Origin of the sequence: Parapedobacter luteus (assembly GCF_900168055.1) — a bacterium.
Taxonomy (GTDB): Bacteria; Bacteroidota; Bacteroidia; order Sphingobacteriales; family Sphingobacteriaceae; genus Parapedobacter; species Parapedobacter luteus.
Window position 1 is genome coordinate 173,015 of sequence record NZ_FUYS01000007.1, and the last position, 53,655, is coordinate 226,669.

A 53,655-nucleotide genomic window follows, 5' to 3' on the forward strand; every position below is an offset into this window, starting at 1 on the left:
ACTGATGAAGGGGGGACACGTCGCCGCTTCATCCAATTAGGTTAACCTTCTTTCTCCACCAAAATCAATCCGTGGTTTGTCCCGCGCCGTTGGGTGTAAATCAGGATGCGCCTCAGGGAGCGAGGTCGGATGCCATTAAGCAAAAGCTGTTGGGGAATATCCTGCTGGCCCAGTAGGCGCAGTGCCAGGTGAAGTGCTGCACCCGCCACCGTGTCGTACTCTCCAAAGATGTGTTTGAATCCGATGTGGGGCAGTGCGGCAAACAGCGTGCTGCCTACCGTGCTGTAGACGGCGTCGTAACGGATGTCGCCGTTGTAACCCAGCACTACAGCATCGATGTCACCCGCGGCCAATCCGTATCGTCGCAGGAAGCGGTTGACGAAAGCTACTGCATCGGCTGTTTCATAGCACGTATCCCCAGCAATCACTTTTCCCAGGGTTTGGCTGGTCGGTTGTTGAGAGGCGACAAAAAAAGAAGCGCCTTCGGCAGCGATTTCTCCTGGAGACGAAGATGCGGCCAGTGGCGTCGGAATGACCGGGTTATCGTGTTTCAGGTATCCGGCCAGCTCCCAGAAGCGTGGGGTCCGCGCGCCGAGTTCGTCTACGCCTCCTAACAGGACCGTATGGTCGGGGTGTTCGGCTAAATAAATGCCGGCGTCCAGCAAAGCAGATGCAAACGCGCTTGCATTATTGACATACGTCATGTTATAGCCCTTGCATCCAAGCGACAAGGCGATCGCCGCGGCGGCCATGTTGTGCGTCGACTGGATAAACGGTGTCGGATTGAGCAGTTCGTGCTCATTAGCCAACACCGTTTCCACGAACCGCTCGGAGTCCGATAAGCAGCCCAATCCTGTACCGGTAATGACCGCATCTACGGTTTCTTTCCCCGCTTCCTGCAAGGCCAAGCGGGAGGCAAAAATCGCCATCCGCATACTTTTATTCATACGCCGCAGCTGTAATGCCGGGATGAGCGATTTATAGTCGGGATCACAGGCCGGTACAGGATTTTGCGCATAGGCTTTTACCGCCTCAAAGCGGTATCCGGGCTCGTGCGTCGGCTGGATGGATATGCTTCCGCTACCATGGATATATATCGGCTTAGTCATGTGCTTTCGAAAATAATAAGGCGGTGCAGTTGCCGCCAAAACCGAAGGAGTTTGACAGCACATGGTCAATCTGCTGATGTTTCAGCTGCGTTTGTGGCAGGATGTCCAGTGAGGCAATGGGCTGCGAAAAGTTCAGGTTGGGGAATACCACTTGGTGTTGCAGTGCCAAGATGGAAAAGACAGCCTCGATGGCGCCGGCCGCTGCCAATGTGTGTCCCGTAAAGGCTTTCGTCGAGCTGAAGGCGGGTAGGGCATCCTTCGAGCCGTAGATGCGGAGCAGCGCATGGCCTTCCGTCAAATCGTTGTTGGGCGTGGCGGTGCCATGGGCATTGATGTAATCGATGTCTGCAGGGTGCAATGCCGCTACTTGAAGGGCCGATTTCATGGCCAGGTAGGCTCCTTCGCCGTTGTCCGAAGAGGCGGTCTGGTGGAATGCATCGTTGGCATTGCCGTAGCCGCTGAGGTAAGCCAGCGGCTTTTGGGGTCGCCGGGCGGCCAAACCGGCCGTTTCCAGGACCAGGTAGGCAGCCGCCTCGCCGAGGTTCAGCCCGTCGCGGCTGCCGTCAAACGGCCTGCAATGCGTGGCAGAATAGATCATCAGCGAATTGAAGCCGTTAATGGTAAATTTAGACAAGCAATCCGCGCCACCCACGATAGCACGGTCGAGCAGTCCGGCCCTGATCATTCTTCCTCCCAGCATGATGGCATTTGCCGCCGATGAGCATGCCGTGCTGATGGTCGTGACAAAATCATTCACCCCAAAGTATCGGGCCATTTGTTCGGCACCGTATCCGCAGGGATGCGTAGGGATAAAATGCCGGTGTTCGGCAGAAGACAGGTAATCGTCATAGTATCGCTCCGTCGCGTCCATGCCACCCACCGTGGTGGCTGAGATGAGCCCTGTCCGATAACCATCATGGCGATCAAAACCAGCCATATCCAGCGCTTCTTTTGCTGCTACCAGGGCCAACAATGTGCTGCGGGTGTACGCTTCGTGATCAGCGATGGCTAAGCGCTCATACAGCGCCTTGTCGCTCAAGCCAATTTCACCAGCCATTAATCGATCGTGATGAAAGGTGTCCAGTCGGGTGATGCGGCCGATGCCATGGCGCGATTGCTCAAGCGAACGGAAATTGGATACCACATCTTCGCCGATGGCAGAGATGGCACCCATTCCGGTAATGGCTATCGGTTCGGGTGGGGTCATTTGCGGTTTGCCTCAATGAAGTCCGCCATGGTCTGGATGGTTTCGAATACCTTCCGGCCCTCCTTAGGGTCGGCCAGTTTAATGCCGTAGCCCTTGTCAAGCATGACGATGAGCTCCAGCGCATCGATGGAGTCCAACCCCAGCCCATCCCCAAACAACGGCGTGTTGTCGTCCAGGTCATCCACAGTGAGGTCTTCCAAATTTAGTTGGGTAATGATCTTTGCTTTCAGCTCTTGTGTCAATTCACTCATTTTCTTTCTTGTCCTTGATATAATCGTTTCATGTGCTCAACGGTACACGGTATATGGCCTGCCTGGCCAACATGGTATAAAAATACGTCACATCGTTTAGCCGTTACCTCTGTCCAGCCACTGATGATGCTGCTGGCTTTTCCGTCATCCAGCATAGCGTGGCTATAGGGCACGAGGAATTCGGGCAAATAGCTGTCAAAAATAAAGAAAACATTTTCGCTATGCAATTGATGGCGGATACTGATTTCGCCCATTGCGATATTGGGCAACGTATAGACAAAAGTGGCGGGGCTTGCTACGGGATTGGCTTCATCGGAGATATCCTGGGCATGCTTGCTGTCGGATAGGTGGCTCGACGAGTAGTTGGAAAAAACAAGGGCAGTGTCGTTTTCGAACGGGCCGGACGCCCGCGCCATCAGTTCCACGGCGATGAATATGGCTTTGCAGAGGCCATCCATTTTGTAAAACTTCGGGTAGTCAATGCCCAGCTGGCGGTAGGCCGCCCGGAGAAAGTCATGGAGGGGAGCAGTGTGCTCCACGGCCAGATAGGGGTGCCCGTTTATTGCGATGGTATGATTGCGGATGATGCAATAAGACTGGATAAAATAAGGATGTCTGTCCATGGCTATGCTTTTTGGAATACCGTAGCAATATTGCAGCCCCCGAATCCAGACGCTGTTTTCAAAAAGGTCCGCAAAGGCTGTGCGGGTGCATCAGGCTGTTTACCGGTCTTTACCGTATCGCCGTGGTCGGCTGTAATGATATTCAGCGCTTGGCTGGTCCCCTGATGCATGAAGCCTTTAGAGGGGATTAAGCGATTGTTTTTGAGCGAATGGATGCCCAGCACCGTTTCCAGCAGCCCGCTCGCTCCCAAGGTATGGCCGTAATAGCCTTTCAGGCTGTGTACAGGGACGGCCGATAGGCCGCACCGCTGCAAAGCAATGGATTCCATCTCGTCGTTATAGCGTGTCGCCGTGCCGTGCGCCGAAATAAAATCCAGCGGGGGAGCGCCCGCTTCACGCATGGCTTCGGCGATACTGCGGTATAGCCCTTCGCCTGTGCGGGATGGGCCCGAAATATGGTTGGCATCGTTGTATGAGCCTACGCCCATGATGCGGACCGCATCGCGCGCCGGGGTTTTCGATAGGTAAACCCCCGCAATCGCTTCACCCAGGTTTAGGCCTTTCCGGTCGCGGTCAAACGGCCGGCAGGGTTCATCAGCCAACGCTTGGAACGCGTCAAAACCCGAGACAATAAACCGGGAGATTTCATCGCCGCCGATGACAACAGCTTGCTGGTAGCCGTCGTGGTGCCGCAGCAACTGCCGTGCTACGGAAATGGCTAACGCACCTGATATACAGGCGTTGGAAATGGTGACGAACCGGTTTTCAAATCCGAAATAACCTTGCAGTTCATCCGCCATTACCGGGAGATGTACCCGCGCCGGCGGGAAAGCAGTGGAGGCACGGTGCAGCAGCGCAACATTGCCCTTCGTCGTTGATAGCAAAACCAGTGTGCTCCTGTCCAACGGAATCCGGTATTCGTCAATCATGGCTTGCAACGAAAGGATAAAAAGCTGTTCCAAACGTGTGAAGCGTTGCGGGCGGCTGATTTTATTAAGCCAGGCCTGTTCGTCAATCCGCGCGGCATGGATGCGATGGCCCGATAGCTGCGTGTCCGCAACCGGCTTGATGGCTGTACGTCCATCCAGCAGCTGCACGAAATTCGTGGCGCTCCCGATGCCGAGCGGCGTAACCAGCTGGTCGCCGACAACAAATACATCCGCTTTCATCACAATCCGTGTTTTGCTTTCCAATCCGCAAAAAACGGCGGGTTGGTCAGTATCAGCTCGCCGTCCATGTCGGTAAATACTTGAATCGTTTCCCCGGTGGCCACTACCTGCCGCGCAGCATTGAAAATGGTATAACGGAAGGTCATCTTCGCCGCCGGGCTGGCGACAAATACGGTTTCCACGTCGGCCCAGTCGCCGTGGCGCAAAGGCGACTTATACTCACAGACGCACTTGACCACGGGAGCGAGAAAGCCTTCATCCCGGATGTAGCGATAGGAAATGCCGAATGCTTCCCCGAAGGCCTCCCTTCCATCTTCAAAGTACGTCACGTAGTGACCGTGCCATACGATGCCCAGCGGGTCGGTTTCATTGAAGCGTACGCGAAAACGAGTCGTATGTTGGAGTTGTTGAGTCATTAATTCGCTTGGTGTCTTTTGTGATAGAGAATGGCAGCCAGCAGCGTGGCCGCGAAAAACAGCAGCAGGAACAACAGCGGCCATGCAATGTCGGCAGCCGTACCATTGCGCAGAATGACGTCGTAGAATGCCGATATGCCCCAGTTCATGGGGGAAAACGCAGATACCTTTTGCATGACTTCCGGCATGATGAACGTCGGCACCCATACGCCGCCGAGTGCTGCCAGGATGATGACAAAGATGGCTCCGAAGGGAGCCGATTGTTCTTGCGTTTCGGCCACGGTACCAATGAGGATGCCCAACCCGATGGCCGCCAGGCCCGCTACAAAGGCTATCAATATCATCAGGGGAAGTTGATCGCCCGGTTCAAACGCAATCAGCCCGATAAGCGGGAATACATATTTCGCAATCAGCAACATCAGCGCAAACTGAATAAAGCAGATAACGGTGTAGGTGACGATCTTGCCACCCAGCACAACCGAGTACGAAACCGGACTGGTTTGCAGGCGGATGTATGTTCCCAGGTTTTTTTCCTTGACGAGGTTGATGCCCAACGGAACGACGATGAAGAAGATGCCGAATAAGATCCAAGCCGGTACATTATGCTGCACAGCGTTAGGGATGATGCCGTCGCCCCCCTTTTGGGCAATGGTTTCCTTAAATGTGATGATTTCTCCATCCAGCAGCCCCGGGTCATTTTCCAGTTCCATCTGATCGATGAATACGTGATATATTTTTTCCACTTCGACTTTGGAAAGCATCTTCTCAATGTTGTTTTTCGTTGCGTTGCGGAACGCTTGACCCGCGGCCGGGTCGAAATAAATGATGATCTCCTTCGCTTCCCATTGCTCACTGCGTTGCCTTTGCGCAGCGCTATCAGGCGCTGTTAGCTCAAATTCACCCAAGATGCGCTCTACATTGTGCGCTACCTTTCCGTTCAATTCTTCGCTGATCCCTTCGGGAATCACGATGGCTATTTGGTATTTGCCATCGCTCACCAATTTGCTGGCATCCGCTTGTGAAAGCCGTTGCCCGTTCGCTTCGGTGATTAGTTGCACGTTGGGGGCTTCGGCCAGGTTGTCGGCTACTAACCGGCCGATTTCACCCTGGTCTTCATCCACCAGGAGGATGGGTAGGGTCGATTCACCTACCGCCTTGAATGTGCTTTCCTGGATGAGCGTAATGGTGATGATCAGTACAGACGGCATGAAAAACAGGATGGCAAGCCCACCCCAATCCCGAAGTAGGAGCAGCACTTCCTTGTACGCCGATACGGATAGTTTACGCATAATCCCTGAGTTGGCTTCCCGTGAGGTGGATGAATACATTTTCTAATGAGGTAGCGCCGGCCACAGAGGCAATGAGCTGCTGCGGCTTACCTTCTACCACGATGCGCCCATCGTCAATGATGGCAATCCTGGTGCAGAAGTGTTGGGCTTCATTCAAGTGGTGCGAGCTGTAGATGATGGTCGTGCCCTGCGCATTAAGTTCGTGCAGTAAGGCCATGATAACCTCCTTTGATTGGACGTCCACGCCGACGGTGGGCTCGTCCAGAAACAATACGTTGGGCCGGTGCAGGATGCCAGCCAATAGGTTGACCCTCCGTTGCATACCGCCGGAAAACGTTTTTATCGGTTTATGAGCAAAGTCCGCCAGGCCAACACGATGCAGTCCTTCCCTGATACGCTGCCGCAGATCGAGGGAAGACAGCCCATATAGGCTCCCGAAATAATAGAGGTTTTCCTCGGCACTCAAGGTGGGGTAGAGCGCGTATTCCTGCGGTACAATCCCTATCTGTTGTTGGATTTTCCTGCGGTTTTTCCGGTGGCTGAGGCCATTGAGCCACCATTCTCCCGATGTCGGTGCAATCATCCCGCATAGGATGGAAATTAGGGTGGTTTTCCCGGCACCGTTGGGGCCAAGCAAACCGAAAACTTCGTTGCGATTGATTGAAAGCGATAAGTCTTTCAATGCATACCGATCGCTACCCCGATAATGTTTGGATAGTTGATGTATGCGGATGGTTTCCTCCATGGGACGAAAATAAGGTAAAAAATCCAAAAGTAACAGGCCTCTTTGCACCGTGTCGGCCGCGGCAAATTTTCGTTTGTTTCCTGCTGTTGCCTTTTTGGCCTAGGAGCGTGAACGGAGTGAGCGTTCCAGCCAAAAAGGCAACAGCTGGAAACATCGTGATAGGCCTAGGATCGTGAACGGAGTGAGCGTTCCAGCCAAAAAGGCAACAGCTGGAAACACTTGATGTAGGTCGTCAGAAATTGCGAAATGTTGTATATTGCGAAAAAAATGGCTTAAGTAACGGATATGAAATTTTTCATCGTACATTGTAATCGCTTTTTTCAATTGCTGAGCTTGGCCTGCATGGCCGCTTGTGCTTCATCGCCGGCGGTAGTTGCCGACAAGGCCCCGCTGTCACTCCAATGGGAAATCGTGGCTTCACCTCATTCAGGTACCAATCAGACGCTCTCGACGCTGACGATCACCAACCATACTGCCGATACGCTGCCCGCTACGGGCTGGACCATTTATTTCAACAACATCGGTGCCGCGGAGATTGCTGGAGCAGATACCGCCGTGGCGGGCATCAACTTCATCAATGGCGATTTTTTCTCGCTGTCTCCACAGCAGGGATGGCAACCACTCGCGCCCGGCACCACCGTACAGCTTGGTGTACTGACACGCCGGCTTAAAAACATCACGGATTTGCCCAAAGGATTTTACCTTGTGGATGGCCGCTATCCGGAGGGTGTCGCACTGCCGGTGGACGTGAAACCATTTGAGCAGGCCGACAGCCTCGAAATTGAACTTGCAGCGCATATATTTGCCCAAAACGAATCCATCAAAGACTTGCCGCTGGTGCAACTGCCGCCCGTAATACCGACACCCGTTGCCGCTACCCTTACCACGGGTTCCTTCGCATTGGGCGCGGCTACGCCGATCGTTGCCGATCCGGCGTTCGAGCAGGAAGCCACGTACTTGCGGGATGAGCTGGGCCAGGTACTTGATCGTTTGCCCGAGCTGGCCAATGAAGGAGCGGGGGACCATGCCTTGGTACTCCGGCAGCGGGAGGGTATGCCCGCGGAGGGATATGCACTCACTGTAGATACCCGTGGCATATTGATCGAAGCGACCACGCGTGCAGGGGTTTTTTATGGTATTCAAACGCTGAAAAATCTTTTGCCGCCCACCGCATGGGGCGATAAGCAGTCAATCATCGAGATCCCCGGTGTTTCCATAACGGATGCGCCGCGATTCGCTCACCGCGCGGTGATGTTAGACGTCGCCCGTAACTTTCAGACCAAAGAACAGGTGATGAAGATTTTGGATTTGCTGGCGTTGTATAAAGTCAATGTCTTGCATTTTCACCTCAACGAAGATGAAGCGTGGCGCTTGGAGATACCCGGATTGCCCGAGCTGACCGAGGTTGGCGCAAGGCGCGGCCATACGCTTGACGATGCGCAACACCTCATGCCGTCGTACGGGTCGGGCCCCCAGGTAGACAACGCTACCGGCAGTGGTTTTTATAGCAGGGCAGATTACATCGAATTACTGCAATATGCCACGGCACGGCATATCCGCGTCATTCCCGAGATCGAAACGCCGGGCCATGCACGTGCCGCCATCAAATCCATGGACGCCCGCTATGCGCGCTACCTCGCACAAGGGGACAGTGCTGCGGCACGGCAGTACTTGCTGCGCGATTTGGATGATCAATCCGAATACCGCTCGGTGCAAGACTGGAACGATAATGTTATCAACGTCGCATTACCGTCTACCTATGCGTTTTTGGAAAAAGTAGTCGATGAAGTCATTGCCATGTATCAGGAAGCCGGAGCGCCGTTGGAGACCATCCATTTCGGGGGCGACGAGGTGCCCAACGGTGTGTGGGAGCGATCACCCGCGGCGCGGCGCTTATTGGCGTCCGAGACCAGCATTCCGCACATAAACGACCTGTGGTATTATTTTTTCAACCGCGTCAATAAGCTGGTCAAAGCGCGCGGGCTGTACCTCTCGGGCTGGGAGGAAATCGGCATGAAGAAGGCCATGGTCAACGGCCGCAGCCAAATGGTCGTCGAACCGCGGTTTGCCAATGAAAATTTCCACACCGACGTATGGGCTAATCAGGGAATAAACGTCGATTTGGCCTACCGGCTCGCCAATGCGGGTTATAAGGTGGTGCTCACCAACGTGACGAATTTTTATTTCGACTTAGCCTATAATGAAAGCTTTTACGAGCCAGGGCAATACTGGGGCGGCTATGTGGGTGTCGAGAAGCCATTCCGTTTCGTGCCATACGACTATTATCGCAGCCTGGAGGAAGATGCACGTGGTGAACAGCTGACAGCTGCCGGCAGGGCTAATATCGTCGGGTTGCAGGCCCCATTGTGGAGCGAAATCATCACATCGCCCGAACGGATGGAATACCTGTTGCTGCCCAAACTGTTTGGCCTTGCCGAGCGGGCATGGGCGGCCGATCCGTCGTGGGCCGCTGAACCTGACGGAGATAAAGCCAAGGCGCAGTATACCGCCGATTGGTCGGTATTTTTAAATGTTTTGGGCAAGCGCGAGTTACCCCGCCTGGATCACTACGGCGGCGGCTTTCAATACCGCATCCCCACAGCAGGTGTAACCCGGCGGGATGGTAAGTTGGCCGCCAATGTCCAGTTTCCGGGGTTCACTATTCGCTACACGACCGACGGTACGGAGCCCACGGCGCAGAGCCAGGTATATACTGAGCCCCTACCTGCGGCCGGAACCGTGGCGTTCCGCGTATTCAACGCAGCGGGAAGAGGCGGACGTACGGTTTATTGGAAATAATCCAAGCAGGCGTTAAATATCCCGCCGGAGCTGCGTGAAAAACTGTTTTTCCCGTTCCGCGATAGTGGCCAGCTGTCCGGCAAGCTTGTCATACCGGTCCGCGTCGGGATTGCGGTTTTTATAAATGCGGGAGATGTCCAATGCAAAATCCCGCCAGGCGTCGCCAATGGCCGTCATTTCAGCCGATCGCTGCCGGAGTATGGGCATATCGAGCAACGTCGCGGCTTCCTGTAGGAAGGCGGCATAGATGAAGCGGAAGCCGCCGCCGCCGGTGCCGATTTCTTCCTGCATGCGCACGAGCTGGCCCAGGTAATGGTTGGTTTTTTTGACGCCGATGGTCGTTGGCCATTTGCGGATATTGCGTGCCACCCATCGCATGGCTCTTACGCCTACGATCGGCACGGGCGCAAGCATGTCGTTGCAGGTCTGCCGGATACCTTTTCTGATAGCGCGTTGGAGGTCGTAATGTTCGGGAAGCCGTTCCAGGTAATAGAGGTGTCCCTTTGGGGCTAACGCCCCCTTGGCAAAGCGAACCTGTTCGAGCTCCTGTTCGCTCAACCGCGTGGTATAGTCCATCACCGGGTCGCTGATGAGGTAGTCGCCTGCTTCCTTTCCGTATACGACGAGATTATGGGCATTGAAGTGGAAGCGGTATTCATCGGGAAAGTAAGTGAGGTGGTATACACCTACCTGCAAGCCCACGGGAATGCCTTGGCTGAGCTTTTCTTCCAGCGCAGTCCTGGCTTTTTCCGGCGATGAAAACCGCTGGTGTTTTACCCGGATACCCAGCCGCTTGGCCAATTTCCTGAATATCTGGCCCGGCATGGGGCGATAGCTGAATCCCGGAGCAAAATTGACCTTAATAAACGGCAGGTAGGTAAAAAACAGACCGCTGCCGATGCCGAACGCCAACGGCTCGGAGATGCGGACGCCACGGTGGTTCAACAAGTTCGAAATCACCCCATTCTCGCAATGGGCAGACTGGCGGTGCTCAAAAGGTATATTCATGTATCGGATTGGGGGAAGGGCGATTTCAGCTGTTCAACAGAGATGCCAAACACGCTGGCATATTTTCGGAGAATGTTTTCTTTTAGTTTCGCAAAACGTTTGGGGTGGAAATGCCGCTTGACAAGCCAGCGGTGCATGCCCACGTAGCTGGACAACAGCGACACATCCATGCGGTGCAGCTCCATGTAATACGCGATGGGACTGACTGCTCCCGCTAAAACAGCTTGCTTGGTAGCGGCTATCCGTTCGTCGATGAGTTGGAGCGATTCGTTCAATGCCAGTGTCTTTGCTTCCCACCCGCTACTGCGTACGGTGGTATATTGGCCGTTTTCGTCCACCGCATAACAAAGTTCATGTACATTCTTTTTGGCTAGACTGCCGTTGTCCTGTGGTACTTCGTCCTTCTTCATACGTCACTGTTCGTTGGTCTGCAGTAGCATTTTCATGGTTGCTGCAAGCGCTGTCACACCAGCTACAGTCACTTGACCCTGAATATTGCAAATTTTCAAAAAATCCGACGTAAAAACAAGCTCGGTGTGGGTATGGGTAGCCAACTGGTCACCCACTTTGGGCAGCATAGTTACCTGCAGGTCCAGGATAGTGCTGATCACGCCGAGGTTATCTTTATCCTTATCCCAAAGGACTTCATTAGGTTTGATGAAAAAATAGTTGAGGAAGATGAAGCTCGTCTGGGCAAGATTTTCCAGCATGCCCATCTCCGAAAGTATGCCTTGGTGCACAAATAGACATTCGGGCTTTACCAGAAAAGATGTCTCCGTTTTGAGGCCATTCACCGCTACAACGCGGTCCACCATCACCATGGGGGGCCTGTGGGGAATGAGCTCTTCAATATCAGGAAACGGGGTACGGTTATTCAAGTTCTTTAGCTATGACAGTTCGCATTTCGCCGATGGCGATGATTTGTTCGCCGCATGTCACCTCGCCGCGCACCATGGTCACCCCAAACAGTTGCTGGAGAATGGTTATGCTGGTACGGAGTTCGGCCCCCGCTTGAGGCAAACGGTATATTTCAAAATTTTTGATGGACCCGATATAGCCCATCGGCGGGTCAAGGTCGCGCAGAAAGTAGTCGTAGCCCTGGTATAGGGCAATGGTCTGGGCGAAGTGTTCAATGACACCCGCTTCCGTGAGGTGGCCATGCCTATCGACCAGCACGTGCTTCACAGGGATTTCAAAGCTGGCAACAATGCGGTCGGTTTCATGTTCAATGAGCTTATCAACCAACACGAAAGGCGGCTGCTGGGGAATGAGCTTCCCGATAGCTTCTTTTGATGAAACAAGGCTCATATCATCAGGTTACTTCCAACAGTGCGTAAACATAAGAAAATCTTCCGCTTTCGGGGACAGAAAGCAGAATTTTTTCACCCCGTTGGAGTTTCCCCGCGTTGAATAGTTCCTCCAGTTGGATATAGCTTGAGGCCGACCCCATGTTTCCGACCTTATCAAGGTTGATAAACCATTTTTCTTCGGGAATGTCAATGCCTGCGTTTTCAAATGCTTCAGCCAGTCGGTCCCGAAAAAAATAAGACGAAATGTGGGGAAGGAAGTGATCGATGTCGGTTGCCTCCACCTGATGCCTGTGCAGCACCTCTTGGATGCTTTGCACCCCTTTGGGGATGATGTGAGCTTCCAACAGTTTGATATCCTGTTTGATAGCAAATATCGATTGGCCGAGCCAGGCTTCCGGTGGTGTGTCGCTCCAGGGAATCAATTGCCCGTCAGCTTTGATTGCTCCGGCATACATACAAGGTTCCACCTCATGGGCATATGAGATGCCGTCTACCCAATGGATGGCGAGTGAGGGCGCGCCATGGTTGGGCTGGGTGCTGAGCAGCATAGCTCCGGCACCGTCGGACAGCATCCAACGGAGGAAATCCTTTTCGAAAGCGATAAGGGGGTTCTGCTCAAGCGCGGCAAGCCGCTCCGATTCATTCGTGAATTTATCAGCCCGCAGCCAAGATGAGACCCGCTCCGATCCGGTACAGACGGCCTGCTTCGCATTTCCCGTGGCCACGGCCATATACGCATATTTCAGTGCGTTCATCCCTGACGTGCAAATGCCCGAAGCGGAATTAATTTCCATGGGCCTGTTTTGCCATAGCCCATGTACCATGCTGGCATGAGAAGGCAGCAGTTGGTCAGGTGTAGACGTGCCGCATGAGAGCACGTCAATCCGCTGCTTGTCTGCTCCGGATTGTGCGAGCAGCCTGTTGATGGCCTCGATGGTGAGCTCCGCATTGTTGTGCGTAGGCTGCCCATCGGCATCAATGGCATAATAGCGCGATGTAATCCGGTTATTGCGCAGCACGATGGAGCGTGCCCGGGAGGGCGTACCGTTGATGACGCCCAATACCTGCTCCATGCGGTCGTTGAAAACCGGCTCATTTGGAAGGAACTTCGCGATTGAATTGATGTATACCGTTGGCATTACCGGGGTTCTTTGATATTAACAGATTGAAAGTACCGTGCCTCCTTTTTGAGGATCGAACGGAAGGGCAAATGTAGTATTAAAAATAATAAACTCACGATAGGTGCTAGTACCCATATTGCAAAAATCAGGTAATAGTTGAAAGCCTTCAGCCAGGGCTTGCGGGCTGTCCGGCCCGGCAGCCCTTTGCTTCGAATAAGTTTTGCCCACTTGGCAAACATCGAATTAGCCCTTTTATCGGTAAAAACAAGGATAGGCTTTACGCGCACCGCCCCGTTTTCAACCAATGTCTGTTGCAATGTTGTATAGGAATTGCTTTTCAGGTGCGCCAGTACCGGTTCGCCAAACCGGCGTGATGCTTTAATGTCCTGGTCTGATACGCCGGGTTTGGGGAACAGTCCCAAGTATGAGTCTTTCTTGCCTTTCATCATCCAATGGACGATGGTGATGACGCTGATGTGGTTGAGATGGCGGTCTACCAGCACGATGTTGCCCACGTGGTGGGCGCCGATGGCATGAAGTGCCTTCTTCACCTTTTCCTGAGCCATTACCCACATATTGCGGCAATTGATGACCGTTATCACGGGTCTGCCCCGCAGGAGCATCTTGGCTTCCTCACTTTTCAGAAATGAATTGAACGGTATCGACGGCGAGAGGTACCATACCTGGTAGCCAAGGATGACCAGATCGTAATCCTGCTCATGGATTTGCCTTCCAACGGGGTGCAATGCGCAGGGAATCTGTAGGAACGATTCGGGGAAGGCATCAAAGAAGCGGTGGCTATCCCAAGGGAAGGGATAGTCCTGTACGGGCTGTATCCGATGGAAGGTGAGCGCTACATCGGTGTCAGCGGCCAACGGCTTAAGGATATTGTCCAGAATCTCCTTCTGCTGGCCCGTCTGCGTGTAATACACGACAAGAACTTTTTTTTTCATATCGTCATGCTTTTGACCGTTGTTTACAACCCTGTTACACTCCCGTCACTGATCACCTGCTAAGCTTTCCAAAAATCATAATAATTAAACCATTGCAACGGATATTTTGTCAAGATTTGTTCGATACTTTGCGTATAGGCTTGGAGTAACGATTTTGCATCGCGGTGGTCAAACACGGCTTTTCGCGCATAAAGGTGGTAATGCTTGCGACGTTCGCGCATCACATAAACGAAAAGCACCGGTGTGCTTAGCCGTGAGCTGATGAGAAAAGGACCTGCCGGAAAACGGGCCGGCTGGCCGAGCAAGTCAGCCGTCAACGTCTTCGTGCCACCTACGAAGCGGTCGCCGGTGAAGCATATGATACCCTTCTCGCCGATGACCCGGTTGATTTCAAAGACGTGCGACAGATCGTCCTTGACCACGATAAATCCCGTTTTCGGTTTGGCCATGATGCTGGCGAGGTAAGATTTGATGGCCCGTTGTTCCTCATCGGTGGTGACCAGGTGTATTTGCTTGTCAAATTCGCCCATGAAATGCTGCGACACTTCAAAATTACCCACATGGGCGCTGATGAGTATACCAGCGCTGTTGTTTTTTGCCAACTGGCGGATGTGGTCAATTCCGTCAAACTCGTAGGTATATTTGTGGGCCAGACCGGCAGTGATGGCTACCTTGTCGATGATGGTTTGGCCGAAGACAAAATAATTGCGGTAGGTGTTGATGAGGCTTTGCAGCCGGCTTTGCTGGCGACGGGTGCGGAAGTAGCGGTAAATGGCGCTGGTCTGCTGACGGGAAAATAAGAAGTAATACAAGGAAACAAATACCAGCAGAAGATAGGCTACGTTTATCCCTGCATGGTTAATGAGGAAAATAAATACTTTGTATCCGGAAACCGTTCCCCTTGACTTTCCTTCCCATTCAGCCATTGGATATGATTAGGCGATGGCGTGCAGCTTACTGCCAATTAAATCATATAGGTCGTTAAACGTGTTGACGTCAGTAAAGTCCTTGCTCTCCAGCTTGATGCCGAAATTCGATTCGATGATGACTACGAGGTCTACATAATCCAAACTGTCTAAATCGAGCGAATCCTTCAGATTTGCCTCGGCTTGGACCACTTCAGTGTCCACTTCAAATTCTTCAACTAAAAACTTATTCGTAATGTCGATTATCTCGTCCCTACTCATGACTATGCTGCGCTATTACAGTTTTTTTACAATCAATGCGGAGTTTGTCCCGCCAAATCCAAAAGAATTTGACAAAAATACATTAAATTTTTGGTTTATGGTATTTTTTACCAAACTCAGGTCTTTGGCTGTTTCGTCTACTTCCTCCAGGTTGATGTTGGGTGCAATAAAGCCATGCTGTGCCATGAGCAGTGAATAGACGACTTCACTTGTCCCCGCCATCCAGCATTCGTGGCCGGTCATGGATTTCGTGGAGCTGACATACGGGCCGGCGCCAAATAGCTGCGCCAGCGCCCGCGCTTCATTGGCATCGCCCATGGGCGTGGATGTGGCATGGGCGTTGATGTATTCGATGTCGGCAGGAGCGAGGCCCGCCTGGCGGAGTGCCATTTCCATGGCGCGTGTGGGGCCTTCCACATTCGGGGTGGAAATGTGTTCGCCGTTGGAAGAAAAACCATAACTCAGCACTTCCGCCAAGATGGGAGCGCCACGCCGCACGGCCGACTCATATTCTTCCAGGATGATGGTAGCCGCGCCCCCGCCCGGCACCAAGCCGTTGCGGCCTTTGTCAAACGGGCGGGAAGCCTTTGTCGGTTCATCTTCCCGGTCGGAAAATACCCCCAGCCCGTCAAAGCTGGCCATCGCATATTTGTTGGTTTCCTGGGCGCCGCCGCAAATGATGCAGTCTTGCAATCCTTGTTTGATAAACAGGTAGGCCAGCCCGATGGCATGCGAACCGCTCGCACAGGCTGCGCTGATGGTCATGTTGATGCCCCGGATGCGGTAAATAGTGGCCAGGTTCATGGTCACCGATGAGTTCATCGACTTAAAGATGGCGCCTGACCCGACTAACGTGGTATCTTTCTTTTGGCGTACGATGTCGATAGACTCCATGACAGCCTGGGATACGCTGTCATTGCCATAGACCAACCCTACGATGTGTTCATCGAAAAAACCCTCGCCGACACCGGCGTTTTGCAGGGCTTCCCGTGTCGCTACGAACGCGTATTCGCTTTCCTCGCCCATGCTGATACGTTGCCTGCGCGAAAGGATTTTGGTCAGGTCGGGCTTTTCCACCGAGCCCGTTAAGGCAGACCGGTAGCCGAAGTCCTTGCGCTCCGGCGAAAAGACAATGCCAGAACGTCCGTGGTATAGGGAGTCCTTCACTTCAGCCAGGTTCTTGCCCAGTGAAGAATAGATGCCCATTCCGGTGATGACGACGCGTCTTTGCATGGCTGTACGTATTTTAGGAATAGATCCCACCATTGATATTGATCACCTCGCCCGTTATGTAAGCAGCCTTTTTCGAGGCCAGGAAACAAACGAGATCGGCCACTTCTTCGGCCTTTCCAAACCGGTTTAAAGGTATTAATTTTTTAAGTTCCTTTTCATCCAGCTTGTTGGTCATATCTGTTTCGATGAAGCCGGGCGCCACGGCATTGACCGTCACATTGCGCTTGGCCACTTCCTGTGCAAGCGCTTTTGTGGCCCCGATAAGACCTGCTTTGGCAGCCGAATAATTGGTCTGCCCCGGCGTGCCTTTTACGCCCGATACCGAGACGATGTTGATAATTCGGCCATAGCGATGCCGCAGCAGATCCTGCATCAACGGTTTCGTCACATGGTAAAAGCCATTCAGGCTGGTATGGATGACGTTGCTCCAATCGTCATGTTCCATCCACAGGAACAGGCCGTCGCGCGTGATACCGGCATTGTTGACGATGACCTCAATGAGGCTTTCGGGGTGCCGATCTTTCCAGTCGGCCAACTGCGCGTGCGTTTCTGCCTGGTCGCTGACATCAAAGCGTAGCAATTCGGCTTCGCCCCCGCCAGCGATGATGATGTCTCTCGTTTCCTCCGCAGCCGCCAGGTTAGACTGGTAGTTGATCAGCACCGGATACTTCAATTCGCTGGCCAACGCGATGCAGATTGCCCGGCCGATGCCACGGGATCCTCCGGTTACCAGCGCATATGTTTTAACCGCCATTAATTTTAATTTGCTTTTTCGAAAGGTTCCGCATTGTCAAACCATTCATTGCCCAACACCTGTCCGTTGGTGTCGATAAAGCCCCATTTGCCTTTGTGTTTTACGCGGGCTAAGCCGTTGATGAATCCTTTCTCGTCGCCACTGGTTAAGAAGCCAATCAGCGCCACCGAAATGCCGTATTCGGCAGGGATGACCAGCTGACCGGAGGTGTTGATGAAGCCCCATTCTTTGCCCACTTTAACCGGGGCGAGGCCATCGGTGCTGAAAATCTCGGCATCGGGATATTGGGGCTGGATCACCAAATCGCCCTGAGCATTGATATACCCCCACTTCTTGTCTACGTATACCGGCGCTAAGCCATTCCGGAACGCCCGCGCTTTATCGAACTGCGGTTCGATAACCCATTCGCCTTGTTGGTTGATAAAGCCCAGCTTGCCGTTTTTACGCGCATAGGTCAGCGGTTCATCGCCAAGAAAAGCCCATACCTTGTCGGCACCGAGCACAGGCATGAACGTCCCATCTTTGCCAATGAGGCCGAGGGTAGCGCCATCATGGGCGATGGCGATCCCGTTGTCCGAGATGTCTATTTCATCATAGCGGGCCGCCACCACGGGGGAGCCCTTGGTGTCAATGACACCCCACTTATCGCCTAGCCGTACTTTGGCGAGCCCATGCTTAAAGGGCCTGATTTCCGTATACGTAGGTTTCAATACAACCTTGCCCTTATTGTCCATCAGGCCTACCAAATCGCCCGACCGGAGGAAAGCTACGCCCTCGCTGAAATCATAAAGCTTGTCAGAGGCAGGCATATCGACGACGGTGCCCGATTTGTCAATGTACTGCCATTGCTTGTCCTTCGATACGATGGCCAGACCACTGTTGAATGCTTTAGCATTGTCAAACTGCGGTTCGATGGCCATTTCTCCCCGGGCATTGATGTATCCCCATTTCCCGTTGACCGAGACAGCCGCAAGACCGTCGGAAAATGATTCCGCTTTGTCGTATTGAGGCGCAATGGCCAGTTGGCCGTTGGTATCGATGTACCCGATTTTTTTGTTCTTTTTGATCAGTGCCAGCTCTTGTGCGTGGCAGAGGCAGACGGCTAATGCCAGCAGGCAGGTGAATAGCGATTTCATGACATAAATGTTTTAGTGAATGGCATCATGTGCTTTGATGTAATCTTTTATCCTTGCTAAGTATGGCGACAAAGTGATATCCTCTTTAAAGGTAGGTACAATTGACCGGATTTCTACATAAACTTTCCCACTTTTTGTTGAAAGCTTGTCCCTGCATTCCAGCGCATCTACGGCTTGGACCAGTGTGACCAACTGGATGGCCAGTACCTCATACGCATTGTCAATCACCTTTTTGGTGAGCCATGCCGCATTGGTGCCCATACTGACGATATCTTGGTTGTCCTTGTTGTTGGGGATGCTGTGCGTGTATATCGGCGTGGCCAAGGTCTGGTTTTCCGCCGTTGTAGAGGTCGCCGTGAATTGTGCCCCCTGCATGCCGAAGTTGAGTCCCAGCTTACCGAGATTGACGAAAGAGGGCAGGATTTCATTCAGCGAGGCGTTGAGTAAGTAATTCAGCTGCCTTTCCATCAGCATCGTCAGCTTGGCAATGGCAATCCGCAGTTTGTCCATTTCGAAAGCAATGTAATCGCCGTGGAAATTGCCGCCGTGGAATACATTTTCCGATGCGATGTCAACGATGGGATTGTCGTTTGCCGAATTGACTTCCTCGATAAGCGTGGTGGTGCAATGTTGCAGTGCGTCCCATATAGGGCCGAGAATTTGCGGTACGCAGCGTATGGAGTAATATTCCTGCAATTTATCTTTGAAAATCGATTCCTCTACGCGGCGATTATACAGGTGTTCGTGGCGTTTGCGGACGAGTTTGCTATCGGAGATGACGTCGCGCATGAGTGCGGCCACCTGCCGCTGGCCGGGATGTTTCTTGGTGCCGTTGAGCGTTTCCGAGAGGTGATCGTCATAAGCCCTGACCAGTTCGTTTATCCACGCCGAACACATGATCGACCAGTGCAGCAAACGTTTTGCGTAGATCGCATTGACGATGCCAATACCGGTCATTACCGAGGTGCCGTTGATCAGTGCAAGTCCTTCACGGATGTGGATTTGCATCGGTTCGAGCCCTTCGCTGGCCAGTGCTTGCGCAGCAGGTGTTTCGTTGCCGCGATAGTATACATTTCCCTCGCCAATCATATTCAGCGCGAGGTGGGCAAGCTGTACCAGATCGCCACTGGCGCCTACACCGCCGTGCTGATAGATGACGGGCAGGATATCACGGTTCAGCATTTCCTTCATCAATGCGACTGCGTTGAGGTGCACGCCCGAATAGCCTAATGACAAGGTGTGCAGGCGCGCCAACAGGACGGATTTTGCATAGCGCGGCTCCAGTATATCGCCCATGCCCGTAGCATGGCTCCGGATAAGGTTGTATTGCAATTGGATTTGGTCAGCCTCGGCTATGCGGTACTGGGCCATCGGACCAAATCCTGTATTGACGCCGTAAATAATCTTATCCTTGGCGAAGTTTTTAAGAAAATGGTGGCTTTCGTTTATCCTGTCCGATGTGCTTTGGGGCAAATTGATTTTCTGGTTTTCGAAGAGCACCGCATAAAAATCGGCCAATGCTATCGGGTTCGTCAGTTCTGTCATTTAATTAGGAAATACATCACATTAAAGTGGTTGCAAACTTAGATAAATTGGTTTTGATATCCAACAGTCCCGAGCATAAGCAAGGCAACATCAGGGCGGCACCCCGTCGACACCCCGGATGGAGACACTTTCTTGACTAAAACGGATATAAATTTTAACCAGACTGTAGAAGTTATTTAAGATATATCATACATTTTTCTATAATCCATCGCGTTTTTATCGTATTAAATACGATGAAAATACGATGAGCTTACGATAAAAATACGATAAACTGTAAAATGATATCGAATTCAGTTTAGGTATTGAGGAAAGTTAAAAGTGCGAACAGCCTCTAAGCAGGGTGGAGGCGGCTAATAAACCTTTGCTTTTATAGGCAACTTTGGCTAAGTTTGGCGCGTCCATTCGCTATTTACATGATTTCAGAACACGTTGATGTTTTAGTTATTGGGGCAGGTCCTTCGGGGGCCGTGGCAGCTTCAATCTTGCACCAGAAGGGCATTAAAGTCAAAGTCGTCGAACGGGAGCATTTTCCGCGCTTTGTCATCGGCGAAAGCTTGATACCCCGCTGCATGGATCATTTCGATGAGGCTGGTTTTATCGAGGCCGTCGAAGCCAAGGGGTTTGAAAAGAAATTTGGCGCCCGTTTTTTACGCGGCGAGGATGTCTGTTGGTTTGATTTCAGCCAGAAATTTTCCGCTGGGTGGGATTGGACATGGCAACTGCCGCGTGCCGAATTTGACAAGACGCTTACCGATGTCCTGCAACAGCGCGGCGTTGACATCGCCTTTGGTACAACCGTCGAAAATGTGGTGTTTGATGGCACCGATTCGTTGACCACGGTGCATGATGAGCAGGGCAATCGGAAAGCGATCCATGCCCGGTACCTTATCGATGCCAGCGGCTACGGGCGCGTGTTGCCGCGCCTGCTGGACTTGGATAGCCCGTCCTCCTTTGCGCCCATGGCGGCCACGTTCGTGCATGTCAATGACGTCCGCCGGCCGGAAGGTATTGAAAGCACGCGTATCACCTTTGATGTGCTGGAGCAGCGGGTGTGGTTTTGGGTTATTCCCTTTTCCGATGGCCGGACATCGCTGGGGCTGGTATGCCCTAAGGAACATCTTGAGACCATCCGCCAATCCGATAATAGGGCGACCTTCCAGCACATCATCCAGCAATCTGACCATTACCGCCGGCGATTTGAGGGCTTGGACTTTCTTTTCGAACCTAAGCAGATCGTCTCGTACGCCAAGGCCGTAAAAAAATTATATGGCGATGGTTTTGCCCTTACCGGCAACAGCGCCGAGTTTCTGGATCCGGTCTTTTCCTCGGGAGTCTGTTTTGCCACCGAATCGGGGGCATTGGCGGCGAAGTTGGCCGCGCGCCAATTAGCCGGCGAAACGGTGGATTGGGAGCATGAGTATGAAGAACACATGCTGTGGGGCGTCAATGTATTCCGTTCGTATATACGAGATTGGTACTCGGGAGATTTGCAGAAATTTTTCTTCCACAAGGAGGTCAATGAAGACGTGCGCCGCAAAGTATGTTCGGTGTTGGCCGGCTATGTGTGGGATAAGGAAAACCCGTTTGTGAAGAAACACGACCGAGCGGTCAAAGCCGTGACCCATTTGTTGCCGTAAGCGGTGAGCTGTATGCACTAAGCGTGCAGCCTAAGGCCCAAAAGAGAAGTATCCAGATGGCAAAACCGATTCCATATCAACGATGTATTGTTATTGGATGTTGCTTGGCGTTGGCGGCGGCTTCATGCGCTGGCGTCAAGCAGTTGCCTGATGTTGCGGCGTACCGCAGTGAAGTCGGGTGCCGCGAAGAATCTTCGCCGGATTTTTATGTGATGCCGCAGGGCAAGCTTCGCAGAAACGGCCAGGGCATATGGGAACTTTATGTGTCGGGCAACGCCTTGGAGCGCGGGCTGACCAATGGCCTACTCACCAGGGAACTCCTCCACCAGCAGGAAACAGCATTTGTTTCGCAGGTGCAGGAACTGGTGCCGTCGCGGTTTCGCCAACGCTTGCTGCGCGGTTTCCTTGGCTTCTTCAACCGGCAACTGGCCGACCATGTGCCCGAGGAGTACCAGGTGGAGATTTACGGCCTTTCGCGCTCAGCATCGGATACGTTCAACTTCATCGCGCCGCCTTACCAGCGCTTGCTGTATTTCCACGGCGCCCATGATATCGGGCATGCCTTGCAAGATCTGGCGTTGGTAGGATGCACTTCGTTTGCTGCATGGGGGCAGCGTACCGCAGACGGAAAGTTGCTGATTGGCCGCAACTTTGATTTTTATGCGGGCGACGAGTTTGCCAAGGAAAAGATGGTCGCGTTTATCCGGCCCGACAGTGGGTTCAATCACGCCATGGTTACCTGGGCCGGTATGGTGGGGGCGGTTTCGGGGATGAACGAAAAAGGGCTTACGGTGACCATCAATGCCGGAAAATCGGATATGCCCCTGAAAGCTAAGACGCCCATTTCGTTGCTGACAAGGGAAATCCTGCAGTACGCAGCCACCATTGACGAGGCCATCCGCATTGCCAGCAGGCGGCAGGTTTTCGTGTCCGAATCCATTCTTGTAGCGAGCGCTGCCGACGGGATGGCGGTACTCATTGAGGTATCGCCAAAGAAGTTTGGCGTATTTGAGCTGGAAAATGGCGAAGACCTGCTGGTCTGTGCCAACCATTTCCAAAGTGAGCCTTATCAATCGGATAAGAACAACCTACGGCAGTTGGCCGAAAGCCATTCGAAGTATCGTTTTGACCGCATGCGCGAGCTGGCCGCAACAGCACCGCCACTTACACCATCCTCGGCAGCTGCGATACTGCGCAACCGCGAAGGAAAGGAGGGGATAGCCCTGGGCAACGGCAATGAAAAAGCCATTAACCAACTGCTTGCCCATCATGGTGTCATCTTCCAGCCGGCCGATCGCTTGATGTGGGTGTCGGCCAACCCCTATCAGCTGGGCGAGTTTGTGGCATACCAGTTGGACGATGTGTTCCGGCGGGCATCGTCGACAGCCAAGGACACCGCCTGGGCGACCAATCACCTGAACATTCCGGAAGACCCTTTTGTGCGTTCAGCCGAATTTCGGGATTATCAGGCTTTCCGGGTGCAGGCTGGTGAATTGGAGGCCGCCGTCGCGGCCGGCGCATCGGTGCCTGACAAGGCGCTGGACGAGTTGTTACGGCTCAACCCAGAGTTCTGGAAGGCCAATTTCCTGGTCGGTGAGTATTATTTCGGGCGAAGGCAGTATGCCGAGGCACTGCGTTATTTTCGGCTGGCGGCCAGTAAGGAAGTGACCACCGCACCCGACAGGCGGTTGATTGAAAAGCGGATTAAAAAAAGTGAACGTGCGATAGGCATCAAGCAGCCTAAATTAAAACGATAGATGATACCCATATTAGCAATAGAAAAGGCCGACAGGCAAACCATTAAACGGTTCCAGGAGGAACGGTTACGGGAAACGGTGGACTATCTGCGGCGCCATTCCCGTTATTATCAGCGGCTGTTCAGTGACCACGGTATCGCGTGGGATGCTATTCGTACATTGGAAGATTTGGAACGGGTACCGGTCACCACCAAGGACGACCTGCATCGTCACAACCCATTGTTCCGTTGCGTGGCCGCTGCGCAGGTTGCCGACTATGTGACCACTTCGGGCACTTCCGGTGATCCGGTTCTGCTGGCGCTTACCGATGCCGACCTTGATCGGCTGGCATACAACGAAAGCTTGTCCTATCAGTGCATGGGCATGGCCCGCGGCGAAACCATTCAGCTTACCACCACCATCGATCGGCGCTTTATGGCGGGCTTGGCATACTTCCTCGGTGCACGCAAAGCAGGAATAGGTATCGTGCGGGTGGGGTCGGGCGTGCCCGAGCTGCAATGGGATACCATTGGGCGTGTACAGCCGGACGTGATCGTCTGTGTGCCTTCTTTCCTTCTTAAGCTGATTGAATATGCGGAAGCCAACGGCATCGATGTCAACAGGAGCAGCGTCAAAAAAGCACTTTGCATCGGTGAGCCGTTACGCACCTCCGATTTTGCGTTCAACCCGCTTGCGGAACGCATCCGAAGCAAATGGGATATCCAATTGTTTTCCACGTATGCGTCTACCGAAATGGCCACGGCCTTTACGGAATGCGAATACGGCGTTGGTGGGCACCACCATCCGGAATTGATCATCACGGAATTCCTGGACGATGATAACCGGCCCGTGCCCGAAGGCGAGCCGGGCGAGCTGGTGATTACCACGCTGGGCGTGTCAGGGATGCCGCTGCTCCGCTTCAAGACCGGCGATATTGTGCAGCCGCATCATGAGCCATGCGCCTGCGGCCGTACCACCATGCGGCTCGGGCCGGTCATCGGACGTAAAAACCAGATGGTCAAATACAAAGGTACGACGCTCTATCCTCCGGCGTTATTTGACCTGCTTAACGGCGTGGAGGAGGTAGAAAATTACGTCATTGAAATCTCGTCTGATGAATTTGGCGAAGATGAAATCACCGTGAAGGTGGGTACCGCCGCCGTCTCGGACGAACTTATGCTGCGGATCAAAGACCGATTCCGCGCCAAGCTGCGCGTCAGCCCCAAGATTATGTTCGTCGCCATCGAAGAAATCAATCGCATCAAGTTCCCCGAAAATTCGCGGAAGAGCATCACCTTTATTGACTATCGCCGGTGATTGGACGTCAGCAGCTCCAAGTCACTGATAAATCGGTCGCATACCGTTTTTGGCGTAGCCCATGAGGTGACCAGGCGTATCACCGTGTGTCCGTTCGCTATCTGTTCCCAGCGATGGAATAAGTAGTTTTTTGCCAGCTCATCGACGACGAGATCGGGCAGTATCGGAAACAACTGGTTGGACGCGGGAATTACCCGAAACGTATAGCCGAGCTTTTCTATGGCCGGCACCATGGAAAGTGCACACGCATTGGCATGGGCGGCGAGGTCGAAGATGAGATTGTCGCGAAACAACTCGCGGAATTGCAGGCCCAGTACCCTTCCCTTGGCAAGCATCGCGCCTTTTTGCTTAAGGTAGTGCTTAAACCCTGTTTTGAGTTCAGGATGTGTGATGACGATGGCTTCGCCCAGCAAAGCGCCGTTTTTTGTGCCGCCGATATAAAAAGCGTCTGTCAGTTCAGCCACATCCTGCAAGGTCAAATCGTTGCCCGGCGCAGTAAGTGCCGCAGGGAGGCGGGCGCCATCGAGGTAGAGGTACCAACCCTGTTCACGGCAAAACGCAGACAGCGCCGTCAATTCTGCCTTACTATATACCGTGCCCAATTCCGTCGTATTGGAAATATAGACCATTCTGGGCTGTGTACTGCCCACGACATTGAGTTGGGCCAGCAGTGGCGAGAGGTGCGCCACGTCCAATTTGCCGTCGGCCGTGCTGATGGCCTCTACCCGATGTCCGGAAGCTTCGATAGCGCCCCCTTCGTGGCCATTGATGTGCCCGGTTTGTGCCGATATGACCGACTCATATGAGCGCAGCGCCGCCGCAATGACGATGAGGTTGGCCTGCGTACCACCCGAAACGAAGTGGATGTCGGCATCCTGGTCGGGGATAAGCTGCTTAATCAGGTCTTTCGCCTCGATGGAGTAGTCGTCATGGCCATAGCCGATCTGTTGCGATAAGGAGGTTTCCTGAAGTGCCTTTAAGATCTGGGGATGGCATCCCTCGCTGTAGTCATCCCTGAAATAGTAACGGTATGGGTTCATTGTTGTTTGTCGTTTGCTAATCGGCGGCCTCCACCAGCCGGTAGCCGCCGTTTTCTTTTTGCTGAGGCCGGCCGATGGCAATGTTGGTGGAGTGGTACATCAAAAAAATCCACCCTTCCTTACTTCCCTGCTCCCAATATTGCTGGCGCAGCCCCATGGATTTGCGGCCGTCATAGTCGTATTTTGCTGCAAACTGCCGGAAAAACTGCTCCGGCTCGGGAGCTTCGTCGCCTCCGAAAAAGTAATGCTCGCCACCGGTACGGATATGAAAAACCTGGTGATGGGGTGTATGGCCGCCCGATACTTCGTAACTGATTTCGTTGTTCAGCACACCGTCGCCCGCAACGAGCAGCAAATTGCCGCTGCGTTGCAGCACATCAAAGATTTCGGTCCGGTACGAATCGGATTTGCCGCTGTAAGCATCCTCCCATTCACCTTCCTGTATGACATACTCGGCATCGGGAAAGGCCAGCCTGAATGTTCCATCCTGTTCCATGGCCATTCCGCTTGCATGGTCTTTATGGAGGTGCGACAGCAGCACGTACCGTACGTCACCGGGGTCAAAGCCGGCCTTTCGGATGTTGTCATGGAGTTGCAGGCCGCCATCGGCATTGACATGGCCGATGCCAGTATCGAGCAGCAGCAATCCGTTTGCCGATTCGATTAAAAATGGATGTACATGGATAAACAGCGACCCCGGACGGTCTTTCTTACTGTCTTTGCTTGCGTCAAATGGAATGAATTTTTTGGACGAATCTACGGAAAATGAACCTTCGAATAAGGAATGTGCTTGCATGTTTTTATCTTTACCCCTTCGTAGTGTACAAACTTAGCTAAATTTGCCTTGTTTGCAAATTATTCATACGTGCATGCTTCATCAGGCATTCATGAGCGCTGCGCAGTTTATTCGCCGCGGTCTGCCTTCATTGGTGCCCATGAATGCTGCGCAATTACCGATCGCTCCTTTGCCATGGAGAGACAGCTTTTATAGAGGAAACATATGCAGAAAAAGTGGGCAATTGCTTCTTGCAGCAACCGGGCAGCATCGCAGAGACTCCGCGAGGAGTTGGGCATCAGTGCGGTATTGGCTGATTTGCTGGCCAATCGGGGAGTCGCGCATTTTGAAGATGCCCGGCGGTTTTTCCGTCCGGATCTGTCCCTGTTGCATGATCCCTTTCTGATGCGTGATATGGATAAGGCCATCGCCCGCATCGAGCAGGCCATCGGGAATAAGGAGAAGGTACTTATCTATGGCGACTACGATGTAGATGGCACCACGGCCGTGGCCGTGGTGTACAGCTTTTTCCGGCAATTTCATTCGCGGTTGGAGTTTTATCTGCCTGATCGCTATGCCGAAGGGTATGGGATATCATTTCAGGGTATCGATTACGCGGCCGAAAATGGCTTCACGCTTATCATTGCGTTGGATTGTGGCATTAAGGCATTGGATAAGGTCGCTTATGCGCGCGAAAAGGGTATCGACTTTATTATCGGAGACCACCATCTTCCCGGGCCACTTCTTCCCGAGGCGGTGGCCGTGCTTGATCCCAAACGTTCGGATTGCCCGTATCCTTACAAAGAGTTGCCCGGATGCGGTATCGGCTTCAAGATTATCCAGGCCTTCATCCAGAAAAACAACATGGACATCAACCAGTGTTACCAGTACCTGGATCTGGTTGCGGTTGGCATCGCTTCAGACATCGTACCCATTACCGGTGAAAACCGGATACTAACCTACTTTGGCCTTCAGAAACTCAACAGCAATCCCTGTTGCGGGCTGCAATCGTTGATTGATCTGTCTACCCATCGGAGCGGCCATTTTACCGTCAACGACATTATTTTCCAGATCGGGCCGCGCATCAACGCCGCCGGTCGGATAGATCACGCCAAAGACGCGGTGAAACTACTGATCAGTAAGTCCCTGCAGGAAGCGGCCGTTTACAGTAGCAGCATCGATGAGCAAAATTCGCAGCGGAAGGATTTCGATTTGCGCATCACGGAGGAGGCGCTTGCCATTATCGATGGCGATGAGGTGCTGCAACAACGGAAATCTACCGTGGTTTTTCGGCCCGATTGGCACAAAGGGGTCATCGGCATCGTGGCCACGCGCTTGACCGAAAAGTACTACCGGCCTACCGTAGTGCTTACACAGACGAATGGCCACGTGTCCGGCTCGGCACGCTCGGTGGTGGGATTCGACCTCTACGAGGCACTGAACGCCTGCAGCGACTTGCTTGACCAGTTCGGCGGGCATAAGTATGCCGCCGGACTCACCATGAAACCAGAAAATATCGCACAGTTCGAACAGCGTTTTGAGGAAGTTGTGGCAGCGAGCATCCTGCCCGGTATGCTCCAGCGGGAGATGCTCATTGATGCAATCCTGGAGCTATCGGATATTGATGCCAAATTTTTCCGTATTTTGCGGCAATTCGAGCCATTTGGCCCGCAGAATGAGGCGCCGCTTTTCGTGAGTAAAAAAGTGCAGGCCTGCGGACCTGCCATGGTGGTGGGGGGAAGCCACTTGAAGATGTCCATCAGGCAGAAGAATACGGCAGTGTTTGACTGTATCGGATTTGGATTGGGTGCATACGCCGAAGCCATCAACACGGGCAGGCCGTTTGATGTCTGCTATGCGGTTGAAGAGAACGTATGGCGCGATAAACGAAGTATCCAATTGAATGTGAAAGACATCCGGATTTAGCTATTACGATTATAGATTTACATTGACTTAAAATCATCGCCGGAAGGGCAATTTGAGCTATGATATTAAAAGCAGAAAACCTCATTAAGAAATACCGGCAGCGGACGGTAGTCAATGACGTCTCTTTTGAGGTTGCTCAGGGGGAGATTGTGGGCCTGCTCGGTCCAAACGGAGCGGGTAAAACCACATCGTTTTACATGATTGTGGGGCTTATCAAACCCAACGATGGGCATGTATACCTGGATGGCGAAGAGATTACCGAAGATCCGATGTATCGCAGGGCGCAAAAGGGCATCGGTTACCTGGCGCAGGAAGCTTCGGTATTTCGCAAGCTGTCCGTAGAAGACAACATCATGGCGGTGTTGGAGATCCACCATAAAGACAAAGCGGCGCGTAAGGACCGACTGGAAGAACTACTGGCCGAATTCAGCCTCAATAGGGTCCGTAAAAACCGCGGCGACCTGCTTTCCGGTGGTGAGCGCCGCCGCACCGAGATCGCCCGGGCGCTGGCTGCCAATCCAAATTTCATCCTATTGGATGAACCGTTTGCCGGCGTAGACCCTATCGCAGTGGAAGAAATACAGACCATTGTTTCCAAGCTCAAGCACCGCAACATCGGCATTTTGATCACCGATCACAATGTGCAGGAGACGCTGTCCATCACCGATCGCGCTTATCTGCTCACCGAAGGTAAAATCATGCTGGCGGGTACACCGGAAGAAATAGCCGTCAATGAGATGGCCCGGAAATTTTACCTGGGCCGCAATTTTGAGCTGCGAAGGAAAAAACTTTAACCATGGCCTTTATCAATTCGATATTCACCTGGATCATGAAAAAGCGTATCCACCAGATCGAGCTTTTCATGAAATATCCGCATGAAGTGCAGGATGAATGGTTCCAAAGCCTCATCGCCACTGCCGAAGCCACCGAGTGGGGCAAAAAATACGATTACAGTTCTATTCTGACGCCCGAGACGTATAAGGAACGAGTTCCGATACAGGACTATAACAGCCTGAAGCCCTATATCGACCGCATGATCAAGGGCGAGCAGAATATCCTGTGGCCTTCCGACGTGAAGTGGTTTGCCAAGTCGTCGGGAACCACGGCCGATCGCAGCAAATTTATCCCGGTGAGCGAGGAGGCCCTGGAAGACTGCCATTTCCAGGGCGGCAAGGACATGCTGACGGTATACTGCCACAACCGGCCGGATACGAAAATCCTGACGGGCAAAGGGGTGGTATTGGGCGGCAGCTCGCAGATCAATAGCTTCAATTCCGATTCGTACTACGGCGATCTTTCTTCCATCCTTATCCGAAACCTGCCCTTTTGGGCGGAGTTTCACCGGACACCGGACGTCGAGACCACATTAAACCCCAATTTTGAAGAAAAAATTGAGAATGTCGCCCAGATAACGATCCATGAAAATGTCACAAACCTGTCGGGCGTGCCCACCTGGAATGTCGTGCTGGCCAAGCGCATCCTTGAAATCACAGGCAAAGACAACCTATTGGAAGTGTGGCCGAACCTGGAGTTCTACAGCCACGGGGGCGTGAGCTTCAAACCCTACCGCGAGCAGTTCAAGAAACTCATCCCTTCGGATACGATGTATTACCTGGAAAATTATAACGCTTCAGAAGGTTACTTCGCGCTGCAAGACCAATCGGATTCGGAGGATTTATTGCTGATGCTCGACTATGGGATTTATTATGAATTCCTTCCCATGGAAAATCTATTTGAAGAGCACCCCAAAACGCTGGCCCTTCATGAAGTGGAACTGGGCAAAAATTATGCGCTCATTATATCGACCAATGCGGGGTTGTGGCGTTACATGCTGGGCGATACCGTCAAGTTTGTCAGTTTGCATCCCTATCGGATACAGATTACGGGCCGTACGAAGCAATACATCAACACGTTCGGCGAAGAGGTCATCGTGGACAATGCCGATGATGCGCTGAACGAGGCATGTAAAGAGACCGGTGCCTCCATTCGCGACTATACGGCGGGACCGGTCTACTTCAGGGAAGGCGAGGCCGGCGCACACGAGTGGATTATCGAATTTGAAGAGCAACCCGATGATTTCGATAAATTCTGCAAGGTGCTTGACACCACCTTACGGGCGGTCAACTCAGACTACGATGCCAAGCGGTTCAATGATCTGGCATTGCGTTTCCCCATTATTCACCGCGCACCTGATGGCACATTCTACCGGTGGATGAAATCGCGTGGGAAGCTTGGCGGGCAGAATAAAGTGCCCCGCCTGGCCAATGAACGTACTTATATCGATGATATCCTGAAGCTGCTGCGGTAGCGCCAGAGAAAAATTATTGGACTCCCGTTCCTTATCCGTAACTTTGTAGCCTTATGGCAAATATTATTGCAATTGTAGGACGGCCTAACGTTGGAAAATCCACCCTTTATAACCGCTTAACGGAAAGCCGCAAGGCTATCGTGGATGATTTCAGCGGCGTGACGCGCGACCGCCATTACGGACAGGGTGAGTGGATCGGTAAAAAATTCACGGTTGTCGATACCGGCGGTTATGTGCACGGGTCTGACGACGTATTTGAGTCGGCTATACGGGAGCAAGTGCTCATCGCCATCGAAGAGGCATCGGTCATTCTGTTTATGGTGGATGTGACCACAGGCATTACGGATTTGGATGATGCCATAGCCGACGTCCTGAGGCGCAGCAAAAAGCCGGTATTTGTGGTGGTCAACAAAGTAGACCATCCGCTTTTGCAGCAGGAGGCGACCATTTTCTACAGCTTCGGGCTGGGCGAGATTTATCCGGTTTCTTCCATCACCGGATCAGGAACCGGCGAACTGCTGGACGAAGTGGTGACGCATTTCCAGCAGGAGGAGGCCGAGGAAGACGAACGTCCGAAATATACCATCGTCGGCAGGCCCAACGTGGGCAAGTCGTCGCTTATCAATGCCTTAGTGGGGAAGGAGCGCAACATCGTGACGCCCATCGCAGGCACCACGCGTGATTCCATCCGCATCCATTATAACCAGTACGGGCACGATTTTGTGCTTATTGACACGGCCGGATTGCGGCGCAAAACCAAGGTAAAGGAAAATATCGAGTTTTACTCCGTGATGCGTACCATCAAGGCTCTTGAAGAATCGGACGTTGTCATCCTCATGCTGGATGCCACGGAAGGCATCGAAGCGCAGGATATCAATATTTTCCACTTGGCCGAAAAGAACCGTAAGGGCGTGGTCATCCTGGTCAACAAATGGGACCTGATCGATAAGAACAACAAGACCACCAAAGTGTTCGAAGAGCTCATCCGGGAGAAAATAGCCCCGTTTACAGACGTACCCATTATCTTTACTTCGGTAACCGAAAAGCAACGGATTTTCAAAGCCATCGAAGCCGCTTCCAACGTTTATCAAAACAAGGTCAAGAAAATACCAACCTCGAAGCTGAACGATGTGATGTTGCCCATTATTGAGAACTATCCACCTCCAGCCATCAAAGGCAAATACATCAAAATCAAGTATGCCACGCAAATCGCCGGCAAGTCACCGATGTTTGCCTTTTTCTGTAACTTGCCTCAATATATCAAAGAGCCTTACAAGCGCTTCGTCGAAAATAAGCTGCGTGAACATTTCGATTTTGAAGGCGTTCCCGTACAGGTGTATTTCCGGCAGAAATAAATGGAAGCGAATACGCTATCCGCTATCGGTTCCGAAAGAACTGGTCGTAAGGTCTACCAAAAAAGCATCCAGTGCCTTTGTAGGCCGGCCATCGTCGCCCCAAGCGCTTAGTGGATACCTGCTCCAGCTCCGGGCGCCCTGCGGTTCCCAGTAGATTACCCCAAGCCCTTTCCCGTTGGGCACTTCCTTTACTTTCTGCTGTACAGCCACCAGCATGTCGTAAGTGTTTTGGGCTTGATTGTCCTCGCCACCCACTTCGACAACCATCACTTCCTTTCCATAGCGTTTTGAGATGTTATTCATGTTGGCTGCCAGATCGTCTATGGATAACGTATAATCCGGCTTACCCTCCAGCCACCAGGGATAATACGACAATCCGATCACATCGTACTTAGCGCCGTGCTTACGGGCATTATCAAACCAATTACGAAGCGTGCGCCCTAGTTGGAGGCAACCCTACATCGCCGAAAAGAGGCTGCTTATCGCAAGGCAGCGACGCCTTTCTTTTTGAATAAGGACGGCGACACGCCATACTTATTTTTGAAAGCCGTCGAAAAATAAGCTGGGGAAGAAAAACCTGTCTGGTAGGCAACATTATTGACCTGTACACCCTTTTGAAGCAACACCTTCGCTTTGCGAAGGCGACGTGAGGAAATGTAGTCATTGATACTACAATCAAGCAATGACTTTACTTTTCGATATAGCTGAATGCGAGATACAGCGAGTAACTCACAAAGATAGTCAACGTTCATTTCACTGTTAGCGATATTTTCTTCGACCAGGGCAGCGAGTTCGTTAAGGAACCGCCGATCTTCAGGTGATATTTTGGAAACCGGCCGGAGCTCGACAACATCACTGCTAAAGCGACGATGAAGAATTTTCCGATTATCTATCAAGTTGTTTGCCAAGCTTAGTAGGTGATCCATCTTGAAGGGTTTGGTCATGTACGCGTCCGCCAATGAGTCCAGCCCGGCCAGTTTTTGCTCGTCTGAATCCCTCGCCGTCAGGAGAATGACGGGAATATGCGCCGTGCGGACGTCGGCTTTGAGTTTTCTGACCATTTCGGTCCCCAACTCACCGGGCGGCATCAAGACATCCGAAATGATTAAGTCGGGAACTTGGCGGTGAGCTTGTTCCAATCCTTCCCTAGCATTGGAAGCTGTATACACCACATAGGATCCGGATAGTTTTTTTGACAGGAAGTTGAGCAATCCTTCGTGGTCATCAATGATCAGGATGGAATATTCCCTGATTGGAAGGTCTGAAGCCAATTCTTCTTCCTTTTCTTCGCTTGATTCGTTTTCCAGCACTGCAAAGATTTTGTCGCTCTCCAGCATTGCCTGTTCGTGCTCATTGACCGGTGTATAGTCTTTTTCCTCTTCCTGAAAAGCATGGTCATCCACGGGCAAATTGATGATCACCGTGGTGCCCACATTGACTTGGCTATTTACGGTAATCGTTCCGTGGTGCAACTCGACGATCTCCTTGCACAGCGCCAGCCCGATTCCCGAACCGTTGGCATGGTGCCCGCTGCGGAAGAAAGGGTCAAAGATATGATTGATGTCATGAGGCGAAATCCCATATCCTTCATCGCAGAGTTGAATTTGGATATGCCCTGATTTATCGGCCGGGGAGACAATTTTCATCACGATACTGGCCTTTTCAGGTGTGAATTTAAATGCATTGGATAAGAGGTTATATAGCACCTTTTCCATTAAATCCCGATCAAACCACAACTCCGCATCCTGCACATGGCTTTCAAGGCGCAGGTTGATGCTCTTCTTCTTTGCCAGCGGGCGGAAAGCTTGGACAATATTGTTACAAAAAACCACTAGGTTTTGCTTTCGGACCTTTACTATTACATTTTCATACCCAACCCGCCGCAAATCAATTAATTGCGATACCAAATGCTCCAATGTCAGGGTATTCTTTTTGATCAACGTCAATGAACGACGGGTTTCTTCCGACAACCTCGCGTTCTTGATTAATTCTTCTAAAGACACCAGCATCAGCGATAACGGGGTTTTGAACTCGTGCGAGATGTTGGTAAAAAAATTGATTTTAGCCTCTGTAGCTTCTTCTACTTGGCGGGTCATCGCCATAATTTGTTCTTGCTGCCCAAGAATCTCGTTGTTTTGGGTTTCCAGGGTCTTGTTTTTTTCCCAATTTGCCTTCAGCGCGTAAAACGAGATGCCGGCAAATACAACAGCCAATACGAGGCTGACCACAAGCACATGGAGGGCGCGTTGCTGATTGGAGAAAATCTTCTGTTGTGTGGCGTACAGGGCTTGCTGGTGGTCGATATCACGCTGTTGACTGATAATCTTGTCGGTCTGTAAACGCATGAGTTCAACGTTGCTTGAATCAACCACCAGGGTGTTAAGGATATTGTCTCGCTGATAGGCATCGCCGTTTAGGATAGCCATTGCGGTACGCACGGACTCCTTTCCCCCCGTGGGATACAACATGGATGCATACAGGATATTTTCGGAAACGAATTGCATCCCGTTGTTCTCTCCAGGAAGGGCGTCCACACCCATGATTTTTGCTGAATAAAAAGGTGTTTCTTCTGAAAGGGCTTGATGGACACCGAGCGCCATTTGATCATTGTACGCAAATATCGCATCCGAAGAAAGAAGCTGAGCCCGTTTTTCGCGGGCGCCCTCTTTTGCTTTGTCGATTAACCACTGTCCATTGATTTTCTCGACAACCTGTATTTTTGGATAAGCTGCAAGCGCCGTATGGAAGCCTTTCTGGCGTTCGATCGTTGCCGAAGATCCCGGTAGTCCCGTGACTTCGCTGATCCGTCCTTTGTGCCGCAGTTGATTGGCAAGGTATTGGCCCGCCATATAGCCGATCTTATAATTATCCGCCCCGACATACGCATGGTACAATCCCGAGGAGGTCTTGCGATCGGTGACGACAATTGGCGTGCCGCTCCTGAAAATCTCGTCAATAATGGGCGTAAGTGGTTCCGCTTCATTGGGCGATACGATGATGATATCCGGGGCAAGCTTTATTAATTCGTGAAGTTGAAGGATTTGTTTTTCACTGCTGTTTTCTGCGTCGCGATAAATAAAGTCAACATTGGAATGGAACGAGAGTTCCCGTTTCATTTCTTCCAACATGGTCTTTCGCCAAGCGTCATCGCCCACGCATTGGGAAAACGCAATGGTTACTCGAGGCTTGTTGTCCTGCATGAAGCAAGACTGCAACCCCAGTGCCACCAACAAACAACACCAAATCCCTAGCTTGCTATATGTCATGGTTTATAAATTTTTGACGAATCGGCAAAGTCCACCGTACACGTTCGTGTACGGCATCGAGGTAGCGCCTTAAAATTTCGTCAGGCAAATTTAACGAAAAAAGAACCAAGGCTTAAAAAAGGTTAACCTAGCGGCCTAAGAACAACCAAACAAGTGTAATAATTTTTAAATTTCATGATACGATTTCTAAAATTATTTCTGACATAAAAGAATACTTATTTGATTTTCAATCAATTGTGTTTTGATACAAAAACAAACAAAAATGAACGAAATTTTTATCCAAACGTTGATTTCAAGCTTCAATTTTGTTCCCGTTGAGATAACCAATTTAGACATCAAATTTAAGTGCTATTTTTAGAATATGACAAAAAACAACATAACAGCGTGGTCTTTTGTAGTAGCCCTTGGGGGGTTTCTATTCGGCTTTGACACAGCCGTCATTTCCGGAGCCGAAAGGGCTGTACAAGTTTACTGGAACCTGTCCGAGGTGGAGCACGGCGTTACGATGGCTATCGCGTTATTGGGAACAGTCGTTGGGGCATTGATGGGGGCATATCCGTCTGATAAGCTGGGGCGCAAGCGGACACTGTTTATTATAGCCGCCTTATATTTCTTTTCCGCCATTGGTACTGCATTGGCCTTTGACTGGCATATATTTATAGTTTTTCGGTTTTTCGGAGGTATTGGTGTAGGCGTGTCTTCGGTCACAGCGCCTATTTATATTTCAGAAATCGCCCCGCCCGATCGGCGCGGTAAGCTGGTCGGTTTATTCCAATTCAATGTGGTGTTGGGTATCCTCATGTCTTATCTTTCCAATTACCTGATCGGTCAAGGGGGGGAACATTCCTGGCGGTGGATGCTGGGGGTACAAGCGTTTCCCGCTGCCCTATTTTATGTGCTTATCCATTTTGTACCCGAGAGTCCGCGCTGGCTGCTGCTTTACCGCCAAAACCGAGACGCGGCTATTCACGTACTGAAACGTATTAATCCGCAAAACTACCTGAAAGACATGGAATCGATCTTGGCGTCGGTTCAAGTTGGGCGAATGGATATGGCAGCAGATCCGCTATTCAGCAAAAAATACCGTTTACCGGTGATGTTAGCGATTCTTTTTGCCGTTTTTAATCAGGTGTCGGGGATCAATGCCATCATCTACTACGCTCCCCGCGTGTTTGAGATGGCGGGATTAGGCGCTCAGAGTTCGTTGTTGTCCACCGTGGGAATCGGTTTGGTCAATTTTACGTTTACCTTGATTGCTATCAATTTTATTGATAAAATCGGTCGGCGCAGACTGATGCTTATCGGGTCATTCGGGTTGATCGCCGCTTTGGGACTGGTGTCTCACTCGTTTTACTCTGCCGAACCTGATGGTATTGCGGTGACCATTTACTTGATGGTGTACATCGCGTTTTTTGCGTTTTCACAAGGCGCAGTGATTTGGGTATTTATTTCGGAGATATTTCCCAATGAAGTCAGGGCCAAAGGGCAGACCTTGGGTAGTTTGACCCACTGGGTAATGGCTGCCGTCATTACATTCTTTTTCCCAATGTTGGCTGAGCGCCTGGGCGGTGGAGATACGTTTCTGATTTTCACAGGATTTATGGTGTTGCAGTTGTTGTTTGTATGGAAGGTCATGCCCGAAACAAAAGGGAAATCACTGGAGCAGATTGGCGGGAATATGATGCATTAATTAAAGGAAAGCGAATATTATTAACCATAGTGCTAAACAGGATGAACGGAGAAAACAAAAACGTAGTGTGCTTCGGAGAGATCCTTTGGGATATGCTTCCCTCGGGAAAGAAACCCGGCGGGGCACCGATGAATGTTGCTTATCATCTCAATCGTCTAGGTATTCAAAGCACCATCATCAGCCGCATCGGCGATGATGAGGCGGGGCGGGAACTGAGCAGCTTTTTGGACAACATTGGGCTGTCCACGGAAAACATCCAGATCGATAGCGACCACGAAACCAGCAAAGTAATAGCCTGTATTGGAGCTGATAATGAAGTTTTATATGAGATCATAGCTCCGGTGGCGTGGGATTTCATCCAATATGAAGAGCGCTTTGCAACACTCCTACAAGCCGCTGATGTATTGGTATATGGTAGCCTCATCGCCAGAAATGAAGCCAGCCGTGATACATTACTTAGCTTGCTGGGAAAGGCACGTTACCGATTATTCGATGTCAATCTTCGGGCACCCCATTACACGCCTGCTGTTGTCGATCAGTTGATGCAAGCGGCTGATGCTATCAAATTGAATATTCACGAACTGGTAGCGGTGTCGGGTTGGCTGGGTAACCGATCGGGCGATGAATATGCCGGTATTGGCTTGTTACAGGACTATTATGGCATACAGGAGATTATCGTGACTAAGGGATCGCAGGGGGCGTCCTATTATACGCCAAACTCCAGACACGATTATCCGGCTGTATCCGTGGACGTCAAGGACACCGTAGGGAGCGGTGATTCGTTTCTTGCGGCATTTCTGGCACAAAAGCTACGCGGCGAAACCAGCGACAATATGCTGGAGTTTGCAACGACCCTCGGTGCTTATGTGACCACACAATCAGGCGCATGTCCACCCTATTCACGCATGGACCTCAATCGGTTTATGTGGGAGAAATATCTGGAGAGCATACAATGGAAACAATAAATTTTAACTAATCATATTACGTTAACCAATTAAAATGATGAACCTAGCAATCATTAAACCCCTTGCTCCAACGTAACGGAACACGTTACATGTAATCGGATTAGTTTCCGATCACGAAACTGTAGAAGTAAAAGCAGACGAGGTTTTCGACTGCTTATAGGGATGTTTTTTTAAAAAATTATACAAATGAAGACTAAATTATTTTTACTTTATTGTTGTGTCCTTTTGGTACAAACCCTGTCTGCACAGGAAACTGTAATCACTGGTAAAGTAACTGACCAAAATGGGCTGCCGCTCGACGCAGTAAGTGTACTCACTGTCGAAACCAACGTTGGTGCCGTTACAAATGAGGATGGCTCCTTTCGTATTTCAGCCGCCATCGGGCAAACACTGAGGTTCTCGATGGTTGGAGCCAAAGTGGAGGAAGTCAAGATAGAATCTCTGGAGCCACTTTCCATACAGTTGGAAGTTAATGTTGCATTGGACGAGGTGGTCGTAACGGGTTACCAAACTCAGCGTAAGGCAGACTTAACAGGAGCGGTTTCCGTGGTTGATGTTGAGGAGATGAACAAACAGGCGGTGGCCAACCCAATGAAAGCTCTGCAGGGGCAGGTACCGGGAATGTACATCACGGGTAGCGGTGCTCCCAGTGCGCCAGCTACGGTAAGAATCCGTGGAATCGGTACGCTCAACAACAATGACCCCCTTTACATCATCGATGGAGTGCCTACCAAGGCGGGTATGCATGAGCTCAATGCCGCAGACATCGAATCGATGCAGGTACTCAAAGATGCTTCAGCTGCAAGTATTTACGGGTCAAGGGCTGCTAACGGTGTAATCATTATTACCACCAAACGGGGCAAATCGGGCAATGCACAGCTGAATGTCAATGCATATACTTCCGCATCTTCCTATACTACACGGGCAAAAATGTTAGATACCGATGGTTATGGACGCGCATTATGGCAAGCCAGTGTCAACAGCAATATCGATCCCAACAATAGTGGTTTGCCCTACCAATTCGATTGGCGTGTCGATCCCACGACAAACCAACCTGTGCTAAACAGCATCATCATTCCGGAATTTCTGGATGCCGATCAAACGATGCGTTCCTCAGATACTGACTGGTTTGATGAAGTGTCGCGGGTGGGGACGGTTCAAAACTATGATGTACAGGTGTCAAATGGCACGGATCGAGGTAGTTATCTGCTTTCGCTAGGCTATTTCGACAACAATGGCATCATTAATACCACCAGCTTTAACCGGATATCCGCTCGGATTAATACGGATTATAAACTGTTTGAAGACAAGTTGACCATTGGACAAAACCTAAGCCTGACGAAGACAGAAGAAGTTTCTGCCGACATAATCAATACCGCACTGCAGGCATTACCAATTATTCCGGTGCATACGGTCGACGGAGCAGGGTGGGGTGGCCCTGTACAAGGTATGAACGACCGGCACAATCCCGTTCGTCTATTAGAAGACAACAGGCAAAATGGCTATGACTACACACGCTTGTTTGGCAATTTCTTTGCCGATCTGAAAATTATGGAAAATCTGGTTTTTCGCTCCAATTTTGGTATTGACTACGGCAATTTTTTCTCCCGAAACTGGCAAAAAAAGTTTCGGTCGGGCTATCTGGTCGGTGATGTCAATTGGCTTAACAATGAACAGACGCACAATGTAAAAACCACGTGGACAAACACGCTCAATTATATGCTCGAACGAAATGAGCACCGATTTGACATGGTCGCGGGGATGGAATTTTATACCGAAAGTAACACTCACTTCGGGGCTAGGCGGGAGGATTTTGTACTGGAGCACCCCGACTATATGTACCTTGATGCAGGTACTGGTATCATGACTACAGTCGGTAACGGCGCAAGGCATGCGTTATTGTCGTACTTCGCTAAAGCCAACTATTCCTATCTCAATAAATATCTCCTATCCGCCACCATTCGATACGATGGATCGTCTCGATTTGGCGAAAACAATCGATTTGGTCTGTTCCCTGCCTTCTCCGCCGGTTGGCGCCTGAGTGAGGAGAGTTTTATCAAAAGTAATACCTCGTTGTTTGATGACCTCAAACTTCGTTTCGGCTGGGGTGTTACTGGCAATCAAGAAATCGATAACCATGCAATTTTCAACATCTATCTACCTAACTACAATGCTACCTCTTACGATATTTCAGGCAACGGTAGTGGTGTACTCCCATCAGGCTTTTACCTGACACAGAATGCTAATCCTAATCTGCGTTGGGAAGCGACACAGATGAGCAACATCGGGCTCGATTTTTCTTTGTTGAACCAAAGCCTTTACGGCAGCGTTGACTATTATATTAAAAAGACATCTGACATCCTTTTATTGCCCCCATACATCGGCGTCTTAGGTGAAGGTGGCAACATGTGGGTAAATGGAGCTTCGATGGAAAACAAAGGATTCGAGCTGGTATTGGGACACCGTAGCCGTATTAACGATGACTTACGCCTGGATCTGACGGCTAATTTCGATGTGGTAAGAAACAAAGTAACTCATTTACCTGCAGAAGTCATCAATGCATATGGTGGTGATGGTCGGGGGCAAAATATCTTAGGTCGAACGTTTGGCTCACATTTCGGTTATGTCGCTGATGGACTGTTCCATACTCAGGAAGAGGTAGACGCACACGCCGAACAGCCCAACAAAGGTGTCGGCCGAATCCGATACCGGGATATCGATGGCAACGGCATTATTAATGACCTGGATCGTACCTGGATTGGCGTGCCGCTGCCCAAGTTCACATATGGTCTTAATGCTCAGGTCAATTACAAAAAATTCGACTTTTCTTTCTTCTTACAAGGGATAGGCCCCGTGGACGTAAACAACCAATTCAAGCTGCATACCGATTTCTGGAGTGCAGTTGAATCTTCATCAAACAAGGGGTCGAGGTTGCTTAATGCGTGGTCGCCCAGTAACCCTAATTCAGACATCCCGGCCCTATCGCTTACCGATGACAATTGGGAAGCTCGTTTTTCGACTTATTTTATAGAAAACGGCACATACCTTAAACTGAGGAACGTACAGTTCGGCTATACATTTGACCAAAAACTCCTCTCTCGGATAAAGCTGCAAGCACTCCGCGTGTATGTTGGAGGCGACAATTTGGGTATTTTGTTACGGTCCAAGTCGTTTACAGGTGTTGATCCCGAAAGCCCCGCTTTCGGCTATCCCAATCCGATGGTGCTTACCGGGGGAATCAATTTTCGGTTTTGATAAAAAAAAATGTGGCAATAACAATGATTGAATGAAATTGTAATCCGTTTTGTGATGAAAAGAATAATATATACAACGATGTGCTTAGCGACTATGGTATTTAGCGCTTGCACAAACTTGCTTGAAGTCGGACCCCGTGGTACGTTGGACGAAAATCAAGTATCAAACCCCGAGCAAGCCGAAGGTTTTGTCATCGCAGCCTATTCCCAATTAGGTAATGACGAAATCAATCGGGCATTTAGCATGTGGCAGTACGGAAATGTAAGGTCCGATGATGCCTACAAAGGCGGAGGCGGTATCAACGATGGTGATGTCTTTCATTTTATGGAAACCTTTGTTCCTTCGCGCCCAGACCAATGGAACTATGATGGAATTTGGTTCCATATTTATATTGGCATTCGGCGGGCAAATGAAGGGCTTCGAATTCTGGAACAGTTTACCGAAGAAGAATATCCGTTGGTTAATCGACGGAGAGGTGAGTTACGGTTTTTACGTGGATACTGGTATCTTATGGTTGAAAACCTGTTTAAAAACATTCCATACATTGACGAGACGGTTCCTGCTGAAGAATACAAATTTATGGTCAACAATGAGTTGAGCCGGGATGAGATATTGGATCGTATTGCTGCAGATTTCGAATTCGCTGCCGAAGTACTTCCCGAAACCCAGCCCGAGATAGGCCGCGCTAACAAATACGCCGCATACGCATTTTTGGCAAAAACACGACTTTTCCAAGCTTACGAGCAAGACCAGCAACACGCGGTAACCCGTATCAACAGCCAGCGATTGGAACAAGTTATCCAAGCGGCTGACCAAGTGATCGCTTCGCATTATCAATTGCAGCCAGACTTTGCCAACAACTTTCTGCCCGGCCCATACGAAAATGGAGTAGAGGCTATTATGTCCGTGCAGTTTTCCACAGATGATGGCGTGGGACGTGGTCGGGTAAACCATGGCGATATGCTTACCGTGCCCCAGGGAATAGGATGCTGTGATTTTCAGAAGCCTTCTCAGACGCTTGTAAACGCTTTTCGTACAAATGAGGCTGGTGTGCCGCTATTGGACACTTATAACACCGAAAATGTCGACTTCGGACAGCATTCGGTAGACCCGAGGCTTGACCATACCGTATCCAGGCCGGGGGTACCGTGGAAATACGAACCGGATATCATTGTCAATGCCGGTTGGGCGCGAAATATTACATTGTATGGCACATACAACTCTATGAAGGAAAATGTATCGCCGGACTGCGAGTGCTTCATTAATATCGCTCCTTTCTTCGGCACAACAAAAAACCGCATCCTCATTCGATACGCTGAAGTATTGCTGTTCAAAGCGGAAGCACTAATCGAGTTAGGAAGACAGGATGAGGCGTTACCGTTAATTAACGCATTACGAGCCCGCGCAGCCAATAGTACAGCGCTACTGATATTACCCGACGGCACTCCAAGCGCAGACTATAACGTGGGGCTATATGCGCCTGGCGACAATATTACTTGGGATCAAGAAACTGCGCGAAAAGCAGTCCGGTTTGAAAGACGCCTGGAACTGGCACTCGAAGGAGGGCGCTTTTTTGACCTTGTTCGTTGGGGAGTAGCCCAAGAAGCGCTTAATGCGTTCTTTGCAGCTGAGCGACCTTCACGGAATATATACCAAGGAGCTAATTTTACAAGTGGGCGGGACGAATACCTTCCTGTCCCACAAAACCAAATTTTTTGGAGTGAAAACAGATATGTTCAAAATCCCGGTTATTGAGCGTCTGAAAATATGATGGCATGAACCGCCCTTTGAACCGAATTTATGCTTTCCAGTGGCTTGTGTCGATAAATGTCAACGATTGGTACTCGGAGTTATATAAAGCAAAAATGTTTAATGAAAAACAATATGATAATCAGTATGTTAAGAAGATTGATGGTCGCCTTTACGCTTGGCGTCCTGACAACGTCAACCGTCGTTGCCAAGGAAAATCTCCTGCGTGATACCATGCAGGAGAAGTATCGTCCTCAATATCACTTCAGCCCCAAAAATGGGTGGATTGGGGATCCTGATGGGCTGGTATTCACTAAGGGACTTTTCCACCTATATTGGTGGGGGCATGCCGTCTCTCCCGATTTAGTACATTGGCAGGAACTACCTTACCCCATGAAAGGGGGAGACGGCACTTTTTCCTATTTTAGCGGGTCGGTAGTAGTAGACAAGCACAATACGGGTGGATTCGGTGAAAACAGTATGCTTGCTTTCTATACCAAGCATTTTCCAGGTGATTCCCTTCCGGAAACACAAGCTGTTTCCATTAGCCGCGACGGAGGGCTAAGTTACCATTATTACGAAAACAACCCGGTTTTGGATATCGGGAAAATATTTTTTAGAGATCCACAAGTATTTTGGCACACCCCTGATCAGCGGTGGAAAATGGTTGTTTCATTACCCGACGTACAGGAAATACACATCTACGAATCCGATGATTTGAAGCAGTGGCGTTTTTGCAGTGCATTCGGCGGTTTGGGAGCCCAAAATTCTTTTTGGGAGTGTCCTGATCTTTTCGAAATACCGGTATTGGGTGAAAGTGGTCACAAAAAATGGGTGATGCTTATCGGTCGGGGCCCGAATAGGGTACAATATTTTGTGGGGGACTTCGATGGACAAACTTTTACTCCAGATAGCCTAATAGTAAACTACCTTCAGCACGGTAGTGGGCTTCAAGGTGTCCTTTACGATGATTTTGAGAAAGGAATATCAGCGAAATGGAAAGCTAGCGATCGCGCTTTTCAAAGTCGGTCATCTCCTGTAGCTGCTACGGATTTTCTCGGTGAAAAGTATCTAGGCGACTTGTCGAACGGGTTGGCTACCGGATACGTCACCTCCGAGCCTTTTACCATCAGTCATGGGGCCATCAACTTTCTGATCGCCGGCGGGAGGCGCGTCGACTCGCTCTCAGTCAATTTAATTGTCGATGATCAGGTAGTTCGATCAACGACGGGCGACAATACTAGCGTCTTTAAATGGAATGGCTGGGATGTACGCGACCTTGCGGGTAAAGTGGGCCATATTGAAGTTGTTGACCTTGTGAATGATACCAGTCATGCTGCTATAGCAATAGATCATGTCCTTTTTTCAGACCAATTGATGAGTCATCAATTGGAACACGCGCTTTGGCTGGATTATGGCAATGATTACTATGCCACCCGCATATGGAGAAATTATGATGACCCACAACGATTCGGAGATACGGTGTTCGCTATCGGTTGGATGGGCAACTGGGAGTATGCCCGAAAAGCGCCATCCTCTTGGGGGCGCGGTTTTCAATCAATTCCGCGCACTATGGCGTTAAAGCGATATCCTACGGGATACCGTATAGTACAACGGCCAATCAACCAACTTAAACAACTGCGGCAGGCAGTACATCGGACGAACAACGTAATTGTAGAAGGGGTAAAGCCTCTTGAAGTATTCCAGCCAACGCGCAACACGTATGAAATGGAAGTCGAGTTTAGGCCGGGATCTGCCGCGAAATTTGGTTTCAATCTGCTTGTTGGTGATGGACGCAAGTTGGTGTTGACGTATGATCCGAAGCTTTCAATGATGTGTCTGGATCGCACCAACTGCACTGACTTCATTAGCGACCAACAGTTTACGAAGGCGTTTGCCAAGACGATGTATGCGCCGGTAGACTTACTGAATAACACCCTCAAGTTGCATATTTTTGTAGACCAAGCATCGGTTGAAATATTTACCAATGATGGCGAGGTTGTGTTTAGCGCAGTCACCTATCCGGGGGAGAACCAAACGGGTATCGAGCTATTTGCAGAAGGGGGAAGCGCGGAGATAGTGTCGCTGACCGCTTGGGAAATGAAATCGATTTGGGGTGAACCACAAGCATACGTTGACCTTCAATGACGGATGGTAATGAAAAAAATGGTAATTATGGAACTGAATGATGTGAAAATTTCCCATATAACACAAGAACAATGAAAAATATACGAGCAGTAACCGGCATTTTTATCGCCATGGCTTTGGGCTGTACAGAAGGACAACAACGAAATAACGCGCCCGAAACGGCGTTGGAGCAACACCGTCTAAACTACCATTTCTCACCGAAGACAAGCTGGATGAATGATCCCAATGGTATGGTATACCATAATGGTACGTACCATTTGTTCTTCCAACATAATCCTGATAGCAATGTATGGGGCCCCATGCATTGGGGGCATGCCACCAGCACAGACCTGGTTCATTGGGAAGAGCAATCGATCGGGTTATATCCGGATAGTTTAGGTACCATCTTCTCAGGAAGTGCGGTCGTCGATAAAGACAATACGGCGGGATTTGGCGAAAACGCATTAGTGGCAATATTTACCCACCACAATCACGCCATAGAGGATGCGCGGACCGGTTTGCACCAATACCAAAGCATCGCATATAGTACGGACGAGGGTACAACATGGACAAAATACGAAGGTAATCCGGTATTACCCAATCCGGGCATATGGGATTTCAGAGATCCGAAAGTCATGTGGCATGAAGCAACTGGCAGATGGATAATGACCCTCGCTACCAAACAAACCGTTACCTTTTATTCCTCGCCAAACCTGAAAGTATGGACCCAGCTAAGCGAATTTGGCGACGGCGTCGGCGCACATGGGGGAGTTTGGGAATGTCCTGATCTTATTAGTTTTGACCACGACGGCAAAGAAGTATGGGTATTACTCGTTAGTATTAACCCCGGCGGGCCGAATGGAGGTTCTGCCACCCAGTATTTTGTAGGTGACTTTGACGGTACGACGTTCACACCTTATGAAACCGAGGCCAAATGGTTGGACTATGGCAGAGACAACTACGCCGGCGTAACTTGGTCAAATATCGACGACCGACGGGTGTTCATTGGCTGGATGAATAATTGGGATTACGCTAATGTCGTACCTACAGGCAACTGGCGAGGAGCAGCAACGATTGCGCGTGACCTAGACGTCACATCAATCAATGGCAAATGGTATGTAACCTCAAAACCAGTTCCTGAGTTGGAAAACATCACGGAGTTAATCCATGAATTGCAGGAGCAGACCGCAGATGAAACATCCATCAAGCGTGTGGCTGGCGAAGTACCAAGCACCTATCGTCTCGATTTCATGGCCAAGGCGGATAAAGACTTCACTGTGAAGCTGAGAAACGATGCAAATGAGTGGGTGGATATCGGCTACGATGCTGTGGCAAAACAATTTTTCATTGATCGCCGCCAATCGGGTAACACCTCATTCAAGGATAATTTTGCCAGCCGGGATGTTGCACCGCGTATCGGTACGGATGGTAGTATTCGGATGTCAGTGTTCGTGGATGTAGCTTCCTTGGAACTGTTTGCGGATGATGGGCTGACCGTGATGACCGAAGTGTTCTTTCCGACGACTGTATATAACGACATTATATTGCAAGGGGGGGATGGACAGGCTTTTGGCGATATCAAAATCAGCCGAATTGCATCGATATGGAAATAGCCGTTCTTACTTTTATATTATAGAACCAATTGCACCGACTTTAGTACTCTTTAAATCAATCGATCATGCACTTTCACTATTTGCTTCCGTTACTCTCACTTTTAGGTAATCCGCAACAGGAACCGCTTTTCCAGGACCAGGTCATCGATGACCAAGTGTCCATTGGCTATGGCATAGCCATCGGGGATGTGGATGGCGATGGTAAACCGGATATCCTGCTGGCGGACAAGAAACAGTTTGTATGGTATCGCAATGGCGATTGGGAGAAATTCGTGATGATTGAAAACCTCACCGAGTATGACAATGTTTGTATTGCCGCCCGGGACATCGATGGCGATGGAAAAGTGGAAGTAGCCGTTGGCGCTCAATGGAACCCAGGGGAGACATCCGATACAGCAAAGTCAGGTGCCGTGCATTACCTGATTCGCCCCGACGACCCTACCCAACTATGGACGCCGGTAAAACTTCATCACGAGCCTACTGTGCACCGCATGCGGTGGGCCAAGGCCGCTGAAGGCAAGTACCACCTCATTGTATTGCCGCTCCATGGGAGGGGCAATAAAGACGGTGAAGGCGCAGGTGTAAACGTGATTGCCTATGAAAAACCAGAAGACCCACGGCAGGAATGGCAGCATTGGATCATCGACAATTCCATGCACCTGACGCACAACCTTGACGTACATGTCGGCGAAGGGGAGGAATATATCTATATCGGTGGCAAAGAAGGTGTGAAAGCGTTTTCCTATTCAGGAAACAGATGGCAAGGCAGTTGGCTAATCAAGGGACAGGCGTTCAGCGAACTGCGGGTGGGCCGTATGGAAAAGGGAGAGCCAGTTTTGGCTTCGATCGGACCGTTGCATGGTAACGTGGTCACCGCCTATGTGCCTCGACCTGCTATGCCAAAGCTGAACCATGCTAATCGGGTGATTGTAGACGAAGAGCTCCGCGAGGGCCACGGACTAGCGATGGCCGATTTCGTTGGTGCAGGGCACGATCAGATTGTGGCTGGCTGGCGTAACATCAATGCCGCCGGCCACATCGGAATAAAGATATATATCCCTTCTAATCCACTATGGGAAACGTGGGAGACAAGGACAATCGATATCGGAGGTATGGCTTGTGAAGACCTCGCGGTGGCCGATTTAAACGGCGATGGCAAACCAGATATTGTCGCCTCCGGCCGATCCACCCACAACCTGAAAATCTATTGGAACCGTACAGATAAATAGTCCCCTCTGCCTTTTTTTCGGCCAACCGGTTAAAGTTTTTCCCCTTTAACCAGGTCAACCGAGCGGCTGTTCACCTATTATTCCAGGCTAATTCATTCCTTTCAGCAATGTCGTTATCCCGCCATCCACCAAAATATCCGTTCCCGAAATAAAGCCGGCCGCCGGACTGATCAGGAACTCCACGGTGTTTGCGATGTCTTCGGGAGTGCCTATCCGGCCAACAGGTGTATTTTGGATCATGAACGCCATTTGCTTGGACGTTTCCTGTTCCTTTTTGCTCATTGGCGTACTGATGACTCCCGGGCTGATGGACACGATACGGGCTCCTTTCCTGCCCCAGCGGGCAGCGGACGAAGCGACCTGTAACCGGTTGGCCCGTTTGGACAATACATAGGCCTCGCCGGATTCCCGGATATGCCAGTTTCCGACCTGTTCCCTGAGCGCATCGGCGGATAAGGTGGCCACGGCCGATGTTTCTTCTTCCGTCAGCGCCCGGCCCAGGTATCCGGAATTGCTGGAAATGAAAATACCTAACTGGTGGAAAAAGATGAATGTGAGAAATGCCAGCCCCGCAATGATGACATAGCCCAGCAGGGTCTTGTTGGCGGCCAGTATGGCGCCCAGCTGCACCTGTCCGAAATTGCCCACCTGGCTGTACGTGTTCATGATTGCGGCGTCGAAGTAAAAGGCGAGGTTATTGACACTTTGCCATTGCAGGGCATACTGCACCCAGCTGAACAGCGCGCTGAAAAATGCCGTAGCGATAAAACTGCGGAACACCATGACCGACCCCACCGATGTGAGCATATCATTCTGGGGTATACCGTTCAGTCCATAAAGCCAGATTGCGATAAACAACGAGCACATTCCATAGCCATTCAGCAGCTGCGGCAGCAGAAACCAGTCGATGCTAAGGTCCGGCACCATCATGAAGTACAGGATCACGTAGTTCAATACATAGGCGGCAAACCCCGAAAAGATGTACATCTTGATCGGCAGTTTATGCTTGGTCCAGTGGAAACCGACAAATCCCGCGATGACCATGCCTGGCATCGTCATCAGGCTGAGTGAAGCATTGATTTTCCAGTTATAGCCGAGGATGGCGTTTGTATAGATGGACTGGATGGAACCGGTGCCCATGAACATCCCAAGTCCGACAAGCAGGAACACCCTGATGCGCAAAGAGCCTTACAAGCGCTTCGTCGAAAATAAGCTGCGGGAACATTTCGATTTTGAAGGCGTTCCCGTACAGGTGTATTTCCGGCAGAAATAGCGGAAAGCCCGCCCTGCTTTATAGCGGCACCAACGGGATGGATACCGTTATTTCAGTCCCGTTCGTATCCGATTGAATGGTGACTTCGCCGTTCAGGTAATTGGCTCGGCGGCGGATGGACAGCAGGCCCATCGTTGATTTTTCATTATCGGGTTTCTTTTGCCCCAATCCCTTCCCGTCGTCACTGATGAACAGCACGAGATTATCCATTTCTTCGTAAATCAAGATGCCCACTTGTTTAGCCCGTGCATGCTTGATGATATTGGTGATAGCCTCTTGGATGATGCGGAGTAAGGCAATCCGGGTATCGGCATTGACGCGCAGCAGTGAGTGATCGTCTATTTGAATGTTTTTTTGATAGCGACTATCAGGCAGGGCACGTTCAGTAAGCAACCTGATCCGCTGCTCAAAAGACTGCTCTTCCTGATCGTTGGCGGCATTGAACCATTCATGGCTTTTGTTTCTGGCTGTTTCATAAGCTGTCGTCACCGTTGTTTGCAGCGTACCCAACTTATGTTTTAAGAACGCATCATCGGTATCCATGGATAGCAGTTCCAACTGATGGCGGATGCTGGCAATGGACGAGGAAAGGCCATCGTGTAGATCCTGTCCGAGCCGCTGCTGTTCTTCCCTTACTGCCTGGTGCTTCGCCTCCTCCATGGCGATGATCTGCATATCGGCCGCATTGTTGAGGGCTTCCACCTGCTCTTTCGCTTTCCGGCTTTGACGTAGCATCGTCAAATAAATGGCCAAAATGATAATGATAGCTACAAATGAGATGATCAACAGCCAAGTGGTCCGCTGCTGTTTTACACTTTCCGCTTTTTGCAGGGCAATTCCGCTGTGCTCAGCTTGGGTATATGCATAAAGTAAATTACTTGATTCGGCCATGACATCTGCTTGTACATCCCGTTCAAGCTGCAAGGCATCGGCAAGCGATAGGTAGGCTTCACGGTAATTACCCTCCAAGGTCCACAGCTTACCTTTGAACTCAGCAATGTCGGCTCGTTGACTATCTCCGAAAGCAGTTGACGACTCGTATTTCTCGATGTAAGCACGGAGGCTGTCCTGATTTTGGAGGTTGATGTAGTTTTCTATGCGTAACCGGTTCAGGTTGACATCAATGAAACTCGTCGCCTGATCTTTATACGTGGTTTTCAGGCCTTCAAGATCGTTCAATAGGCTGTTTGCATCGTCATATCTTTGCTCAAAGTTGGCTACTGAAAGCGCAATGTCAATCATCAGCATGTCATTATACAGCATTTGGCTCCGGGAGAGCAACTCTTTACGCCGCAGGGTGGAGCCGATCCGATTTGCCAAGTCGGCTGTCTGATACACCGATGCCGTATCTTTCAGCCGGATGTAGCCCATTAGCACGGGAGACAAGATATATAGGGCATTCAATCCAACGGAGTGATCGATTTGATCCGTTTGTAAGCGATCCGGCAATCCTGTCAGATAGCTTCTTTCCCCTTCAAAAATTTCTATGACTTCACGATATAGTCTTAGCTCTTGGTAGATTTTGCTTTTTTGTAGTTGTTCCACCAATGGATGCTCCTCACCGTATCTTTTATATTCCTCAGAGACTTTTTCTGCATAATAGATGGATGCCCCCCTTTTTTTGAACATGCGCGCGTTGTTGAAAAAAAGGAAGAAGTAGCTGACGCGTGCACGACCGTATTGAGCCTTGCTCCATGCGATTTTTTCATACAGGGCGAGCAGATCCACCAGCTCTTTGGTTTCAAAATGCTTCCCCTCAGCCAACAGTTGATGGGTCAGTGAATCGGCTTTAACAAAATACTGTTCTGCAGTAATCCGGTTTGAATGGTAGGCTTGAGCCAAGTTGTCGAATTCTTCCCGGGCACGGGTGGGAGATTGACCGAGGGCAAGGGTGAACTGGCAGATCGTCATGAACAGGATCAAGATGACAGCGGAATGGCATTCCTTGGCTGGTTGATGGCGGTTTAAATTCATCATGTATTGTCGAAATAAGTTTTGTAGACAACGAAGGTAACAAATCCCGGTTAAATCAATTCCCTATTTCGCGCATAAGCCAATAATTCCGTAATAGAGTTTACATTAGCTTTGGCCATCATCTTGCGGCGGTGGGCCACAATGGTGTGTTTGCTCAGGTGCGTCTGATCAGCGGTTTGGGCGATCGATAATCCTTGCGCAAAATACTGCAAAATTTCCAATTCCCGTGCAGTAAATGGTAATGGGTTGGTCGAGTTTTTAGTAGCGAGAAATTCCTGGATTACTGGGCAAATATATTGTTCGCCCCGGCCAACCACGGACAGGCATTCGAGTATCGTGCTGAACCCGGATACTTTGCTGATAAAGCCGTCCGGACGATAGGCAATGATATTGGTTACGGTAACGGGGTTGACCACGGCGCTGATTACGATGACCGTTGTATGCCGGTTCAGCCGTCTGCATTCATTGATGAGCGGCAGCGCATTTTTGTCTTTCAGGTAGTAATCCAAAAAAAGGCAAATAGGTGCCGGGGAGTTTTTGACCAGGAACCGGGTAAATTCTTTTTCATGGGTAAAGGTGTGTACAGCTTGAAAAAGCTCCAACCGCTCGATCAAGGCTGAGAAGGAATCGGCAAATAAACTGTGATCATCAAAGATGATGGCGATGGTGTTCTTTCTTTCCATAAGTCAGTGCAATGAAGCAAATGTATGGGATTGATCCATCAAAAGGATAAGTGATAGCCAATACGGATCATCAATGGCTAATATATGTTATAGTTGCGATATACAATAGCATGTTTTTGTTATTTGCTGATTAAGTCCATTCAGGATGGAAAAAATATCCTTTTGTTTGCACACGATTTGCCTGTGAACGTCTGTTTTGTGTGATAATACCCAATGTATTTTATGGTCTCGTGATATGTGTATCGGCTGTTGCCGTAGGCTCTTTTCACAAATTAAGGATGGGACAGGTTTTTTTGCAAACGGCCTACAAGGTACTCACGATAGTAATAAAAATTGAATGAGATGAAACAGATAACAGGCAACAAGCCGGAAAATGGAAATCGCGAATTGATCCGCCAGCTGGACATCGGCGTTGTGATCGATTATTTTGGATGTACGGAGCTGTTAGACAATATCGGCTTCGCTGCGATAGCAGATTACCTGAAAGGTTGTGAGAAAGATAGGTTATACGAAGGGGCTGATGGCAGTACAGCCCCGTAGCTAGTCGTGCCAGCATCTACCAAAGCAAACTTTTTCTATACCGAACATTTTTCTGTGGAAATAAACATGATTTCATTGGATAATGTGAGAACCGACTGAATATCGACTGAATCTATTAACACCAGGAATCGAATAGCTCAAGCTTATCATAAGATATGAATAAACATTTACTACTCACGGTCGTTTCCATACTGTTCATGGGGGCGGCGTTTTCGCAGCAAAAGGTAAAGGACGGTACGGTTCAGGGCAATACGTTTCCAAACGGCAATGCCATACTGGAATTGGAAAGTGCCAACAAAGGCTTGCTGCATACCCGTGTGATGTTGACGAGCAGTACAGAAGCAACACCGTTGTCGCAACACGTGGAGGGGATGATGGTATACAATACCGCAACTGTCAACGATGTCGTGCCGGGTATCTACTATAATGATGGTGCCAGATGGGTGCTGGCTGGCGCGGTCACACAGGGAGCGAATAACATTAGTTATAATCCCGTATCCTACGAGATCACTTATGTTGATGATCAGGGTGATACGCAAGTCATCAATTTAAGGGAGATCGTACGGACCAATGAGACAGTGACCACGCTGGTGGATAATGAGGACGGCAGCTTTACTTACACCAACGAAGCCGGCGAGGCCGTAACCTTCGATGCGAATACGACCACAATGATCGATAATGGTGACGGCACCTACACCTTCACCAATGCCAATGGCGATGCCATTACCGTGGATGTTCCTGCCAGCGTAGTTGAAAACATCACCAACGAAGGCGAGATTTTTAACGCCATCGAAAACCTGATTAAGAATATCGGCGGCAACGTGTACTACGACGGAGACCAGTTCACGTATGTGGACGGGAACGGTGACACGCAGACCATCAACTTCGAGGAACTGGTGCAGGCCAACGAAACGGTTACGGCGCTGGTGGATAACACGGACGGCACGTATACGTACTACAACGAATCGGAGATGGACGATGACGGCAACCCGATCCCGGGGACGGGTGTCACGATCGACGTACCGGCGGACGTGATCAGCAATTTCGAGGAAATCATCAGCAACGAGACGGTGCTGAACGAGCTGATCGAGCAGTTGACCAATACCACCGTCGGCGGCAATGTGTATTACGACGGAAACCAGTTCACGTACGTTGACGGTGACGGCAACACACAGACCATCAATTTCGAGGAACTGGTGCAGGCGAACGAAACGGTGACCACTTTGGTGGATAACGAAGACGGCACTTACACCTACACGAGCGAAGACGGCACCGAAACCATCGTAGACGTGCCTGCAAGTGTTGTAAACCAGTTCGAGGAAGTGGTCAACGGCGGCCCGGT

Annotated in this window: 43 protein-coding genes and 2 pseudogenes; 18 read left to right on the forward strand and 27 right to left on the reverse strand. The window is 50.5% G+C overall.

Annotation, left to right across the window (positions count from 1 at the left end; translation table 11 throughout):
- Positions 1 to 41: 41 nt before the first annotated feature.
- From B5X72_RS14540 to B5X72_RS14575, 8 genes are read right to left on the reverse strand one after another with little or no spacing between them, the layout of a single operon-like run.
- Positions 42 to 1,109 (reverse strand): beta-ketoacyl synthase N-terminal-like domain-containing protein, encoded by a 1,068-nt coding sequence (locus B5X72_RS14540; protein ID WP_176146224.1) that lies wholly within the window; start codon positions 1,107 to 1,109, stop codon positions 42 to 44.
- Positions 1,102 to 2,316, reverse strand: coding sequence for a beta-ketoacyl-[acyl-carrier-protein] synthase family protein (locus tag B5X72_RS14545; protein WP_079717635.1), 1,215 nt, complete (start codon positions 2,314 to 2,316; stop codon positions 1,102 to 1,104). The genes B5X72_RS14540 and B5X72_RS14545 overlap by 8 nt, the downstream gene beginning before the upstream one ends.
- Positions 2,313 to 2,567, reverse strand: a complete 255-nt coding sequence (locus B5X72_RS14550) for a phosphopantetheine-binding protein (RefSeq protein ID WP_079717636.1) — start codon at positions 2,565 to 2,567, stop codon at positions 2,313 to 2,315. Before B5X72_RS14550 ends, B5X72_RS14545 begins: the two co-directional genes overlap by 4 nt.
- On the reverse strand, positions 2,564 to 3,190 hold the full coding sequence (locus tag B5X72_RS14555; RefSeq protein ID WP_079717637.1) for a hypothetical protein: 627 nt from the start codon (positions 3,188 to 3,190) through the stop codon (positions 2,564 to 2,566). The genes B5X72_RS14550 and B5X72_RS14555 overlap by 4 nt, the downstream gene beginning before the upstream one ends.
- Before the next feature lie 2 nt (positions 3,191 to 3,192).
- Positions 3,193 to 4,359 (reverse strand): beta-ketoacyl-[acyl-carrier-protein] synthase family protein, encoded by a 1,167-nt coding sequence (locus B5X72_RS14560; protein ID WP_079717638.1) that lies wholly within the window; start codon positions 4,357 to 4,359, stop codon positions 3,193 to 3,195.
- Positions 4,359 to 4,775, reverse strand: a complete 417-nt coding sequence (locus B5X72_RS14565) for an acyl-CoA thioesterase (RefSeq protein WP_079717639.1) — start codon at positions 4,773 to 4,775, stop codon at positions 4,359 to 4,361. Before B5X72_RS14565 ends, B5X72_RS14560 begins: the two co-directional genes overlap by 1 nt.
- Complete coding sequence (locus B5X72_RS14570; RefSeq protein WP_079717640.1) at positions 4,775 to 6,064, reverse strand: ABC transporter permease; 1,290 nt, start codon at positions 6,062 to 6,064, stop codon at positions 4,775 to 4,777. Before B5X72_RS14570 ends, B5X72_RS14565 begins: the two co-directional genes overlap by 1 nt.
- Positions 6,057 to 6,809: an ABC transporter ATP-binding protein gene (locus B5X72_RS14575; RefSeq protein ID WP_079717641.1), complete on the reverse strand. Its 753-nt coding sequence runs from the start codon at positions 6,807 to 6,809 to the stop codon at positions 6,057 to 6,059. The genes B5X72_RS14570 and B5X72_RS14575 overlap by 8 nt, the downstream gene beginning before the upstream one ends.
- Positions 6,810 to 7,094: 285 nt before the next feature.
- On the opposite strand from B5X72_RS14575, the gene B5X72_RS14580 reads away from it, so the two are divergent.
- Positions 7,095 to 9,608, forward strand: coding sequence for a family 20 glycosylhydrolase (locus B5X72_RS14580; protein ID WP_079717642.1), 2,514 nt, complete (start codon positions 7,095 to 7,097; stop codon positions 9,606 to 9,608).
- 12 nt (positions 9,609 to 9,620) lie between these two features.
- Here B5X72_RS14580 and B5X72_RS14585 read toward each other — a convergent pair whose 3' ends face one another.
- From B5X72_RS14585 to B5X72_RS14640, 12 genes are read right to left on the reverse strand one after another with little or no spacing between them, the layout of a single operon-like run.
- Complete coding sequence (locus B5X72_RS14585) at positions 9,621 to 10,616, reverse strand: BtrH-related acyltransferase DarH (protein WP_079717643.1); 996 nt, start codon at positions 10,614 to 10,616, stop codon at positions 9,621 to 9,623.
- The gene (locus B5X72_RS14590) at positions 10,613 to 11,026 is read right to left on the reverse strand and encodes a flexirubin biosynthesis protein DarG (RefSeq protein ID WP_079717644.1); all 414 of its coding nucleotides are present in this window, start codon (positions 11,024 to 11,026) and stop codon (positions 10,613 to 10,615) included. The genes B5X72_RS14585 and B5X72_RS14590 overlap by 4 nt, the downstream gene beginning before the upstream one ends.
- Positions 11,027 to 11,029: 3 nt before the next feature.
- Complete coding sequence (locus tag B5X72_RS14595) at positions 11,030 to 11,494, reverse strand: ApeP family dehydratase (RefSeq protein ID WP_079717645.1); 465 nt, start codon at positions 11,492 to 11,494, stop codon at positions 11,030 to 11,032.
- Entirely contained in the window at positions 11,487 to 11,924 is a 438-nt protein-coding gene (locus tag B5X72_RS14600; protein WP_079717646.1) for a hotdog family protein, read from the reverse strand. The genes B5X72_RS14595 and B5X72_RS14600 overlap by 8 nt, the downstream gene beginning before the upstream one ends.
- 4 nt (positions 11,925 to 11,928) lie before the next feature.
- Positions 11,929 to 13,065 carry a dialkylresorcinol biosynthesis protein DarB gene (locus B5X72_RS14605; RefSeq protein ID WP_079717647.1) on the reverse strand — a complete coding sequence of 379 codons (1,137 nt, stop codon included), beginning with the start codon at positions 13,063 to 13,065 and terminating at the stop codon, positions 11,929 to 11,931.
- Positions 13,065 to 14,000, reverse strand: a complete 936-nt coding sequence (locus tag B5X72_RS14610) for an NADPH-dependent FMN reductase family protein (RefSeq protein ID WP_079717648.1) — start codon at positions 13,998 to 14,000, stop codon at positions 13,065 to 13,067. The genes B5X72_RS14605 and B5X72_RS14610 overlap by 1 nt, the downstream gene beginning before the upstream one ends.
- A 59-nt stretch (positions 14,001 to 14,059) precedes the next feature.
- Positions 14,060 to 14,926: an LpxL/LpxP family acyltransferase gene (locus B5X72_RS14615; protein WP_079717649.1), complete on the reverse strand. Its 867-nt coding sequence runs from the start codon at positions 14,924 to 14,926 to the stop codon at positions 14,060 to 14,062.
- Between the two features lie 9 nt (positions 14,927 to 14,935).
- Entirely contained in the window at positions 14,936 to 15,187 is a 252-nt protein-coding gene (locus tag B5X72_RS14620) for an acyl carrier protein (protein ID WP_079717650.1), read from the reverse strand.
- Between the two features lie 15 nt (positions 15,188 to 15,202).
- A complete protein-coding gene (locus tag B5X72_RS14625; RefSeq protein ID WP_079717693.1) occupies positions 15,203 to 16,420 on the reverse strand; it encodes a beta-ketoacyl-[acyl-carrier-protein] synthase family protein in 1,218 nt (405 codons plus the stop codon).
- Positions 16,421 to 16,433: 13 nt separating this feature from the next.
- Positions 16,434 to 17,174 (reverse strand): flexirubin biosynthesis SDR family reductase FlxB, encoded by a 741-nt coding sequence (gene fabG / locus B5X72_RS14630; protein ID WP_079717651.1) that lies wholly within the window; start codon positions 17,172 to 17,174, stop codon positions 16,434 to 16,436.
- A gap of 5 nt (positions 17,175 to 17,179) precedes the next feature.
- Complete coding sequence (locus B5X72_RS14635; RefSeq protein ID WP_079717652.1) at positions 17,180 to 18,310, reverse strand: WG repeat-containing protein; 1,131 nt, start codon at positions 18,308 to 18,310, stop codon at positions 17,180 to 17,182.
- A 12-nt stretch (positions 18,311 to 18,322) separates the two neighbouring features.
- The gene (locus B5X72_RS14640) at positions 18,323 to 19,855 is read right to left on the reverse strand and encodes a flexirubin biosynthesis tyrosine ammonia-lyase FlxA (protein ID WP_079717653.1); all 1,533 of its coding nucleotides are present in this window, start codon (positions 19,853 to 19,855) and stop codon (positions 18,323 to 18,325) included.
- Between the two features lie 413 nt (positions 19,856 to 20,268).
- Between B5X72_RS14640 and B5X72_RS14645 the strand changes: the two genes are divergently transcribed.
- From B5X72_RS14645 to B5X72_RS14655, 3 genes are read left to right on the forward strand one after another with little or no spacing between them, the layout of a single operon-like run.
- Positions 20,269 to 21,492 (forward strand): NAD(P)/FAD-dependent oxidoreductase, encoded by a 1,224-nt coding sequence (locus tag B5X72_RS14645; RefSeq protein ID WP_079717654.1) that lies wholly within the window; start codon positions 20,269 to 20,271, stop codon positions 21,490 to 21,492.
- Positions 21,493 to 21,548: 56 nt separating this feature from the next.
- On the forward strand, positions 21,549 to 23,249 hold the full coding sequence (locus B5X72_RS14650; RefSeq protein ID WP_079717694.1) for a C45 family peptidase: 1,701 nt from the start codon (positions 21,549 to 21,551) through the stop codon (positions 23,247 to 23,249).
- Positions 23,250 to 24,545 (forward strand): flexirubin biosynthesis putative acyl-CoA ligase FlxY, encoded by a 1,296-nt coding sequence (locus B5X72_RS14655; RefSeq protein WP_079717655.1) that lies wholly within the window; start codon positions 23,250 to 23,252, stop codon positions 24,543 to 24,545.
- Here the strand turns inward: B5X72_RS14655 and B5X72_RS14660 are convergent.
- Together B5X72_RS14660 and B5X72_RS14665 are read right to left on the reverse strand one after the other, a co-directional pair.
- Positions 24,533 to 25,585: a threonine aldolase family protein gene (locus B5X72_RS14660; protein ID WP_079717656.1), complete on the reverse strand. Its 1,053-nt coding sequence runs from the start codon at positions 25,583 to 25,585 to the stop codon at positions 24,533 to 24,535. The genes B5X72_RS14655 and B5X72_RS14660 overlap by 13 nt on opposite strands.
- A gap of 16 nt (positions 25,586 to 25,601) precedes the next feature.
- A complete protein-coding gene (locus B5X72_RS14665) occupies positions 25,602 to 26,381 on the reverse strand; it encodes an MBL fold metallo-hydrolase (protein ID WP_079717657.1) in 780 nt (259 codons plus the stop codon).
- Between the two features lie 204 nt (positions 26,382 to 26,585).
- On the opposite strand from B5X72_RS14665, the gene recJ reads away from it, so the two are divergent.
- The 4 genes from recJ to der are packed head-to-tail and all read left to right on the forward strand — an operon-like array spanning position 26,586 to position 31,949.
- On the forward strand, positions 26,586 to 28,286 hold the full coding sequence (gene recJ / locus B5X72_RS14670) for a single-stranded-DNA-specific exonuclease RecJ (RefSeq protein WP_079717658.1): 1,701 nt from the start codon (positions 26,586 to 26,588) through the stop codon (positions 28,284 to 28,286).
- A gap of 59 nt (positions 28,287 to 28,345) precedes the next feature.
- On the forward strand, positions 28,346 to 29,080 hold the full coding sequence (lptB, locus tag B5X72_RS14675; protein WP_079717659.1) for an LPS export ABC transporter ATP-binding protein: 735 nt from the start codon (positions 28,346 to 28,348) through the stop codon (positions 29,078 to 29,080).
- 2 nt (positions 29,081 to 29,082) lie between these two features.
- Entirely contained in the window at positions 29,083 to 30,594 is a 1,512-nt protein-coding gene (locus B5X72_RS14680; RefSeq protein WP_079717660.1) for a GH3 auxin-responsive promoter family protein, read from the forward strand.
- 53 nt (positions 30,595 to 30,647) lie between these two features.
- Entirely contained in the window at positions 30,648 to 31,949 is a 1,302-nt protein-coding gene (gene der / locus B5X72_RS14685; protein WP_079717661.1) for a ribosome biogenesis GTPase Der, read from the forward strand.
- Positions 31,950 to 31,964: 15 nt separating this feature from the next.
- Here der and B5X72_RS14690 read toward each other — a convergent pair.
- Both B5X72_RS14690 and B5X72_RS14695 read right to left on the reverse strand, forming a co-directional pair.
- A pseudogene (locus tag B5X72_RS14690) lies at positions 31,965 to 32,369 on the reverse strand (glycosyl hydrolase 53 family protein); the annotation flags it as partial.
- Between the two features lie 59 nt (positions 32,370 to 32,428).
- Positions 32,429 to 35,215, reverse strand: a complete 2,787-nt coding sequence (locus B5X72_RS14695) for a substrate-binding domain-containing protein (protein WP_079717662.1) — start codon at positions 35,213 to 35,215, stop codon at positions 32,429 to 32,431.
- 361 nt (positions 35,216 to 35,576) lie between these two features.
- On the opposite strand from B5X72_RS14695, the gene B5X72_RS14700 reads away from it, so the two are divergent.
- The 7 genes from B5X72_RS14700 to B5X72_RS14730 all read left to right on the forward strand — a co-directional run bounded on the left by B5X72_RS14700 (position 35,577) and on the right by B5X72_RS14730 (position 47,843).
- Entirely contained in the window at positions 35,577 to 36,905 is a 1,329-nt protein-coding gene (locus tag B5X72_RS14700; RefSeq protein WP_079717663.1) for a sugar porter family MFS transporter, read from the forward strand.
- A gap of 41 nt (positions 36,906 to 36,946) precedes the next feature.
- Complete coding sequence (locus B5X72_RS14705) at positions 36,947 to 37,870, forward strand: carbohydrate kinase family protein (RefSeq protein WP_176146225.1); 924 nt, start codon at positions 36,947 to 36,949, stop codon at positions 37,868 to 37,870.
- A 186-nt stretch (positions 37,871 to 38,056) separates the two neighbouring features.
- Complete coding sequence (locus tag B5X72_RS14710; protein WP_079717665.1) at positions 38,057 to 41,125, forward strand: SusC/RagA family TonB-linked outer membrane protein; 3,069 nt, start codon at positions 38,057 to 38,059, stop codon at positions 41,123 to 41,125.
- A gap of 54 nt (positions 41,126 to 41,179) precedes the next feature.
- On the forward strand, positions 41,180 to 42,880 hold the full coding sequence (locus B5X72_RS14715) for a RagB/SusD family nutrient uptake outer membrane protein (RefSeq protein WP_079717666.1): 1,701 nt from the start codon (positions 41,180 to 41,182) through the stop codon (positions 42,878 to 42,880).
- Between the two features lie 141 nt (positions 42,881 to 43,021).
- Positions 43,022 to 45,022: a glycoside hydrolase family 32 protein gene (locus B5X72_RS14720; RefSeq protein WP_176146226.1), complete on the forward strand. Its 2,001-nt coding sequence runs from the start codon at positions 43,022 to 43,024 to the stop codon at positions 45,020 to 45,022.
- Positions 45,023 to 45,093: 71 nt separating this feature from the next.
- The gene (locus B5X72_RS14725) at positions 45,094 to 46,614 is read left to right on the forward strand and encodes a glycoside hydrolase family 32 protein (RefSeq protein ID WP_079717668.1); all 1,521 of its coding nucleotides are present in this window, start codon (positions 45,094 to 45,096) and stop codon (positions 46,612 to 46,614) included.
- Between the two features lie 65 nt (positions 46,615 to 46,679).
- The gene (locus B5X72_RS14730; protein WP_079717669.1) at positions 46,680 to 47,843 is read left to right on the forward strand and encodes an FG-GAP-like repeat-containing protein; all 1,164 of its coding nucleotides are present in this window, start codon (positions 46,680 to 46,682) and stop codon (positions 47,841 to 47,843) included.
- Positions 47,844 to 47,930: 87 nt separating this feature from the next.
- Here B5X72_RS14730 and B5X72_RS14735 read toward each other — a convergent pair whose 3' ends face one another.
- Positions 47,931 to 48,989 carry an SDR family oxidoreductase gene (locus B5X72_RS14735; protein ID WP_079717670.1) on the reverse strand — a complete coding sequence of 353 codons (1,059 nt, stop codon included), beginning with the start codon at positions 48,987 to 48,989 and terminating at the stop codon, positions 47,931 to 47,933.
- Positions 48,990 to 49,023: 34 nt separating this feature from the next.
- On the opposite strand from B5X72_RS14735, the pseudogene B5X72_RS14740 reads away from it, so the two are divergent.
- Positions 49,024 to 49,116 (forward strand): annotated as a pseudogene (locus B5X72_RS14740) (hypothetical protein); the annotation flags it as partial.
- 18 nt (positions 49,117 to 49,134) lie between these two features.
- Here the strand turns inward: B5X72_RS14740 and B5X72_RS14745 are convergent.
- Positions 49,135 to 51,093 carry a sensor histidine kinase gene (locus B5X72_RS14745; RefSeq protein ID WP_079717671.1) on the reverse strand — a complete coding sequence of 653 codons (1,959 nt, stop codon included), beginning with the start codon at positions 51,091 to 51,093 and terminating at the stop codon, positions 49,135 to 49,137.
- 47 nt (positions 51,094 to 51,140) lie between these two features.
- The gene (locus tag B5X72_RS14750; protein WP_079717672.1) at positions 51,141 to 51,773 is read right to left on the reverse strand and encodes a response regulator transcription factor; all 633 of its coding nucleotides are present in this window, start codon (positions 51,771 to 51,773) and stop codon (positions 51,141 to 51,143) included.
- Positions 51,774 to 52,115: 342 nt separating this feature from the next.
- Here B5X72_RS14750 and B5X72_RS14755 point away from each other — a divergent pair, with 342 nt between their 5' ends.
- Entirely contained in the window at positions 52,116 to 52,313 is a 198-nt protein-coding gene (locus B5X72_RS14755) for a hypothetical protein (RefSeq protein ID WP_079717673.1), read from the forward strand.
- Between the two features lie 155 nt (positions 52,314 to 52,468).
- Positions 52,469 to 53,655: hypothetical protein (locus B5X72_RS14760; RefSeq protein WP_217698148.1), on the forward strand; the 1,187-nt coding region annotated here is incomplete at its 3' end.

Excerpts from the sequence above, each read along its gene's own strand:
- B5X72_RS14605 (WP_079717647.1), bottom strand. The coding sequence starts at position 13,065 with ATGCCAACGGTATACATCAATTCAATCGCGAAGTTCCTTCCAAATGAG.
- fabG (WP_079717651.1), bottom strand. The coding sequence starts at position 17,174 with ATGGCGGTTAAAACATATGCGCTGGTAACCGGAGGATCCCGTGGCATC.
- B5X72_RS14615 (WP_079717649.1), bottom strand. The coding sequence starts at position 14,926 with ATGGCTGAATGGGAAGGAAAGTCAAGGGGAACGGTTTCCGGATACAAA.
- B5X72_RS14625 (WP_079717693.1), bottom strand. The coding sequence starts at position 16,420 with ATGCAAAGACGCGTCGTCATCACCGGAATGGGCATCTATTCTTCACTG.
- B5X72_RS14680 (WP_079717660.1), top strand. The coding sequence starts at position 29,083 with ATGGCCTTTATCAATTCGATATTCACCTGGATCATGAAAAAGCGTATC.
- B5X72_RS14710 (WP_079717665.1), top strand. The coding sequence starts at position 38,057 with ATGAAGACTAAATTATTTTTACTTTATTGTTGTGTCCTTTTGGTACAA.
- B5X72_RS14755 (WP_079717673.1), top strand. The coding sequence starts at position 52,116 with ATGAAACAGATAACAGGCAACAAGCCGGAAAATGGAAATCGCGAATTG.
- B5X72_RS14540 (WP_176146224.1), bottom strand. The coding sequence starts at position 1,109 with ATGACTAAGCCGATATATATCCATGGTAGCGGAAGCATATCCATCCAG.
- lptB (WP_079717659.1), top strand. The coding sequence starts at position 28,346 with ATGATATTAAAAGCAGAAAACCTCATTAAGAAATACCGGCAGCGGACG.
- B5X72_RS14725 (WP_079717668.1), top strand. The coding sequence starts at position 45,094 with ATGAAAAATATACGAGCAGTAACCGGCATTTTTATCGCCATGGCTTTG.
- B5X72_RS14720 (WP_176146226.1), top strand. The coding sequence starts at position 43,022 with ATGTTAAGAAGATTGATGGTCGCCTTTACGCTTGGCGTCCTGACAACG.
- B5X72_RS14655 (WP_079717655.1), top strand. The coding sequence starts at position 23,250 with ATGATACCCATATTAGCAATAGAAAAGGCCGACAGGCAAACCATTAAA.
- der (WP_079717661.1), top strand. The coding sequence starts at position 30,648 with ATGGCAAATATTATTGCAATTGTAGGACGGCCTAACGTTGGAAAATCC.
- B5X72_RS14565 (WP_079717639.1), bottom strand. The coding sequence starts at position 4,775 with ATGACTCAACAACTCCAACATACGACTCGTTTTCGCGTACGCTTCAAT.
- B5X72_RS14555 (WP_079717637.1), bottom strand. The coding sequence starts at position 3,190 with ATGGACAGACATCCTTATTTTATCCAGTCTTATTGCATCATCCGCAAT.
- B5X72_RS14545 (WP_079717635.1), bottom strand. The coding sequence starts at position 2,316 with ATGACCCCACCCGAACCGATAGCCATTACCGGAATGGGTGCCATCTCT.
- B5X72_RS14610 (WP_079717648.1), bottom strand. The coding sequence starts at position 14,000 with ATGAAAAAAAAAGTTCTTGTCGTGTATTACACGCAGACGGGCCAGCAG.
- B5X72_RS14730 (WP_079717669.1), top strand. The coding sequence starts at position 46,680 with ATGCACTTTCACTATTTGCTTCCGTTACTCTCACTTTTAGGTAATCCG.
- B5X72_RS14590 (WP_079717644.1), bottom strand. The coding sequence starts at position 11,026 with ATGAAGAAGGACGAAGTACCACAGGACAACGGCAGTCTAGCCAAAAAG.
- B5X72_RS14640 (WP_079717653.1), bottom strand. The coding sequence starts at position 19,855 with ATGACAGAACTGACGAACCCGATAGCATTGGCCGATTTTTATGCGGTG.
- B5X72_RS14660 (WP_079717656.1), bottom strand. The coding sequence starts at position 25,585 with ATGAACCCATACCGTTACTATTTCAGGGATGACTACAGCGAGGGATGC.
- B5X72_RS14570 (WP_079717640.1), bottom strand. The coding sequence starts at position 6,064 with ATGCGTAAACTATCCGTATCGGCGTACAAGGAAGTGCTGCTCCTACTT.
- B5X72_RS14695 (WP_079717662.1), bottom strand. The coding sequence starts at position 35,215 with ATGACATATAGCAAGCTAGGGATTTGGTGTTGTTTGTTGGTGGCACTG.
- B5X72_RS14645 (WP_079717654.1), top strand. The coding sequence starts at position 20,269 with ATGATTTCAGAACACGTTGATGTTTTAGTTATTGGGGCAGGTCCTTCG.
- recJ (WP_079717658.1), top strand. The coding sequence starts at position 26,586 with ATGCAGAAAAAGTGGGCAATTGCTTCTTGCAGCAACCGGGCAGCATCG.
- B5X72_RS14550 (WP_079717636.1), bottom strand. The coding sequence starts at position 2,567 with ATGAGTGAATTGACACAAGAGCTGAAAGCAAAGATCATTACCCAACTA.
- B5X72_RS14705 (WP_176146225.1), top strand. The coding sequence starts at position 36,947 with ATGAACGGAGAAAACAAAAACGTAGTGTGCTTCGGAGAGATCCTTTGG.
- B5X72_RS14580 (WP_079717642.1), top strand. The coding sequence starts at position 7,095 with ATGAAATTTTTCATCGTACATTGTAATCGCTTTTTTCAATTGCTGAGC.
- B5X72_RS14650 (WP_079717694.1), top strand. The coding sequence starts at position 21,549 with ATGGCAAAACCGATTCCATATCAACGATGTATTGTTATTGGATGTTGC.
- B5X72_RS14735 (WP_079717670.1), bottom strand. The coding sequence starts at position 48,989 with ATGTTCATGGGCACCGGTTCCATCCAGTCCATCTATACAAACGCCATC.
- B5X72_RS14750 (WP_079717672.1), bottom strand. The coding sequence starts at position 51,773 with ATGGAAAGAAAGAACACCATCGCCATCATCTTTGATGATCACAGTTTA.
- B5X72_RS14665 (WP_079717657.1), bottom strand. The coding sequence starts at position 26,381 with ATGCAAGCACATTCCTTATTCGAAGGTTCATTTTCCGTAGATTCGTCC.
- B5X72_RS14585 (WP_079717643.1), bottom strand. The coding sequence starts at position 10,616 with ATGAATATACCTTTTGAGCACCGCCAGTCTGCCCATTGCGAGAATGGG.
- B5X72_RS14715 (WP_079717666.1), top strand. The coding sequence starts at position 41,180 with ATGAAAAGAATAATATATACAACGATGTGCTTAGCGACTATGGTATTT.
- B5X72_RS14575 (WP_079717641.1), bottom strand. The coding sequence starts at position 6,809 with ATGGAGGAAACCATCCGCATACATCAACTATCCAAACATTATCGGGGT.
- B5X72_RS14635 (WP_079717652.1), bottom strand. The coding sequence starts at position 18,310 with ATGAAATCGCTATTCACCTGCCTGCTGGCATTAGCCGTCTGCCTCTGC.
- B5X72_RS14745 (WP_079717671.1), bottom strand. The coding sequence starts at position 51,093 with ATGATGAATTTAAACCGCCATCAACCAGCCAAGGAATGCCATTCCGCT.
- B5X72_RS14620 (WP_079717650.1), bottom strand. The coding sequence starts at position 15,187 with ATGAGTAGGGACGAGATAATCGACATTACGAATAAGTTTTTAGTTGAA.
- B5X72_RS14600 (WP_079717646.1), bottom strand. The coding sequence starts at position 11,924 with ATGAGCCTTGTTTCATCAAAAGAAGCTATCGGGAAGCTCATTCCCCAG.
- B5X72_RS14700 (WP_079717663.1), top strand. The coding sequence starts at position 35,577 with ATGACAAAAAACAACATAACAGCGTGGTCTTTTGTAGTAGCCCTTGGG.
- B5X72_RS14560 (WP_079717638.1), bottom strand. The coding sequence starts at position 4,359 with ATGAAAGCGGATGTATTTGTTGTCGGCGACCAGCTGGTTACGCCGCTC.